The sequence below is a fragment of the Allohoeflea poritis genome, assembly GCF_027889715.1.
GTDB lineage: Bacteria > Pseudomonadota > Alphaproteobacteria > Rhizobiales > Rhizobiaceae > Hoeflea_A > Hoeflea_A poritis.
In genome coordinates, this window is the sequence record NZ_JAPJZH010000010.1 from 170280 (window position 1) to 215386 (window position 45107).

A 45107-nucleotide genomic window follows, 5' to 3' on the forward strand; every position below is an offset into this window, starting at 1 on the left:
GCGGACGCCTCGTTGTCGCGGATGGCGCGCAGGCTGCGTCCCCACGGGCTGTTGTAGAGCCGGGTCGCCACTAGATAGACGATGAGCACGATCAGCCACACATAGGCCAGGAACACGAGGTCGGCCGGGCGGCCCGCAGTGTATTCACCGAAGGGGCGGGGAATGCCCGAAATGCCGAGACTGCCGTTGGTCAGCCAGCTTTCGTTGACGATGACGAGGCGCAGGATCTCTGCAATGCCGATGGAGGCCATCGCCAGATAGTCGCTTTTCAGGCGCACGCATATGCGTGCGACGGCCCAACCCGTCACCCCGGCAATGATCGCGGCGCCGATCAGCCCGGCAAAAATGGGCAACTCGAACCCGCCCAGATGCTTGGCCGTTTCGGGCGTGGTCAGGATCGCCGACGTATAGGCGCCGATGGCAAAAAAGCCGACGATGCCGGCGTTGAACAGGCCGCCCATGCCCCACTGGATGTTGAGCGCCAGGCACAAGAGCGCATAGATGCCGCCGGCGATCAGCACGCTGACAAGATAGAAGAAAAGGCCGGACAGCTCGGTCACAGCAGCCTCCCCTTGAACAGGCCCTGCGGCCGCACGATCAGCAGGACGATCATGATGACGAAGGCGACGGCGGTTTTGTAGGAAGGCGAAATCAGTGCCTGGTCGCCGATCCAGGGATAGGAGGACAGCTCCTCGGCAAGGCCGATGATGAAGCCGCCCGCCATCGCGCCCATCGGCTTGCCGATGCCGCCCAGAATGGCCGCCGCGAACATCGGCAGCAACAGGTTCCAGCCGAGATTGGGATGGGCGCTCGTATCCATGCCGGCGAAGAGGCCCGCCACTGCCGCAAGCGCCGCGCCGATGATCCAGGTCCAGCGCACGACCTTTTCCGTGTCGAGGCCGGCCACCTGCGCAAGCTCGGGATCGTCGGAAACCGCGCGCATCGACCGGCCGGTCTTTGTTCGCGACAGGAAAAAATGCAGGCAAAGCGCGATGACCGCGGTTGCGACAATCGCCTGGACATGCAGCGCCGACACGCGGATCGCATCGAAAAAGATCAGCGGCGGGCGCACGCCGCCGGAGCCGTACACCTGGTTCTGCGATCCCCATACCAGTTGCACCAGCGAGCGGAAGATCAGCGCAACGCCGAAGGACGATATGACGGTGTAGATGGTCGGAAGCTGGCGCAGCGGCTGGTAGAAGATCTTGTCGACCAGAAGCGCCGCGACAATCGCCAGGACGATGCCGAAGGGCAGCAGCAGTACCGAGTTGAAAGGCAGGACCGCGGCGGCGGCGAGAACGCCATAGGCGCCGAGCGTCATCAGGTCGCCATGGGCAAAATGGGCAAAGCGCAGGATGCCGAAGATCATCGAGATGCCGACGGCTCCAAGGGCGTAGACCGAGCCGATGGCGAGAGCCGGGAACAGGTAGAAATTGATGAAATCGATCATGCGGCCGCGCCTCCGAGGAACGACCGGCGGACGTTCTCGTCCGCCAGCAGCGCCTTGCCGGTTCCCGAGGCGAAGTTGCGCCCGTTCACCAGCACATGGCCGTGATCGGCGATCTGCAGCGCCTGGCGCGCATTCTGCTCGACCAGCAAAATGGTCACGCCGGTCTTGCGGATATCGAGAAGCAGGTCGAAGATCCGTTCCAGATAGGCGGGCGACAGGCCAGCGGTCGGCTCATCCAGCAGCATCAGCTTCGGCTCGCACATGAGGGCGCGTCCGAGCGCCACCATCTGGCGCTGACCGCCGGAAAGCTCACCGGCCGGCTGTTTCAGCTTGGCGCGCAGGTCCGGAAAGAGTTCGAGCACGTTTTCGCGTGTCGCCGCCGGATCGGCCGGCGGTGCGGCATAGGTGCCGACATCGAGATTCTCGTCGACGCTCAGATGCGGAAAGATGTTCCGGCTCTGCGGAACGGCCGATATGCCGATCGTCACCAGGGTCGATGTCTTGCGGCCGACGAGGCTCGTGCCGTGGAAATCAATCGCTCCGCCGGTGACGCTGGTCAGCGCGAAGATTGTCTTCAGCACCGTCGATTTGCCAGCCCCGTTGGGGCCGAGGATGACCGCGATCTCGTTTTCTTCCACGTCGAAGGAAACATCCTCGATAATGGGCGGTCCGCCATAGCCCGCCGAAAGGCCGCGCACGGAAAGCAGGGCGCTCATAGATGCGCCTCGTATTTGCCGCCGCCGAAATAGGCTTCGATGACCCGCTCGTCGTTGCGCACCGCGTCGACAGTGCCCTCGGTCAGCAGTTCGCCCTGCGCCATGACCAGGACGTGGCTGCACAGCCGCGAAACATAGTCCAGATCGTGTTCGATCAGGCAGAAGGTCAGACCCTTCTCCTCGTTCAGCGCGCTGATCTTGTCGGCAAGCTTGGATAAGAGCGTGCGGTTGATGCCCGCGCCGATCTCGTCGAGCAGGATGATCTTCGGATCGCGCATCAGCGCGCGCCCGAGTTCGACCAGTTTCTTCTGGCCGCCGGAAAGGTTCCCGGCCTTTTCGTCGCGCACGTGATCGAGTTCAAGGAACCGGATCGTCTCGCGCGCATGGTCGTAGATGGCGCGTTCCTCCGCGCCGAAACTCCTGCGCCGGAAGACCACGTTGAAGACGTTCTCGCCCTCGGGCGCCGATGCCGCCGCCATCAGGTTCTCCAGCACCGTCAGCCGGTAGAATTCATGCGGGATCTGGAAGGTCCGCGCCAGCCCGCGCTGCGCGCGCTGATAGGGTTTCAGGCCGGTGATGTCCTCGCCGTCGAACAGGACCCGCCCGGCAGTCGGCCGGACGGCGCCCGCAATGACGTTGAAGGCCGTGGTCTTGCCGGCCCCGTTGGGGCCGATAAGACCGGTGATCGCGCCTGCGCCGACGTCGAAGCTGACATGGTCGATGGCACGCAGGCCGCCGAAGTCGACGCAGATTCCCTCAAGACGGATCATCTCAAAGCAGACGCGGCTGCTTACTCGAAGATCGCGATCTGCTTGTATCCGTCACCGTCGACGACGAATTTGCCGATCAGCCCGCTGACATCGCCATTGGCGTCGAAATTGTAGCTTCCGCCGGCGCCGTCATAATCGATGTCCTTGCCTTCCTTGAGCAGTGCCTTGGCCTTGGCCCATTCGCCGGGGCCGACTTTTTCGCCGGGCGAGGAAGCGACGTCGCGCAGCGCCGCGGCCATGGCGCCACGATCGGCCGAACCTGCCTTCTCGATGGCGAGCAGGGTCAGGAAGGTCGCGTCATAGGTCTGGTCGACGAAGGCTTTGTCCGCGCCCTCGCCATATTCGGCGTTGAAGGCGTCATGCAGCGTCTTCTGGGCCGGATTGTCGGCGGGCGAGGTGGGCGATGAGAAGAAGGACGTCTTCAGCGCCTCGGCGCCCACATCCTTGATCAGCAATTCGTCGCGCAGGCCGTCCGTGCCGACGAAATTCGAGAACAGGCCGCCCTCGATCGACTGCTTGACGATCTTGCCGCCGGAATCGCCCGCATAGGCGATGACCACAAGATGGTCCGCGCCGCCCTTGGCAAGGGTCGCGAGTTCCGAACGGTAGGAGTTCTTCTTCTCCTCGTGCTTGACCTCGGCGACGATCTCGCCGCCTGCCGCGCGATAGGCGTCCATGAAGGTCTGGCCGATGCCGACGCCGTAGTCATTGTTCACATAGGTGACGGCGACCTTCTCGATGCCCTGGTCGAGAACCATCTGGGCAAGCACCTGGCCCTGGAAATTGTCGGACGGAACGATGCGGTAGACGAGATCGTTATCCTTCATGTCGGTCATGGCCGGCGAGGTGGCCGTCGGCGAGATCTGGACGATGCCGGACGGGATGAACACCGCCTCGGCGGCGGCGATGGTCGTGCCGGACATCAGCGCGCCCATGACGATGGGCACGTTCTCGACATTGGCGAGTTTCTGCGCGGCGTCGACCGCGCCCTGAGCCGAGCCCGTCGTGTCGCCATAAATGGCAACCGCCTTGCCGTCCAGCAGGCCGCCCTGGTCGTTGACCTGCTTGACCGCCAGATTGGCGGCGTTCTGAAGCGGCGGGATGAAGCTTGCGATCGGACCGGTGATGTCCATAAGCACGCCGACCTTGGTGTCGTCGGCCTGCGCCAGCGCGGTGCTGCCCAAGAGCGCCGCTGCCGCAATCAATGTCATGCACTTTTTCATGGAAATTTCTCCCCTGGTTGATTTGCGTTTTTGTTTGGTCTTGCCCTGCTTGTGTTTTGCCGCACCCGGATGCCTTCAAAGGATTGTCGTGTCGAATGTGCCCGGCAGGCTGACTTCCAGCAACTCGAGATCCGGCGTCGGATCGGCGAAACGTGTCGCCATATCCGGCGGAATGACGAATGCATCGCCGGCCGTCAGCCTGTATGGATCCTTGCCTTCGCCCTCCAGCGTCATTTCCCCCGACATCACGAAATTGAAGACTATATCGCAATTATGTTTCGTCCAAGGTGACGTTTGGCCGGCAATAGGTCTTGAGACCATCACCGAGGCGACGCCCTTGGTGTTTTCATTGATCGTCGTGTCGCGCGCCTCGAAGCCCGGCACGCGGAAAGGCTTGAAGACGCCGTCCCTGGCGAGGTTGTGAACGAAACGCTGGCCGTCCCATTCACGCTCCGGCCGCTCGACCGGCGTCGGCAACTCCATGTCGTGATCGATCTCGGTGATGTGCTCGGCCGGCACGCCGATCTCGATCACCTCGATGCCCTCGGCGGCATGCATGACCCGGTGGCGGATGCGTGGCGGCTGGATGAAGCAGTCGCCGGCATGCAGGCGGCGCATGCCGCCCTGGTCCTCATAGAGCACGTCGACCCAGCCGCGGATGCAGAAGATCAGTTGAAAGCCGACCTTGTGGAAATGCACCATGTCGGGCACCGGCCCGTCGGGAACGCGGATATGCGAGGCGATGATCGCGCCGCCGAGCCGGGTCGGCACAAGGTCGCGATAGGCCATGCCGGCGCGCCCGACGATCCACGGCGCCTGGTCGGCCAGCCGGCGCACGACGAAAGCGTGCTCGGTCGGCGGCAGGACGAGGGGCGGGTTCAGTTCGTCGATCTCGATGCGCGTGCCGTTCGGTGCGGTGAGTTCGCGCTTGCCGTCCGCGAAGCCATCAGGGTCGTCGGTGAGGATGCGCAGCGTTCCGGGCGCTTCGGGCGCGCCCTTTTCGATGCGCACACGCAGGCCATGACCGGACAGGACGGCGATTTCCGGATTGTCGGCCGGGTAGATCATGTCGAGCCGCATGCCGAGGACCTTGGTGTAGAACGGCAGGTCCTCACTCAGATTGCCCGTCGGCAACCGTATTTCGGCGCGTGTCTCGCTCATCGTGCCTCCCGTTGGCCCCGTTTCCTGTTCATGCGGATTTCGCCGGCTGCTGCGGCTGCGACCGCTCGGCGCTGACCGCTTTCAGATAGGCCGTCTCGCCCTTGTGGATGAAGCTCAGGATCGTGTCGGCCGCCGCCACCGCGTCGCGCCGTGCGAAGGCGGTGTAAAGATTGGTGTTGCCGTCGACGATCAGCGGATGGTTGACGCGGTCGTCGAAGGTCATCATCCGCACCACCTGGATCGGCGTCATGTAGCGCTGGATGACCTTGCGCAGCGAATGGTTGGGAATGACCGCGATCCAGCCATTGCGGAAACGCTCGCTCGCCTTGAACATCAGCTCCGAATTGCCCGACTGCATGGCCTTGCGCGCGGCAATGACGGTCTCTTCGAGTTCGGCCAACTGGCCGCTGTCGATCGTCTGCGCCACCAGCGAGACGGCGCGCGGCTCGACCAGCCGCCGCAGGTCGAAGATCTCCAGGATTTCGGTGTGGGTCACGCGCGGCAGGACAAAACCGCGCGTCGTCGCCTCCAGATAGCCGCCATGGGAAAGCCGCATGAGCGCATCGCGCGCCGGCATGCGCGAGACGCCGAACTCGGCGGCGACGGAGGTGTCGACCAGCCGGTCCTCCGGCCCGATCTCGCCGCGCTGCAGGCGGCCCATCAGCACATCGTGAATGATTTGCGCCTGGCTTTGCTGACCCCTGGCGCGGCCGGGTTCGAGCAGCGCGCTCATGGCCGGTCCACGCGAGGATGAGGGAAGAGGGCGCGCTGAATATCGTATACGAAAAAGCAGCATTTCCCGACGACCGGCCTGCCGAGAGCGTTTCTTTTTCGCATATGCGAAATCCTTTAAGCTTGAAGCACTTTAAAATCTGTATACGATACGCCCGCAAACGCGTCAACTGAGATCGCGGCCGCGCGCAGCGGAAAACAGGGGCCGCCGGCACGTTCGAGGCGTCGGTTCCGAAAGCCTGAAAGAGTGCCCATGTCCAACCCCTCCATGTCCGCAAACGACGGATATTTCCTCTACCATTCGATCGGCCAGTATCCTGACAAGGAAGCCGAGCTGGCGGCGGCCATGGCGGATTTCGCCAGGGTCTGGGGCGCGGCGAACGACCGGCAATGGGACTATCTGCTCGGCCAGCGCGCCCTGTTCCTGGAGCTGTGGGGCGACATCATCGGCGCCGCCAGGGGAACCGTGACGACCTGCGAGAATGTCACGCAGGGCCTGCACATGCTGATGACGGCCCTGCCGAAGGATCTTCTGCGCGGCAAGCGCGTTCTCGTCGCCGAGGATTGTTTCCCCTCCAACCATTTCCTGCTCACCGGCCTGCAGGAGCGGCTGGGCTTCACGCTGGACACGGTGGAAAAGCGCCAGGGCGCGTCCTGGGTCGCCGACGAAGACATGATCGACCGCTGGGACCGCGACGTCGCGCTGGCGCTGGTGACATGGGTCAGCTCCACCTCGTCGCGCCGCGCGGATGTGGAGGCACTGACGGCCCATGCCCGCGCCATGGGCAGCCTTGTCGGCGTCGACATCACCCAGGCGGCGGGCCTGTTGCCCTATTCGGTGGACGCGCCGGTGGTCGATTTCGCCGTCTCGACGAGCCTGAAATGGATGTGCGGCACGCCGGGCGCAGGCATCCTTTACGTGCATCCGGGCCTTGTCAGTGAATGCCGGCCGGAGCTGCGCGGCTGGTTCAGCCAGGAAAACCCGTTCAACTGGGCCCTCGACCGGTTCGAGCTTGCGCCCGACATCAGGCGTTTCGACAACGGCACCCCGGCCATCGTCTCCGCCGCCGCCACCGTGCCGGCGCTGCGCTGGCATGCGCAGATCGACAGGGACGCCGTGCTCGCCGCCAACCGCGAACTGACGCAGCGCCTCATCGACGCGGCCGACGATCTCGGCCTACACCTCGTAACCCCGCGCCCCGAGAACGAGCGCGGCGGCAGCGTCATGCTGAAACTGGCCTCGGACGCGGTCGCGGCCCAAACCCTCGAAACCCTGCGCCAGCAAGACATCCACGCCGACACCAGAGGCCCCATCCTGCGCCTCTCGCCGGGGGTGATGACGAGCGCCGAGGCGATGGAGCGGGTGATTGGGGTTTTGGGGAGTGGCGGTCGATTTGAGTCGTATCACTGACGGTGCCTCGCTGAGCGGATACACTCAACTCAGCATTCTGACCAATAGTAACGTCCGATGTATAACGCTTGGCGTCTCTTGCATTTCGTTTTTTTGGTTTTGATATGTCCGCGCTTTAAAATACTAGTGAATACAACCGTTGATAGTCGATAGCTGACCTTGAACCAATGGATAGAATTGGCAATATGGTTTTCCGACGGTGCCAGACTCCGATGTCTGACGTAGTGTCAATTCAGTGCGCGGTTTTCCATGCCGATACTTGATCCCATAGTTCTTAGCGAAGTCAAAAAATTCAACGAAACCGAAGTTCGTTTTCATGTGGTTGATCCGATAATTCGTGCTTTAGGGTACCCTGTCCGCGAGGGCACATTTCTGAGACTCGAAGAGAAGCTTGAGTACCCTTACTATCACATTGGCCATAAATCGAAGAAAGACTTGCCGCTTGGCTTCCCAGACTACCGAGCGGGAGTCAAAGGTCGCCGAGGTTGTTTTGTAATCGAAGCTAAAGCCGGCGGCCACACGTTATCGAAAACTGACGTGGAGCAAGTACATTCATATGCTGCTCACGCCTTGGTCGGTGCGAACTATTTTGTTTTGTGCAATGGTGAATTGTTTCAAATATTTCAAACTCTTTCAGGGTCGAATAGTGCCCCTATTTTGGAGTTGTATGTAAGTGATATTGAGGAGAATTTTTTCAAAATTGAAAATATTTTAAGCCCAGAGAAGTTGGTTGAAAATTGCCATGTGGATCACGATACGAAACTAAAGCTCGCCGATGGACTCGGCTCTGAGGCAAATGTTGTTTCGGGAAAACACGACGCCGCAGCCATGCATTACAGGATAATGGTTGGCGGCAACGATATTACCGAAATCGCTAAATCAATGGTTCCCCAAATATCTGAATTTGATGACCTAATTGAGCAATTAAAGGGTTATCAATACGCAATCGAACGGGGCAGTATCCTAAGAAATTACGAGGGAAGAATTATTGCTGAACTTCAGTTTAGCCCAATTACCAAGAATAATGCAGTAAACATGAAGATGTTGGGAGTTGAGCGAATGGAGTTCATGAGTTCAGATGAATTTCTCTCAACCCGTCCAGAAACTCCGTCTATCTTTGAATCAGAGGCTGGTTTTCAGCTATCGAAGGGGACGCCAATTTTCCCACTTTTCGGTGAGGCGACGCCTATAACTGATGACTTAAGTGTGGATGTATTCGTTTCAGCTCGAATGTATCTAGCCGATAAAACAATAAGAGGATTTTACGCGGCATACGCAATTTATTCTATGGATGTTTCACCCGTCGGTTTGGTCAATTTTGAGCTTGAGGTCATGGGTGAATTCGAAGGTCTTCTTATCTGATCTCTGTACTAGTATGTAATCTTGTCGATGAATTTCTGAATTCTGAGAATGCCACTAGCTGCTCAGATAATATTTGGCGACCTTTTATAAGTGCTGGCTTGGGAAGTGACCCAGATTGCACATAAAGCCTCTACACTTGACTCTCGCTACTCATCTAATTGAGCACAAATTCCGCCTGCACCATGTGCCAAATATCGCATCAGTTGTGCGGCAAAACAATTTTGCTGTAGTCATCATTTCCCTGACCTCGTTTGGCGTTTTGGTGGCCGACGGATCACCGTGCGCTATAGAATTTCTGGTTTCGATTATTCCATTCAAATTTGTCAGCGTTGTTTGTGCATCTCGTCCAAGTGTTCGAAAAAAATCTTTACGAAATCCTGTATACCCGAACCTCCCGAAATAGGCCTTTACTTTGTCAAAGGTCGGATTGGAAAAGCCTTTGTTGAAGACCATGGACGAAATGGGTGCTGGAAATGGTTTTGTTCGGCCCCAATAAGAACCCTCTTTGTCTATGAAGTTCTGCATATGTTCGGCTATTTGCTCCGCTTGGGATGTATTCCGAATTGGTTCGATAGACTCCTTCGAAACATGATAAAAAAACTGCGGTGCCAAATTGCTTCTACACACGGCTTTCGTGTGAAGCGCATCAAGGGTGTGCTCTCTAAGTTCCTTCACATATGCTTCCACATGGCTTGAAAGAAGTACGACTGCTCCACGGCACAAAGCGCTAATTTCGGCGCCGTGTCGAAATGAATCTTTAGAACGCTGGCGTTCCGCCGCTCTTTTTCGCAGTAAATCTACCTCGTCTAACCGTTCGGCAAAGTCTCGATACGTAGCGGTATATCTCGGCATTATAGTCCGATCTCGGCCATCTTTTGGTTCCAGATATCGAACCGCTTTTCAGTTCTGCTCTTGTGGTCTACTGCCCGACTAATGAGATCCTGAAAATACTCATCGGCAACAATAGTGTTGTAAACCTCCAAAAACTCGGTGCGGCGAGCCAACGCAGTTTTTTCATCTGCGGTTGTTGCTGTCCTCATAACTAGGTCGAATAACGCGCGATTAATCGCCTTCGATTCAGGGCGTCTAAAGCAACGGTTTGGTTCAAACCAATGCAGCGAATTTGACAACGCGATATTCCATTTTTCTCCGAGTGATTGAATTATGTTGTCAGGCAGTTTCCGCCCCATGCGAGCGGTTTCATTAAGCCATGTCTTTAGTGGTGTTTTATAGTTCTTAATATCTTGAATTTGAAAAGAAAAATACCGGAGTATCATTTCCTCATCGGCGAGCCTTTTGTCAGGCGACTTACGCCCGCGTATCTGCAGCCATCGCTCGCCGAACGACAATTCTGCCAATAGGTTATTTAGAGACCCACGAGATACACAGTTTCGGAGTTCTTGTGCGTTAAGCGGTATAGTATTGGTATTTAAGCGTTCAAATACATCGAATTTGATTTCAGGATGCGATTCGTTGGTTATTACAACGCAACGCAACGTGTGAGTTTTAATTTTCCTTTGCTCTTTGCCTGGGAGTTCAAAGAAATGGAGGCCATTATATTCCGTAAGTGCTTCAAGAGCGCTAAGTTTGAACTGATTTTCTAGAAAGCGATACAGCGAATAGATGCGCTGCTGGCCATCAATGACATCTAGCTCACAGTCTTCGTTTTCAGACAAGTAACACGGTGGGATCGGAACATTAAGTAAAACAGATTCAACAAGTTTTGAAGCCAGCCTGTCTGACCAAACATATTGCCTCTGGAACTTTGGCCGATCGCTCAATGGCCTTAAAAAGAGGATATTTGACTTTACTTGTCCGACTATTGAATCAATTCCTAAGTCATACGGCTGAGTGATAACTTTCCGATCTCGAATCGGTGTAGCGTCTGGGTCTCGTTCGTCGCTTGTGTCCAACTCATAGAATGGCTTGTCGGTGTTCATGTATGGCCTCGAAATTTTAGCCTACAGCGTCAAAACAATTTTGGCTTGTTTTCACATATTTATACACAATATAAGTGTGCGTACGTCAGTCAATCTCACTTGGGATTTATTGTCGTTGGCTTCGGATAGGAAGCACATTATTAGCTCCCAGCTTTTCGCGCTCGTTTCACAAGTGTTTGATCTGGTTACTAGGCGTAAAAGGGGTGCGGCGACGATCTCGCTCCACTTCGACTTGAAGCCCCTGCCTCGTTAGGTTATGCAGAGATGGTATGCCACCAGCCATTTCATTCCGCCCCACACATCCCAATAATCTTAGAAATCACCTACCCACCATCCAATATCTCTGCTCCGTCTTGTACGGCACACCCCACAATTCAAACTCAAGAGAACAAACCCGTGCCGATCAACAACAGATATGTCGGCATTCGCCAAAGCGCCTCTCGTTCGAAAACCGGTTAAGGCACAACACCCAAAAAACCTCAGCCACCATCCTGCTTCAGGCGGTCGAGCAGGCGTGTGACGGCGTTTTCCCGTTTTGACGTTGCGGCAAGGTAGTTCGCATGGGCGGTGCATGCCTGCTTCAGGGACTCCCGCCGCCGGGCGGCCAGCCGCTCTTCGGTGCAGCGCCTGTGCGCCATTTGCCAGAACGGCCACCAGGGCGCGGTCACGTCGCGCCATGACCAGGCCATGACGGCCTGCCGGTTTTCCTGGCCGATTTGCGCGGCCGTTTCGGGGTGCTTGTTGAGTTTTTCGATGGCGTCGGCGAAGCTGGCCGGATCGTGGTCGCGGACAATGAATGCCGATTGACGCGGGCCGAAAACCTCGGGGACGATGCCGACATCGGTCGAGACGACGGGAAGTCCCATGGCCATCGCCTCCAGCACCGGATTGGGCGTGCCCTCGGCCGCCGAGGTGCATGCCAGAAGGTCGATGGAGCGATAGAATTGCGGCATCTCGGCAAAGGGGATCCGCTTGACCTGCGGGTCGGCCAGCGCCAGCTCCACCTGCCAGCCACGATCCTTCAGAACCGCGATGGCCGGCTGCAGCAGCCGGTGGAAGCCCTTGGGGTCGCCGCCGACGGATTCGCCCCAGCGGCTGTTGCCGACCCAGCCGATGCGGATCGCCTGGCCGGGCTCGCGCCGCGCGCCGGCGCCACCCGGGGTAAAGTGGTCGACATCGACGCCATCGGTGATCAGCGCGTCCGGGTCCGGAATGCCGGGCAGCGAAACATAGATATCGTGCAGCCGTTTCGAGCACACGCTGTAACCGTCGATCTGATGGTAGACGCTCGACCGTTCGGCAAGCGCGTCCTCGCTCAGATGCAGGTGGTCGTAGACCGACGTCGTCAGCGCGCAACCGCCGATCATGTCGACGATATCGGGTGGCGTAACGCCCAGCTTGCCGGCCGCGTCGATCAGCGTTTCCGGCCGCAGCAAGGCAAACAGGTCCTCGCGCCAGAAAAGATGCAGCACATCGATGTTCTCGACGACGATCCGCTCATAGATTTGAGCAAGGTCCCGCGTGCCCGGCCGACCCATATAGTGTATCGCGATCGAAAGATGCGCCGGTGCGTAGCGCCTGATGTTCCGGGCGATGTTGTCGAAGGCCCAGTCCGGCTGGTCCGGGCACAGCAGCACGCGCAGCGGCCGGCCGGCGGGATCGGGATTTTGCGGAACGTTTACCATTTCAGCCGGCTTCGATCACGGATGGCCGCGAAGCGTGTTCGCGCCCGGCAATCCGGTTTGTCGTCCATGGTTTCGCGTGCAAGGCAAACGGCCCGTCACCCCTGTTCCAATCCCCCATTTTTTGCGATTATCGGCCCCGTGTTCAAACTCGGGAAAAAAGGCGCGGCTCAGCGCGCCCCGGCGGAACAGGGCGGGTTTGCCGAGCAGCTTGTCCTCATCGTCTGGGATTCGCGCGACGCCTATTCCGAAAAGACCTACCGCAATGCGTGCGCCGCCCTCGAATACGCGCATGTGCGCTGTGCCGGGTTCGACCTGGGAGGCAGCCGCCACGCCCCGTCGCTTTCGGACTATTCGTGCGTGTTTCTTTGCGCCGAAAGGCTCCAGCAATGCAGTTGGCCCCTGTTGCAGGAGCTGCGGCGGCTGGTGTCGTCGGGCGGCGGGCTGGCGGTGCTCTTTCGCGGCTGGAACAGGCACTTGTCCGATATTCTCGGCGTGGATTGCGACGATGAATGGCCGGTCTTCCGGCAAGGCGCGCCGGGCGGCCTGAAATTCGTCAGCGATCTTCTTCCCGCGTTGAACGGGCTTGAGTTGTCCGACGACGACGTGTCCGGGCACACGCCCTATGATTTCGCGCCGGGCGAGGACGCGACGGTCCTTGTCCGGGATTCGGCGGATCGCCCGCTGGCCTGGCTGAGCGCCTTCCAGAAGGGCAGGGCCGTTTTCTGGAACACATCCGTCCTGGCCCACAAGGACATGCGCGGGCTCATCGTCCAGTCGCTCGCGCTGGTTCAGTCGGTATCCGTCACCGCTTCGGTCAATGTCGGCTTGATCCAGGTCGATGACTTTCCGCCGCCCCTGATGTCGGAGCTTCCTGCCGCTTTCGCCGAGGCCAATCCGGGGCTGACGCCAATCGCCTTTTACCGGGATGTCTGGCTTGCGGACATGATCGAACTGGCGCATCGCCACGCGCTTCGCTACAGCTGCTTTGCCATAGACGACTATGACGCCGGCATTGATACGGGGCGGAACGGCGGCCATTCCGATGAAGCCGAAGGCAGGCTCGGCAAAAGGCTGGCTCGCTATTCCGAAAGCCTCGCCGGCGCCGAAGGCGCAATCGCCGAGATCGGTCTGCACGGCCATAACCACACACCGCCGCTGCTGTCCAACTGGAAAACGCGCGATGCGATGCTGGCCGGCTTCAAGGCATGTCGCGCGCAATGGCAGGCCCATGCGGGGCTTGAGCCGCCGGTCAGCTATGTGCCCCCGAACAATGAATATGACCGGGACGGGTTGGAGGCGCTTTGCGCTGCCTTTCCGGAAATCGAAGCCGTGTGCGGCCTTTATACGGCCGGCCGTTTTGAAGCCGGCGGGGATCGCGAGTTCGGGCCGGAGCCCTGGAATCATCGTCTCTTCTGCATCCCGCGCATGAGCAGCGGCTTTGACATGCCGGCCTTCACGCGGTTTCAGGCGATCTCCCAGCTTTTGACGATGGGTGCGTGGACGCATTTTTTCCATCCGGACGACGTGTTCGATGTCGAAGACGATTCCGAGGCGCGCGAAGGGCTGCGCAATGTTGACAACCGCCCGTGGCGCGCCAATCCGGAATGCGGCGAACAGGGGCTCTTCGATCGGTTTTCCGACTGGCTGCATGCGCTCAGGGCGCAGTTTCCGTGGCTCCGGTTCTGCTCCACCCGCGAAGCCTTGGAGCGGTTCAGGGCCTTCCAGGACGCAAGGATGACAGTTCACTTCGGCCCGTCGGGTGTTGCTGCATCGTGCACGGGTCCCTTGCTGGTGCATCTGCGAGTGAACGATCTGCGGCAGGTCAATCCCGTCAGCGTCGAGAACGCGGAAATCGTGCACATATCGAAAGGCGCGGATTTCACGACCTACACGCTGCAGACAAGCGATGCCGGCCCGGTCAAAATCGAACTGATGTGACAGTCCGACGGCGCTGGCCGTCTGCGCCCCGAACTGCCGCGGCGGTTCCGGGCTCAATCGCCATAGGCGGCCACCTCGTCGGAGAGGCCATCGATCATGCGGGTCGGCAGCAGATGCGAACGGAATGTATCGCGGCGGTGCTTGTCCTTGAGTGTCGTCGATGGTCCGAAATAGAGCCGCACGCCGGCGAATGCGCGCGCATATCCGCTGTCGCCGAACGAGCCGTCGGCAAACACCGAAAGCCCGGGCAGGGCCTCGATGCCGGGGCGGTACTCGACGCCCACCCGGCCGAGCAGGTCATGCTGCGGATTGGTCTCCGCGCCGATCGCCAGCATCAGGTCGTCATGGGAGTACCATTCGACATCGAGTCGGCCGAGCACGCCATCGTCGTTCGGCCCGTTGCCGGACTGGTAGCCGACCATGCCCGACACGGTAACGTCCTCGAAATAGCCCTCGGCCTGCCCGGCGATGACCCAGATATCCTGCGTCGAGGTGAACAATGTGTCGGCATTGGAATGCACGTAGCCGCCTGCCACTCCGACCAGGCCGACCTCCGGATCCCTCCAGAAAAAATGTCCCGCTCCGCCGACCACAAGTTCGCCGTCAATGCTGCCGAACACTCCGTCAAAGCGGGCGCCGAACTGGTCGCCCAGCGGTACCACGGCGGCGCCCTCGAGAGCGACGGCGCCGTCGCCGTCCCGCACGCCGCCGAGAATGGCAAGCTCACCGTTCGGAGCGGAGACGGCGGGGTCCTGCGCCCGGGCGGCGGCAACAGAACCCACACCGAAGGTGGCGGCGAGAAACGCCGCATAAAGTCGTTTCCGGGTGCGGTTCAGTTGACCGCGCAGTGTCCGTATCGACTGGTCGTCGACCGGCGTTGTCGCCACCAATGGCCGCCGGTCCCCGACCCGGATGCGCACGACCGGCGCGCTGTCGCCGCCGGTTTCGGCGGCCAGTGCCGCGCTCATCGTGTTCTCAACGCGTTCAATGACGGCGCATCGATCGTATCCGCCGGCCGACAGCCGATCGTCATTGACGACGACAAACAAGGTCGCGGTCCGGCTGTGCCAGAGGAACTGATTTGCAATATCACCGCAGCATTCCCGCGCCGCCAGGGACAGCGACACCAGCGTCCTTGCCCGCGAAAACACGCCGGTCGGATCGTAGACGACGGCGCCTTTGGTGAACGGTGCCAGGAATGACTGGAGCGATTGCGCGCGGGCAAGCGTTCTTGAGCTGTGCCGTTTCACGCAAAACCGGTATCCCTCGATCCGCTCGCGCAAGGTCTTGGCGAGGATGCGCGCCTGCGATCGGGACATTGCGGAGCAGGACGCGTGAACCGTTACACGCGGGCGGCTTGTGCCATTCGGGAATTCAACGCCGGCGAAGAACGGGCGGCCAGGCGTTGCGTTGATTGCGTCCGCTATTTGAGCGGCGAGGTCCCCACCTTTATGCATTCACGTCACCCACCTTGTTCAAACCACGTGCCGATACATTGTCGGGCTGGCACGATTGCCCCGTTTTTACATCACCCCTCGTGCGGCGCGCTATTGTCGAAACCTGCAACGGCCGCCGGATTCCGTTGGATTACCGAAGCCTATCGGGCCGGGTTCCGGCGCTATTCGATCAGGCCCTCTCTGATCGCTGTCGCGACCACATGCGGACGCGTTCGGCACTCCAGCTTCTCTTTCGCCTTGCTGACATGGTGGAGAACCGTGCGTTCCGTGATGCCGATGCGCTTGGCGATCGCCGAATCCGTCAGGCCCTCCGCCGCGAGTCGCAGCACTTCGATTTCCCGGTCCGTCAGATGTCCCACCTGTGCCCCCAATACCGGGTGTCCCAGTCCCGATGGCTGCGGGTATTACATCAAGGAATGCAACTGCTTTCAATGCCGCAAGCAAATTTTCTATTTGAAAATAAGTGTGGATTGGCGTTATCTGGTCGCAAAGAGCAGTCTTTGGAATAATTGTTTAAAAACAGGGTGTTTTCGGCGTGATCTTACAAATCGCCTTGTGCGTCGGCGAGCATGAAAATGCGGAGCGCGGGAAATGCCGTTTTCGATTCGAAAAGCCATTTGCCATTTCGGCAAGCCGGTGCTGAAAATAAGCCGGACTCGGAAATGGGGGCACCACGGAGAGGAGTGACGCATGGCAAGGGAAATTGGCGACATCCGGCGCGATGAGATTGTCGAGGCCGCTTATGCCGCGGTTGAAGAACACGGCGTGCAGATGCCGAGCTTCGATCACATCGCCCGCGCCGGCAACATGTCGCGGCAGCTGGTGCGCCATTACTTCTCCGATCCCGAGGAACTTGCCGATCGCCTGTGTGACGCGCTGGCCGCAGCCTACAAGGACTGCCTGATGAAGGGGATCATCATGGCCGACGACAGCAGAAGGCTGACGGTGTTCCTCGATTTCTACTTCAATTTCCTCTCAGAAAAGGGGCTGCCCAAACCCGCCGACGATGTCGTCTACGACGCCATGTTTGCCCTGGCCTCGACAAGCGAGAAAATACGCAACAATCTCAAGGCGCAATACACGCTATTGCAGATGACGCTCGCTCATGAGATCCAGATCAGCCACCCGGAACTCAGGCAGTCCGATTGCGCGGAGCTCGGTTATCTGATCGTCATTGTCATGTACGGACACTGGAAGATGGTCGCTTCTCTCGGTTTTGACGAGGCGTATAACCAGGTCTCCCGGCTGGCGCTGGACCGGCTTATCGCGTCATACGTAAAGGACCGCGAGGCATCGGAATAAGGGCGCGGTACAGCAACCATCGTGTGTCAGGCGGCTGGACCCGGGACAGGCAGCGGATGGTATAACGCTGCCGCTACCCGGTTTTCATATAGCTGGCCCGGCAAAGCTTGGCCGATGTCAGGATGTGGAAGATGGACCAGCAGCAGATACCGATGAATTTTGCTCCATCCTCCAGGACAAAATGAAGGTTGCTGGTGCTTGGGTGCGCGACATCGACGACAAGGCTCAAAAACAGAAAGCCCAGGCCGAAGGCAAAGAGCACAACATCCGATGACAGGATAACGCGCCAGCACCGCAACAAATAGGCGACGGCGAATCCGGCGATCGCAAGAAGCACTGCATTCTGGGGAATCCCGATTTTCGGCGCTATGTTCTCATGGAAAAGAAAGGCGTCATCGAGCGCCAGCCATGCCGTCAGCAGCCCTGCGAAGAGCGCAAACTCGAAGGCCTTTCGGTCGGTTTGCGTCGTAAAGAGAATATAGGCGGCGAACAGGCAGGTTGCCGCCGTTATGAACCAGAGGAACACGCCCAGATTGGAAATGATGCCCAGATAGGTCTGACAGCAATTGTCTGTCACCGTCGCCGCGACAAGCGGATCAAGAAAGAGCAGCTTTGCTGGCACGAGCGGCTGAACATAGGCCGCGAGCGCTATCGCCGCCGGAACCAATACGACGACGAAGTGCAGCCAGTTCACTGATAAAGCACGCATAATGAGCTCATTTTTATTGTCTGGAACAGTCAAGGTTACCCGTGCCTTCGAAAGATTGTCTTACGATTCCGGGATCCGTTGCCGCTTTTTTTCAGCATGGTTATCCCGGTGCTAATGCATCGAGACGCCAATCAACGAATTTTAACCCCGTGCCGCCAGTTCGCGGCGATGCCGTTCTCGGGCTTTCGGTTGCCGCGATTGGTCGCGCAAGGATCAATGAGGGTTTGCAAATGCCGGTTCGCCATGCAGTATCGCGATGATTCCACCCGGTAGTCGCGTGAGCGACAATTGAAAACGAGAGAGCAAGCCCGTGCCGATCAAGAACAGATATGCCGAAATGCTGGACGAGATCACCGGCTGGCGGCGTGATTTTCATGCCCACCCGGAGTTGCTGTTCGAGGTGCACCGCACCGCAGGCAAGGTCGCCGAAATGCTGCGCGGCTTCGGCTGTGACGAGGTCGTCGAGGGGATCGGGCGGACCGGCGTCGTCGGCGTCATCAAGGGCAGGACGAATGACAACGGCAGGGTGATCGGCCTGCGCGCCGACATGGATGCGTTGCCCATCAACGAGGCGACGGACCTCGAATACGCCTCCAATACGCCCGGAATGATGCATGCCTGCGGCCATGACGGGCATACGGCGATGCTGCTGGGGGCGGCGAAATATCTTTCCGAGACGCGCAATTTCGACGGCACGGCCATCGTGGTCTTCCAGCCGGCGGAGGAGGGCGGCGCGGGCGGCCTCGAAATGTGCCGCGACGGGCTGATGGACCGCTTCGGCATCCAGGAGATTTACGGCCTGCACAATGCGCCGGGCCTGCCGGTGGGCCATTTCGCGATCCGGCCGGGTGCGCTGCTGGCCTCGTCCGATGAGTTCGAGATCGTGGTCACGGGCAAGGGCGGCCATGCGGCCGAGCCGCACAAATCCGTCGACACCACGCTGGTCGCCGCGCAGATCCTGATTTCCCTGCAGACGATCGTGTCGCGCAATATCGACCCGCTGCACCGCGTGGTCGTCACCGTCGGCGCGTTCCAGACCGACAGCGAGGCAAGCAACGTCATCGCCAACCAGGTCAGAATGGCGGGAACGGTCCGCACGCTGGACGCGGAAAACCGCGCATTCGCCGAACAGCGCATCCGCGAAGTTGCCGAGGGAACGGCCTCGGCCATGGGCGCGAGCGTCGAGATCAAATGGGAGCGCGGCTACCCGGTCACCATGAACACACCGGAGAACACCGTCTTTGCGGCGGATGTCGCACGCTCGATCACCGGCAATGTGATCGACAATGTCGATCCGATCATGCCGGCCGAGGATTTCAGCTACATGCTGGAAGAACGGCCCGGGGCCTATATATTCGTCGGCAACGGCGACAGCGCCGTGTGTCATCACCCCGAATACAATTTCAACGACGAGGCCATCCCCTTCGGGTCGAGCTGGTTGTCCGGGATGATCGAGGCCCGCATGCCGGTCGCGGAGTGACCGGGACTGCTATCCCTCGAACCGCTCCCACCCACCGGCCATGAGGTGCTCCTGCGGCAGGAAGCGGGTCTTGTAGTCCATCTTGCGCGAGCCGTTGACCCAGTAGCCGAGATAGACATGGGGCAGGCCGCGGTCCTGGGCGCGGCGGATATGATCGAGGATCATGTAGCTACCAAGCGAGCGGTCGGAATAGTCCGGGTCGAAGAAAGAGTAGACCATCGAGAGCCCGTCGCCCATCAGGTCGCTGAGCGCCACGGCAATCAGCCGGCCACGCCCGTCATCGTCCTTGCCGATGCTGTCGCCGGCGAGCCGGTACTCGATAATGCGCGTCGGCACATGGGTGTCCTCGACCATCATCGCATAGTCGAGCACGGTCATGTCCGACATGCCGCCTTCCTGGTGGCGCGCGTCGAGATAGCCGCGGAAGAGGGAATATTGCTCGCTGGACGGCTCGGCCGGAAACTCCGTTGCGACAACATCCTTGTTGCGCACCAGGATACGCTTCATCGAGCGGTTCGGCTTGTATTCGCCGGCCAGGATGCGTACCGAAATGCAGGCCCGGCAGCTCTCACAGGCCGGCCGGTAGGCGATGTTCTGCGAGCGGCGGAAGCCGCCCTGTGTCAAAAGGTCGTTCAAGTCCGCCGCCTTGTCGCCCACCAGATGGGTGAACACTTTCCGCTCGAACTGCCCTTCAAGATAAGGGCACGGGGAGGGGGCCGTCAGGAAGAACTGCGGAGACTGGACGGGCTGGTTCATCATCGATCGGTGCGTGATTCCTTTTGCACAGGCTGGCGGGAATTATAGTCCATAATACCACGGCGCAATAAAGGAAAATGTCAACCAGATGATCACAACAAGGGGAAGGCCGGCTTTCAGATAGTCGCGGAAGCTGTAGTGGCCGGGGCCCATGACAAGCAGGTTCGTCTGGTAGCCGATGGGCGTGGCGAAACTGGCATTGGCGGCAAAGATCACAGCCGCGATAAAGGCCTCCTGTGGCGCGCCGAGACGCGTTGCGATGCCGAGCGCGATGGGAATGAACAGCACCGCCGTCGCGTTGTTGCTGAGAATATTGGTGACGACCGCCATCACCACGAAGAGCACCGACAGCACCACCGGCACGGGCGCGCCCCGCAGCGCCATGACGGTGGCTTCGGCGATCAGCGCGGCGCCGCCCGTCGCCTGCAGCGCCGTCGCCAGCGCGATCGACGATCCGACGAGCAGGAAGACCTGCCGGTCGAAGGCGCGCGCCGCCTGGTAGATGGTCAGGCACCCGAAGGCGAGCATCAGCGCGGCGCCCGTTATGGCGCTGACGACAATGGGCAGGATGTTGAAGGCCGAGAACACGATGATGGCAAGGAAGATCGAGATGGCGATCATCGCCTTGCGGCTCTGCGGCACCGGTTCGGCGGAATGTTCGAGGAGCAGAAGATCGTGGTCGCCGCGCAACTGCATGATCTGCTCGTAATTGCCGCCGAGCAGCAGCGTGTCGCCCGGCTCCAGCCGGATCTCCGACAGCGGCATGCGCGCCATGCGGCTCTTGCGCTGTACGCCGAAGACGGAAACGCCGTGGCGGGCGCGGATGCCGGATAGCTGGATGGTGCGCCCGGCAAAGCGCGAGCCCGGCGCGACCACGGCTTCGACGAGATGATAGTCGGGGCCGGGGCGTTGCCGGTCGTCGCCGGCTTCCTCGCGCTCGCCGCCGCTTTCGGCCGTCTCGTCAGGCTCGGCTACGGCGCTGCCCAGCGCCAGCGCCCGCGAGAAAGCGCGCCGCGTACCGGTGACCACCAGCGTATCGCCAGCCGAGATGGTGATGTCTTCAAAGGGCGGCAGGATCGGCACGTCCCGACGGTGCATCAGCCGTGGCGTCAGGTCGATAATGCCCGGAAACATGCCGGCTTTCGACTTGATGCCGATATAGGGATGGCCGGCGCCAACCGGAATTTCACCGATGAACTGCGCGCCCTGTGCCGTATTATCCCGCGTCATGACGGAGGGCCGCTCGCGCATCATCGATGGCATCACAAAGAGCACGTATAGCCCGCCGACGAGGGCGAGGATCGAGCCCATGCCGGTCAGATCAAAGAAATTGACCGTGACGCCGTAATCCTGCGCGACGCCAGCCGCGATCAAGTTGGTCGAGGAGCCGAGCAGCGTCGTCATGCCGCCGAGGATGCACATGAAGGAGAGCGGCATGAACGCCCGAAAACCCGGATAGTTGCGCTGCGCCGCGATCACCGTGAGGATCGGAATGAAGATGACGACGACCGGCGTGTTGTTCAGAAAGGCGCTCAAAATGCCCGCCGCGATGACGACGAGGAAGATGGCGCGCCGTCCGCTGGTCCCGCCGAGGCGACCGATATTGCGCGCCGGCTCGTCCACCGCATCGGTCGCGAAGAGGCCTTGGCCAACGATCAGCAGCGCGATCACGGTGGCGAGCGCCGGGTCGGAAAAGCCGGCAAGCAGCCGTCCCGGAGTCAGCTCCGCGCCGCTTCCGCTCGCATAGGGAAAAAGGCCGAAAAAGATGAGCAGGACGGAAAGGCTTCCAAGCGAAACCGCTTCCATCGAAAATCGTTCAGAGGCATAGGCGATGATCGTCGCACCAATGATGACGAAGGTCGCCCACAGATGGAAATCCTGCATGCCCTGCCTTTGGTTTTCTGCGCCGGGCTGGGATTCTATCCGTCGGGCTGCCGCGATCAAAGCGGCATATTGCCTTTATGCGTGTAATTTTGGCGGGGCTTTGCCGAAGATGCGCCTGTGCCGGAAAAGCGTTCTAACGGGGCAATGCGGCCTCAGATATCGTCTCGGATCACATACACACCCAGAAGCAGGTCGTGCAGAAGCTGCTTGCGCGGCGTGAACAGGCAGATCAGCAGGATCGGGATGAAGACGACGTTGCCGATCCAGAACAGCACCGCGTGCACCATGGCAAGCATCGGATCGACCAGCTGCCCATCGGTGCGCACCATATGGACGCCCATGATCTGCATGCCGGGCGTTGCCTGCCGGATGCCGCCCATCGTGAAGCCGACATAGGGCAGGGCGACGACGGCGAAAAGCACGGAATAAAGCATCCAGCCAAGGCCGAAGCTGAAAACACCGATGAAAAAGATCAGGATGGCGACGGGAATGCAGAGCACCAGCACCAGCGCGTAGTCGATGAAGAAAGCCAGAATGCGCCGCGAGCGCACGCCCGAATAGAGCTTCCAGGAATCGTGGCTGTCTTCCATTTCCTTCACCTTAAAGATCCGATTGAAGCCCCGTTGGCCCGCATTGGATTCAGCTTTGAGTTGACGCGATACTAGAATGACTAAAGCAGATTCAGGCCGGTTTATCACGCCTGTTTGCAATATGGTCTGTGGACCGATCGCGCTTCTTTTCGTGTACCATCACCGGTTATATCGGTATCGTCGATGCCACATGCAACAAGGGGACCGCGCGATGAACATGCGGATAAATCTGGCTCGGTCATCGAGCCTCTATGATATCGACCCGGAGGTTATTCCGGCATCGCTTCGATCCGATATTCTGGACTGTATCCGCGCGCAAAAGAATGCCGCAAAAGAAGAGATGGAGCGTTTTGAGCCTGCCGCCGATGCCGCCGAGCACGTATCGCGTGCGGCACTTGAGAGCATCCTCAAAACCGGCCGCGACGTACACGGCATCGCCAGCGAAAGCGAAATCTCGAATGTCATCCACTTCAGTGCCAGTCACATTGAGGGCTCGGTACATGACAAGACGGTCAAACGTCTGCGCAGTCATGTGGATGACCAGATGGGCGGTCTTTTGAAGACACTGTTCAAATCGGGCCACAAAATGAAAGCCCGGACCAGCGGACATTTCTGGTATCCACCAGGATCTTTCATGTCCTGGCACACGAACAGCAAGGCGCCCGGATGGCGTGTCTATATAAATTATGCAGAGACGGAAGGTGATTCCTTTTTTCGCTACTTCCAGCAGGACACGGGTGAAGTTGTCACGCTTGAAGACCGGCATTGGAACCTGCGCGTGTTCCCGGTCAGCCAGAAAACGCCGTTTTGGCATTGCGTCCATTCCCAGACACACCGTTTCAGCCTCGGATACTTGTTGGTGGATTACTCCCTGATACCGCGATTGAAGCGCAACGTTCGGCGAATGTTCACTTGACCTCACCCTGCTCCAAAAAGCGGCGCCCGCGGCAGTTGGGGGCCGCGGGCGTTGGGGGAGGTCTTGCGTATTGGGTGTTTGGTAAAACTTGAGGTGGGGATTGCTTCGCGCCCGTTCAAGGGCTTGCTGTGAATTTGCCGTTCATGGTCGGCGCAGCAGCTTCGCCGCTTCCAGCGCGAAATAGGTCAGGATCCCGTCGCAGCCGGCGCGTTTGAAGGCAAGCAGGCTTTCCATCATGGTGCGTTCGCCGTCGAGCCAGCCATTATGCGCCGCCGCCTTGATCATCGAATATTCGCCCGACACCTGGTAGGCGAGGGTCGGCATGCCGAAGGTCTCTTTCAACCGCCAGACAATGTCGAGATAGGGAAGGCCGGGCTTGACCATCAGCATGTCGGCGCCTTCCTCGACATCGAGCGCCGCGTCGCGCACCGCCTCGTCCGTGTTGGCCGGATCGATATAGTAGCTGCGCTTGTCGCCTTTCAGCAGGTCCTGCGTGCCGATCGCCTCACGATAGGGCCCGTAAAAGGCCGAGGCGTATTTGGTGGCGTAGGAGATGATGCCGACATCGCTGAAGCCGGCCTCGTTGAGCGCGTCGCGGATGGCGCCGATCCGTCCGTCCATCATGTCGGATGGTGCGATCATGTCGGCGCCTGCCTCGGCCTGTAGCACGGCCGCCTGCGCCAGTTGCGCCACGGTCTCGTCGTTGACGATCACGCCATCGCGCAAGATGCCGTCATGGCCGTGGCTGGTGAACGGATCGAGCGCCACGTCCGTGATGACCCCGATCTGAGGCACCGCCTTCTTGATTGCCCGCGTTGCCTCATTGATCAGATTATCAGCAGACAGCACGTTGGAGCCGGTCTCGTCACGCAGCGCGATATCGATGTTCGGGAAGGTGGCGATTGCCGGAATGCCGAGCTCGGCTGCCTCTTCCGCCTGTTTGGCGGCAAGGTCCGGCGTGACGCGCTGAACGCCCGGCATCGCCGCGATGTCCTCTCTGCGGTTTTCTCCCGGAATGAGGAAAATCGGCCAGATCAGGTCGTCGACGGTGAGCGTGTTCTCGCGCACCAGGCGCTGGCTCCAGTCGAATCGCCGGTTGCGGCGCATGCGGCGATTGCCGGTAATTTCGTCAACGGTCCTGCCTGTCAGCACGGATTTGTCGATGCGACGGTTCATTTTTCCAACGCCTGTCACTGCCTCGATAATGCGCAGAACACTTATCACGCTGGCGCGCGGCTTTCAAAGCCGCCGATCACCCGGCGGCGCGTCATGTGCGAAACTGTCCACGCCATTGACCAATGGCAAGGCTCTGCTTAGAGCATAGGAAATCGCAACCGGGGGAATAGATGAGTTTTGGCGGCGAAGGCGATATTGAATTCGAGGTGCGGGGAAGTGCCGGCGTCATAACCATGACGCGTCCCAAGGCCCTCAACGCCATCAACGACCGCATGGTGCTTGCCATCGATGCGGCGCTTGACGCCTGGCAGTCGGATGCGCGCGTCCGCCACATCGTGCTGAAGGGCGAGGGACGTGCCTTCAGCGCCGGTGGCGACCTGCTGGCCCTCTACGAGATGGCGAAATCCGGTCACCCCCACTACGACTTCTTTCGCGACGAGTACGCGCTCAATGCCCGCCTGGGCAATTTCGAAAAACCGATCGTCGCGCTGATCAATGGCATTATCATGGGCGGTGGGGTTGGCGTCGCAGTTCACGGCCGCTACCGGGTGATGAGCGAGAACGCGGTCTTTGCCATGCCGGAAGTCGGCATAGGCTTTTTCCCCGATGTCGGCGGCAGCCATTTCCTGCCGCGCCTGCCAAACAATTTCGGCATGTATCTGGCCTTGACCGGCTCGCGCATCCGGGTCGGCGACGCGCTTGCCTGCGGCATCGCCACCCATGGCGTGGCGGCGGACAATCTGGGTGACCTTGAAGAGGCGTTATGCGCTTCCGAAGATGCGGCCGCGGTGCTCGACCGCTTCGACGAGCGGGGTGCACTGCCGCCAGCAAAACTTGATCATGAAGCGATCGGCCGGCTGTTTTCAGCGAACTCGATCGCCGGCATCATCGCCGATCTCGAGGCGGCAAAGGACGGCAGCGAGCTTGCAAACGCTGCGCTCGAGGCCATGCGGACAAAATCTCCGACAAGCATGTCGGTGGCCTTTCGCCAGCTTCAGGAGGGAAAGAAGCTCAACCTCGCCGATTGCATGCGCATGGAATTCCGAATTCTTGTGCGCATGCTGCGCGGCCATGAATTCGTCGAAGGCATCCGTGCCGTCATCGTGGACAAGAGCAACGATCCGACATGGCATCCGGCGTCGCTGGACGAGGTCACTGCCGAGGCCGTCGACGCCTATTTTCAGCCGCTCGGTGATGATGAGCTGACCGCGTTTGCGGGCAAGACATGAGCGACATGCGCGAACACGGCGCTCCGCATCAGACGACACTGGAGCTGGCCTTCGATGTTTTCCATCGGATTATCGCGATCGTTTGCCTGATCGCAGGTCTGCGCTATTGGGCGCTGCTGATCGGCATCGCCGACGCCGGTGCCTGGCGTTTCGATTTGCTGCCGGTGCACTGGAAGATCGCCGCCGCGAGCCTGGCGGTGCTGTGGCCCGTGGCCGGCATCGGATTGTGGATGGTTGTCTCCTGGGGTCCGGTGGTCTGGCTGGTGGCCGCCGCCACGGAGATTATCATGCACGGGTTCTTCTCAGATCTGTATGGAAGCAACTGGCTTCTCATTGCCGCTCATGTCGCGGTGGTGCTGCTTTATTCCGGCTTTCGCGTGGCGATATACTTTGCCCGGCGCGTGGACGAGCAGACCGAGTAACCAAAGATTCACTTTGAATCCGCGTTTATTCGGGTAACCTATTATTAATATTGCATTTTAAGTCCAATTTTAGACGTATTCGATAGTGTGTGCCTCAAGGTGGCGCAAAAAAGCCACCACAACTGACAGTGATGAGGCATAGTGATGGAAAATAGTTTGCGCGCGGAGTCCGCTCCGCCGGAACAGGACAAGGATGCACTGCGTTCTTTGTATATGGAGTGTCTGCAACTGGTGGAACGGTTGCATCGCCGGCTGCTGGACGTCATCAAGGATGAGTTCGACCGCAATGGCAGAAGCGATATCAACGCCATTCAGGCACTTCTGTTGTTCAATATCGGCAATGCGGAGCTGACGGCTGGCGAACTGCGTTCGCGCGGCTACTATCTCGGCTCCAACGTGTCCTACAACCTCAAGAAGCTGGTCGATCTCGGCTTCATCAACCATCAGCGCTCGCGCGTTGACCGCCGTTCGGTCCGCATCAGCCTGACGGAAAAGGGCAATGAGGTTGCCGACATCGTCGCACGCCTTTACGAGCGGCATATCGGCTCGATCGAGCAGGTCGGCGGCATCGACGTTGCCGAGTTCCAGCACATGAACAAGGCGCTGCAGCGTCTCGACCGCTTCTGGAACGACCAGATTCTCTATCGCCTGTAAGTTCCGCGAGGAACTTGCCGCGCATAGTCAGCGTACCGTCGGCATATTCCGTGCCGGCGGTCGCTTTGTTTTGGTGTCCGATAATCTTACGCAACCATCCACATCGCAGATTGACGCCTTGTGCCCATTGTGTTCGGCTAAGCGCTTCACGGGGAGGCGGGCATAGCCATGAATGCAGATTTTCCGGTTTTCGATCTCGGTGCGTTTGAGGACGCGGACCCGGCCATAAAAGCCGAACAGGGCCGGCAGGTGGACCGGATATGCCGCGAGACCGGTTTCCTGGCGGTTACCAATCATGGCGTGCCGGCACAGGTGATCGAGAGTGTCTGGCAGGCGGCGCAGGAATTTTTCGATCTGCCGGCGGATGTCAAACAGCGTGCCAAGGCACCCTATGACGGCTATCCCTATGGGTATCTCGGGCCTGAACTTGAGGCGCTTGCCAAGTCGCGCGGCGTCGATACGCCGCCCGATCTCAAGGAAAGCTTCAACGGCGGTCCGGCATCCGCGCCGCCGGGGATGGACGATCCCGAAGCGCTTGAATTCTGTTATGCCAAGACCATCTGGCCGGACGCGCCTGCCGGTTTTGTCGAAGCCTGGAGGACCTATTACGGTTCCATGGAAGCACTGGCGGCGCGGGTCATGCGTGTCTTTGCCGTTGCGCTGGAACTGCCGGAAAACCATTTCGAAGCCTTCATCGATGCGCCCATCAGCGCGCTGCGGGCGCTGAACTATCCGCGGCAGACATCCGCGCCCCGGCCCGGACAGCTCCGCGCCGGCGCGCATACCGATTATGGCAGCCTGACCATCCTTCTGCCGCAGGAAGGTTCGCGCGGACTGGAGATCATGGCGCCGGACGGAAACTGGCTGAGCGTGCCGCCGGTTCCCGGCGCCTTCGTGATCAATATCGGCGATCTCATGGCCCGCTGGACCAATGACCGCTGGGTCTCGACCCTGCACCGCGTGGTCAACCCGCCGCCGGAAGAGGGCGGCATGGAGCGGCGTCAGAGCCTGGCTTTCTTCCACCAGCCAAACTGGCATGCCCGTATCGAGTGCCTGCCGTCATGCCTGCCGGCGGGCAAGACGCCGAAATACGAACCGGTGTTGTCCGGGCCTTATCTGATGGCCAAATTCCGGGCGACGACCGTTCCGGCGGCCTCATAGTCGTTATTCGGCAGCCAGCCGCAATTTCTCCTCGAAAACGGACTTGGCGGCCTGCCATTCCTCGCCGTCGTCGAAACGCTTGAGCACGGGGGCGAACTGGCTGGAGAAATCCTCCGAGGCTTCGAGCGGCACCAGCGAGGGCAGATTGTCGATGGCCGTCAGTTCAACGGTCCGGCCGAGACCATTATGGCCGATTTCGATGAACGGGCGGTCCAAGCTCGTCGGCGCATCATAGACCGGCAGCGGATTATAGTCGCTCAGCGGATCGCATGAGACATCCGAGATTGTCGCAATCGCCGTTCCGGGTTTGTCAAGATTCGATCTGTTGAGCAGCAGCAGGCCTGGCCCCGTCATCAGCACGCAATTGACCAGCAGCTCGTGCGAGAGCAGGCATGCGCGGTCGAGATCGGCCGTTTCTTCCATGTCCCATTCCGTGACCACGCAGCCGATTGATTTCAAGGCGTCCGTGGCGCCGGTTCCGGAGCGGCCTTTTGCGCCGACGACAAGGCAGCGGGGCAGGGCATCTGTCACCGCCGCCAGCTTCTCGATTTCTGCGACCACGGCGTCGCGTCCCGCAAAACTCTGCAGCGGCAGCGCCGGCTCGGCGCGGCCCTGTTCGCGGACGAGATGCCGCCAAAGGGCGAGTGCCGCTCCCATCCAGCCGGCCCAATAGCCGAAGGCAGCAGCGCGCCGGCCCTGGCTGTCGACGAGGAATTCGATGTCGTAAAGCGTGCCGCCGCCCCGGCGAAAGCGTTCAATCTCGTCGCGCCAGCCGAACTGGTCCTTGAAGATATGCGCGAAGTGGATCATCGGATTGGCCAGCGCAGGCGGCTTTGGCGGCAACTCCTTCAGGCCGAGGATGATGGTTTCGGGCGTTGCGGAGACCCAGCTTCCGGCTGCGACGATTTCGCAGCCCGCATGCCGGTAGTCCGAATCGGCAAATATGCGCTTGGTGCTTTGTTCCACCGATATGGACCACCCGGAGCGGACCAGTCCCTCGGCGTCGGAAGGCGTGATCGGCGTTCTTCGCTCGCTCGCGCGCGCTTCATCGCGCAAATGCAGGTGCATATTCAGCTCCGCTGTCCTATATCAGGCCTCAAGGGCCGCTTTGGCAGCCCGCGAAGCAGGCTGTATGGCGCATGGCGAACAGAATGTTAACCTTGAATTGGCCATATTGATGTGAAAATCGACGCTTGGAGATGCATAACAATTCAGCCGATCCAAAGGGGTTTTTGGGGACTCGCAAAAACGTGACAACCGCTTAAGGATCTGGCTGTTATAGTTGTGTTTCAACGGGATGACGACCTTCGACGCATAGTTGCGATTTGAATGAATTGGCTTGACGGTAGTAGCTGATGTCAAAGAAGAAATACTCTGAACCGGTTTCGCGCAGGGCATTCCTCGGAAGCGCCGTTGCGGCGGGTGCTACTGTCGCCACGGGGGCGGCATCGGCACAGACGCTGACCCAGACGACGATCGAAAGCATCATCAACGCGCCGCGCCGCGGCACGTGGGACGATCAGTTCGATGCCCAGGCCTCGCGCAACGCCGAGAAGGTCAATTCGCGTGTGCCGGTTCTCAGCGCCGACACCGTGAATTATGTCGAGACCGAAATCGCCGCCTACCAGGAAATCGTCTATAGCGGCGGCTGGCCTGTCGTGCCGTCGTCAAAGAAGCTGAGACTCGGCGTCGACGACCCGTCCGTTGCAACGCTTCGCAAGAGACTGATCATTTCGGGGGATCTTGCGAGATCGGCAGGAACGTCGACCGCGTTCGATACCTATGTCGATGGCGCGGTCAAACGGTTCCAGGCTCGCCACGGGCTTCCCGTCGACGGTGTTCTGGGCCGCTATTCTTATGCCGCGTTGAATGTTTCAGCCGCCGTGCGCCTCGGCCAACTGGAAACCAATCTCATCCGACTGCGGTCCATGTCCGGCTATCTCGGCGACCGTTATGTGATGGTCAATATTCCCGCAGCCCAGATCGAGGCGGTTGAGGGCGACAAGGTGGCGCTGCGCCACACGGCCATCGTCGGCAAGATCAGCCGGCAGACGCCGATCCTCAATTCCAAGATCCACGAGGTCATCCTCAATCCCTATTGGACGGCGCCGCGCTCGATCATCGAAAAAGACATCATGCCGCTGATGCGCAAGGACCCGACATACCTGACGCGCAACGCCATCCGCCTGTTCGACGGCAAGGGCAACGAGGTCGACCCGCAAACCATCGACTGGAACGCCGCCGAGGCGCCGAAGCTGATGTTCCGGCAGGATCCCGGCAAGATCAACGCGATGTCGTCGACCAAGATCAATTTCCACAACCCGCATGCGGTCTATATGCACGATACGCCTCAGCAGAGCCTGTTCGGCAAGCTCCTGCGTTTCGAGAGCTCGGGTTGCGTGCGCGTCCAGAATGTCCGGGATCTTTCGACCTGGCTGTTGCGTGATACGGCCGGCTGGGACAGGCAGACCATGGAACAGGTGATCGCCAGCGGCGTCAGCACGCCGATCGCGCTTGCCGAGCCCGTTCCGGTCTATTTCACCTATATCACGGCATGGTCGACCGCCGATGGCGTGGCTCAGTTCCGCGATGACATCTATCGCAGGGACGGTGTCGAGGAACTGGCGCTGCAATAGCCCGCATTCCGCGCCGGACCGCGGCCGGTCCGATGCCTTTTGCCGCAAACAGTGTGGATCGAGTTCGCTGCCGGGGGATATCCGGCACCGAACCTTGTTTAATTTCCCTCGCAGCATTATGACACGCCCGTGGCCGCGCTGACGGATTGACCAAGGCCCGGTCCGGTATTGCCCGGAACAAAGCGCCAGCTTCGAGGAAGCTGCCCTTACAGCAGGATAGACGACCAATGTCCGACCCCCTAGCCACCGCGGACCGCCCGGCGGACGCGTTTTTCAACAATTCACTGAGCGACTCCGATTCGGCTGTCTTCGGCGCCATCCAGCAGGAGCTTGGCCGCCAGAGGCAGGAGATCGAGCTGATCGCCTCCGAGAACATCGTCTCGCGCGCCGTGCTCGAGGCGCAGGGTTCGATCATGACCAACAAATATGCGGAGGGCTATCCGGGGCGCCGCTACTATGGCGGCTGTCAGTATGTCGACATCGCCGAGCAACTGGCCATCGATCGCGTGACCAAGCTGTTCGACTGCGCATTCGCCAATGTCCAGCCGAACTCGGGCAGCCAGGCCAACCAGTCGGTCATGCTGGCCCTTGCCAAGCCGGGCGATACGATTTTGGGCATGAGCCTCGATGCTGGCGGCCACCTGACCCACGGCGCACGCCCCAACATGTCGGGTAAGTGGTTCCACGCCGTCCAGTATGGTGTCGTCGCGGAGACCGGTCTCATCGACTACGACCAGGTCGAGGCGCTGGCGCGCGAACACAAGCCCGCCATCATCATCGCCGGTGGTTCGGCCTATTCGCGCAATATCGACTTTGCAAGGTTCCGTGAAATCGCCGACCAGGTCGATGCTTATCTGTGGGTCGACATGGCGCATTTCGCCGGCCTCGTCGCCGGCGGCGTCAATCCGAGCCCGTTCCCGCATGCCCATGTGGTGACCTCGACAACCCACAAGACGCTGCGCGGCCCGCGCGGCGGGCTGGTTCTCACCAACGATGCGGATATCGCCAAGAAGATCAATTCGGCCGTCTTCCCCGGCCTCCAGGGTGGGCCGCTGATGCATGTCATTGCCGCCAAAGCCGTCGCCTTCGGCGAAGCACTGACGCCGGAATTTGCCGCATACACGGGTCAAGTCGTTGAAAATGCGAAAGTTCTCGCTTCCACGCTTGTCGAGGGCGGACTTGAGATCGTCTCGGGGGGCACAGACACCCACCTGATCCTGGTCGACCTGCGGCCCAAGCAACTCACCGGCAACGTGACCGAAGCCGCCTTGGGGCGGGCCTTCATCACCTGCAACAAGAACGGTGTGCCGAACGATCCGGAAAAGCCGACGATCACATCCGGCGTTCGCCTCGGCACACCCGCCGCCACGACCCGTGGCTTCGGACCGGCCGAGTTCCGCGAAGTGGGCAAGCTGATCATCGAGGTGCTGGACGGCCTTCGTTCCGCTGGCTCACCGGAGGACAATGCCGAGGTCGAGCAGGCCGTGAAGAAGAAGGTCATCGCGCTGACCGATCGCTTCCCGATCTATCCGGGACTGTAGCCCGCATACATAACCCATGCAGAGCCCGGTGAAGCACAGCTTCGCCGGGTTTTGTTTTTTCCCGGGCTTTTTGTCTGTGCCGTTTCCATGCGCCAGACGGTTCTGCTATGAAGATTCGCATTGCCGCACCTGTGCGGGACGGCATTTGAGCCATGGTCGAATAGCCAGTGTTTGTGGGGTTTTATGCGCTGTCCCTATTGCAATTCCGAAGACACTCAGGTGAAGGATTCGCGTCCCGCCGAGGACGGCACGGCGATCCGCAGGCGCAGGGTGTGTCCTGATTGCGGCGGTCGCTTCACGACCTTTGAGCGGGTGCAGTTGCGCGATCTCCAGGTGATCAAGAAAACCGGCCGCAAGGTGCCCTTCGATCGCGACAAGCTCATGCGCTCCTTCGAAATCGCATTGCGCAAGCGGCCGGTGGAACGCGAGCGGGTCGAGCGCGCGGTGTCCGGCATCGTGCGCCGGCTGGAAAGCTCGGGCGAAACCGATGTCCATTCGGACAAGATTGGCCTGATGGTGATCGAGGCGCTGAAGGCGATCGATGACGTGGCGTTCGTGCGCTACGCCTCGGTCTATCGCGATTTCAGGGACCCGAAAGATTTCGAGAACGTTATCAACGAGTTGAGCGCCCAGATAAATGGCGGCGGCGGGCAGGAGGACTGACCGTCATGGCCGTCAGCGCTTTCGACCGGCGAATGATGGCGGCGGCGATCCGCTACAGCTGGCGCAATCTTGGGCGCACGGGCACGAACCCTTCCGTCGCGACCGTCCTGGTCCGCGATAATGGCGATGTTCCCGTCATCATCGGAAGGGGAATAACCGCCATTGGCGGACGCCCCCATGCCGAAACCGAGGCCATTGCCGAAGCGGGCGATCTGGCGCGCGGCGCGACCGCCTATGTAACGCTGGAGCCCTGCGCCCATCACGGCAGCACGCCGCCCTGTGCGGAAGCGCTGGTACGGGCCGGGGTCAGGCGCGTCGTATCGGCAACCACGGATCCTGACGGACGGGTCTCTGGCCGCGGCTACAGGATCCTCGAGGATGGCGGCATTGAGGTCGAGGCGGACGTGCTGGCGCCCGAGGCGCAATATGCGATGTCCGGTTACCTCACACAGCGCGAGATCGGCCGCCCGCATGTGACGCTCAAACTCGCCGTCTCGGCCGATGGCAGGATCGGCAGGCGCGGGGCAGGGCAGGTGGCCATCACCGGGCCTGAGAGCAATGCCGCAAGCCACCTACTGCGCGCGACAAGCGATGTCATCATTGTCGGCATCGGCACCGCGCTGGAAGACGACCCGGCGCTGACCTGCCGTCTGCCCGGCATGGAGGATTGCTCTCCGGCACGGCTGGTGCTTGATCGCGAACTGCGGCTGCCGCTCGATTGCAAGCTGGTGCGGACGGCGCGTCAGAGCCCTGTCATCGTCGCCACGACGGTTTTGCCGAACGATGAGCGTTACCGGCACCTTTCCGAAGCCGGCTGCATCCTGATGGCCTGTGAGGACAGCGGTGACGGGATTGCCTTGCCGGAACTGCTCGATGACCTTGCAGCGCAAGGTCACGCCACAGTCATGGTCGAGGGCGGCGCGGCGGTTGCGCGCTCGTTCCTCGATGCCCATCTTGTCGACAGGATTCGGCTTTATGTGGGGCCGGAACCAATCGGTGAAGACGGTGTCGATGCGCCACTGACACCCGAAAGGATGCCGGACGGCTTCGCGCTGAAACGCACCGATGTCTTTGGAGCGGATCGTCGCCTGGAATATGAAAGGTCACGCTGATGTTCACCGGCATTGTCACGGATGTGGGCACGATCGAGTCGGTCACGCCGATGAACGAGGGCGTACGCCTGCGGGTCCGCACGGCTTACGATCCCGCCGGCATCGATATCGGCGCATCGATCGCCTGTTCGGGCACATGTCTTACGGTCACCGGCCTGCCGCGCGACGGCGACAACGGAAAATGGTTCGAGGTCGAGGCCTGGGAGGAAGCGTTGCGGCTGACGACAATCGGCGGCTGGAAAGAGGACACGCGGATCAATCTGGAGCGCTCCCTCAAGATCGGCGACGAGCTTGGCGGTCATCTTGTCTCGGGCCATGTCGATGGGCTGGCTGAAATCGTCTCCGTGACCGATGAGGGCGATGCGAGGCGGTTCCGCGTGCGCGCGCCGGATGAGCTGGCGCGGTTCATTGCGCCCAAGGGTTCCGTTGCGCTCGACGGCACATCGCTGACGGTCAATGCGGTCGAGGGAAGCGAGTTCGACGTGCTTTTGATCCGGCATTCGCTGGAGGTCACCACCTGGTCGGATCGTGTCGCCGGTGACAGCATCAATCTCGAAATCGACCAGATGGCCCGCTATGCCGAGCGCCTTATCGGTTTTCGGTCCGAAGACCGGTAGCGACCGCAACACTCGACCGGAATTCGCCGCAAGGCGCGAAAACCGCTTGCCAAGAGAGCGGCGGCGTGGTTTTACGCCCGCACATTTCGCAAATCAAAGGAACGCCACCATGAGCGGTTCACCGCATCTCCTGATCGTCGAGGCGCGCTTCTACGATGACCTGGCCGATACCTTGCTGGAAGGCGCGACCGACGCGCTGAAGGAAGCCGGCGCGAGCTGGGATGTGATCACGGTTCCGGGCGCTCTGGAAATTCCGGCGGTCATCTCCATGGCGCTTGACGGCATGGATGATGGCGCAACCGAATATGACGGCTTTGTCGCCCTCGGCGCCGTCATTCGCGGCGAGACCTATCACTTCGACATCGTCGCCAATGAATCGAGCCGTGCCATCATGGAACTTTCGATCAGCGAGTCGCTGGCCATCGGCAACGGCATCCTGACGGTCGAGAACCAGGAACAGGCCTGGACCCGCGCGCGCCGGCACGACGGGCCCGGCGAGAAGGACAAGGGCGGCTTCGCGGCGCGCGCCGCACTGACCATGATCGAGGTCAAGAAGAAGCTGGGCGCCGCCAAGTGAGCAAGGACGCCTCGAAACCGAAACAGGCCAACCAGCGCGGAGCCGCAAGGCTCGCGGCGGTGCAGGCGCTCTATCAGATGGATGTGGGCGGCACCGGCGTTCTGGAGGTCGTATCGGAATATGAAATGCACCGGCTCGGAAAGGAGCTGGACGGCGATCTCTACCGAAAGGCCGATCCCGCCTGGTTCCGTTCCATTGTCTCCGGCGTTGTCGAGCAGCAACGCACGCTCGACCCGCTGATCCGCACCTCGTTGACCGAGGACTGGCCGCTGTCGCGTCTCGATTCGACCCTGCGCGCCATATTGCGGGCCGGGGCCTACGAAATCTCCAATCGCAAGGATGTGCCGGTTGCCGTGATCGTCACCGAATATGTCGACATCGGCCAGGCGTTTTTCGAAGACGACGAGCCGAAACTGATCAATGCCGTCCTGGACCGCATCGCCAAGCGTCTGCGCGGCGAAGAAAAGCAGCAATAACAAGGCGCGGCAGCTATGGCCGGAGTGCCAGCATGTCGCTTGTAAGCATGGCCGATATGCCGCCGTCGATCACGATGTCTTGTCCCTTGATCCAGCGGCTTTCCGGTGACGCCAGGAAGACGATGACATCGGCGATCTCGTCCGCCTCGCCGGCTCGTCCGGCGCGGGCGATTGCCTTCTGGGCCCGTTCGCCGAAGGCATTCAGGAAATCGTCGAGGATCCCCGTGGACACCGCCGCCGGACTGACTGAATTCATCCGCAGCTTCCGCGCGATCATGTCTTCGGTGCCGGCAATGGTCAGCGCTATCACGGCTTCCTTGGAAAGATTGTAGGCCCGGACGGCGTCGATATCCTGTGCGGCGACAAAGGCCGGCACTTTATCCATCGAACCAAGCGCCATCAGCGCTTTGACCTGCTCGATATTGTCCCGCCACATGGCGCCGGCGCGCGACGCCGTATTCACGATGGCCGCGTTGGGTGACAGCCTGGCGAGCATGCCATCCATGAACGTCCGCAATCCGATATAATTTACCTTCAGGATCAGCGCTTCCAGGCCGTCCCTGGGCGGCAGGCCGGCATTGTTGATCAGCGCATCGAATGGACCTTCGGCAGCCTCCGTCGCGGCGGCAATCGAGGCAGGATTGCCAAGATCGGTCTCGATCCAGCGGTCGACATTGTCCTGAGGTTCATTGAGGTCGAAGGCCGTCACATGCGCGCCCCGCGCCTTCAGTTTCGCCGCAACCGAAGCGCCGATCCCGGTCGCTCCGCCCGTCAATGCTACCCGCATCCCGATCCTCCCCTAGTTTTCTACGTTGTAATACACAGACCCGAAAGAACAAAGCGGGTTGCCGCTAGCCGACTTCCACCACGACGATTTCCGGCGGCATGCCAAATCGTATTGGCAGACCGCTGCAGCCGAGGCCGCCTGAAACAATCAGGTGCCGGCTTTTCTCGGTGAACTGACCATAGGCGTAGCGCTGACCGTATCTGGACGGCACGAATGGCGCGCCGATAAACGGCAGGCGCACCTGCCCGCCATGGGTATGCCCGCTCAGCATGACGTCGATCCTGGCCGGGATGTCGGGAAAAAGATCCGGCTCATGGGCGAGCAGGACAACCGGTTCCGTATCGCCGGTTATCTCTGCCAGGGCCGCATCAAGATCGTCTTCACCGCGATAGTTTTTCCGGTCGAGCTTCTGAGCCCTTTGCGAGCCCACACCGGCGAGCCAGAACCGGGCGCCGGCCTCCGTCCGCAACTGCACGGCCGCATTGTGCAGGACGGCAATGCCGGCGTCTTCCAGATGGCGCTGCACATCTGCGCCGCCGCGCCAGCAGTCGTGATTGCCCAGCACCGCATAGGTTCCGAGCGGCGCAGACAGGCCGGCCAGCGCCTGGCTCCAGTCTGCCATGGGCAGTTCCATCCAGCGGCCGAGCGGCTCCATTCCGCTGACGTAATCGCCCAGCAGCACGATGAGATCGGGTTTCAGCGCATTGGCCTGTTCGACGATTGCATGCATGCGCGCTGGCGTCATCCAGAACCGGCAGGCATGCAGGTCGGCAAGCGCCGCAACGCGCAGTCCCGTCAGATTGACGTGCCGAAAAAAGTCCAGGCGGTCTGAACGGACGCGGTACCGGACGATCCTGGGTTTCATCAGCGGTGCGTATCCGATCGCGTATCCGCCCAACGCGCCCGCCGCGACACCACCGCCGATCAGGGATTCCATCAGCATGGCGGAGTTTCATATCCCGTTGCATTGAAAGCCGGGCCGAATGAAACGCGACGGCAGTTCATGATTCTCTTACGCAACAAACACCTCTAACCGGCTTCAATGATTAGGATTTCCGGCGGAACGCCGAATCGGACGGGCAGTATGGAGCACCCCAGCCCGGCCGATACGATCAACTGCCGGTTGTCTTCGACGATGTGCCCATGCGCATATCGCTGGCCGTAACGGGACGGCACCAGAGGCGCGCCGATGAAGGGCAGGTGAACCTGTCCGCCATGGGTGTGACCGCTCAGCGTCAGGTCGACGCGGGCCGGCACCTGAGGAAAGATGTCCGGTTCATGCGCGAGAAGGATGACCGGGCTGTTGCCCTCTGCGACCTGCGCCATCGTTCCTTCAAGGTCGTCGACGCCGCGAAACCGGCCATTGCCTTGAGGAATGGCGAGCTGATCGCCAAGCCCGGCAAGCCAGAAACTGCCGCCTCCCGGGCGCTCGATGAGCGCTGCCCTGTTTTCGAGTACCGGAATGCCGACGGAAACGAGCCGCTCGGTGACCGCCGGCGCATCCACCCACCAGTCGTGATTGCCCAAAATCGCATGTGTCCCAAGCGGCGCATCAAGACCGGCAAGGGCGGACGCCCAGGCTTGCATCGGCACGAGATCGGTGCGGAACCGTTTCAGCCCGGCGACAAAATCTCCGAGCAGGACGATAATGTCGGGCTTGAGCGCATTCGTGCGTTGGACGATGTGCTCGATCCGCGATAGCGGCATCCATGGCTCGCACGCATGCAGGTCGGCCAGGACAGCGATCCGCAAGGAACGGCCCGATTTGTCTGCAAGCGCCCGCAGGCGCGGCGTGCTGACGCGATGGCGCGTTTCGACCAGCCTGAAACGGGGCTCGAAGCCGAATGCATAGCCGCCAAGCGAGCCGGCGAGCACCACACCGCCCGCCATTGCCTTCAGGAACGACCGTCGTGAAATCATGCGCGACCTCCTCATCGTTCCTTAGGCGGCAATGGTGTCCCGACAAAGGCACCCGTCGGCCCTCGTTCTCCGGCGGGCGTGTGAATCCACAACCGGATGCGCGAAAATCGGACAGACAGTGCGAAATGTCCGCTTGCGCGACTTTCGTGCATGCTCCTAGAACAAGACCAATTGGTTCAATTCGCTCAAGGGGATCGAGACATGCAAAGTCACGCAAGGGCCGTAGTGATCGGGGGTGGTGTCGTTGGCTGCTCGGTCCTGTTTCATCTGGCGCGCGCCGGCTGGAAGGACCTGCTGCTGATCGAGCGGTCCGAATTGACATCCGGTTCCTCCTGGCACGCGGCCGGCGGCTTTCACACGCTCAACGGCGATCCCAATGTCGCGAAACTTCAGGCCTACACGGTCTCGCTCTACGAGGAACTCGAGCAGCTGTCCGGCCAGCAATGCGGGCTGCATCTGACCGGCGGCGTCATGATGGCCGATAGCGAGGAGCGCATGAATTTTCTGCGCTATACGCACGCCATCGGCCGGGCGCTCGGCATGGAAACCGAGATCATTACGCCCTCGGAGGCCAAATCGATGTTCCCGCTGATGGACGAGACGAATTTCGTCGGCGCGCTGTGGGACCCGGTGGAGGGCCATCTCGATCCGTCCGGCACCACCCACGCCTATGCCAAGGCGGCGCAGAAACTGGGCGCAAGGATCGAATTGCGCAATCCGGTCATCGAGATCACGCAGGATCCGGACGGCACATGGAATGTCGTCACCGAAAACGGCACCGTGAAAGCCGAGCATGTTGTCAATGCGGGCGGGTTGTGGGCGCGCGAAGTCGGCCGCATGGTCGGCGTGGAACTGCCTGTTCTGGCCATGGAGCACATGTACCTGCTTACCGAAACCATGCCGGACGTCCTGGAATTCAACGAGACTTCCGGCCGGGAACTGGTCGGCGTTATCGATTTCAAGGGTGAGATCTATACCCGCCAGGAACGCGACGGCTTGCTGCTTGGCACCTACGAGAAGGCCTGCGTGCCCTGGTCGCCTGTCAAGACGCCCTGGGATTTCGGCCACGAGCTGTTGCAGCCGGACCTCGACCGCATCGCCCCTTCGCTGGAAATAGGTTTCCGCCATTTTCCCGCATTCGCCGAAGCCGGCATCAAGCAGGTGGTCAATGGTCCCTTTACATTCGCGCCGGACGGCAACCCGCTGGTCGGACCTGTGCAGGGGCTGACGAATTTCTGGTCGGCCTGCGCGGTCATGGCCGGCTTCTCGCAGGGCGGTGGTGTCGGTCTCGCGCTTGCCAACTGGATGGTCGATGGCGATCCGGGGCACGATATCTTCGGCATGGATGTCGCCCGCTACGGCGATTTCACGTCTCTGCGCTACACCAACGCAAAGGTTCGGGAAAACTATTCGCGGCGCTTTTCAATCCGCTTTCCCAACGAGGAACTGCCGGCCGCCCGTCCGCAGCAGACAACCCCGCTCTACGACATCATGGTGCGCGACAACAACGCCGTCATGGGGGACAGCTGGGGCCTGGAGACCCCGCTCTGGTTCGCGCCACAGGGAACCGAGGCACGGGACGAGTTGTCATTCCACCGCTCCAACGATTTCGAGCATGTCGGCAATGAAGTGCGCGCCGTGCGCGATAGCGTCGGCGTGACCGAGATTGCCAACTTCGCCAAATACGAGATCACGGGCGAGGGGGCCGAAGCGTGGCTCTCCCGGCTGATGACCAACACCATGCCGCGGACCGGCAGGCTGGTTCTCACGCCGATGCTGAACGAAAACGGCAAGCTCATCGGCGACTTCACCATCGCCAAGGCGGCCGACAACCGCTTTATGGTCTGGGGATCGAGCGGTGCGCAGATCTATCACATGCGCTGGTTCGAACAACATCTTCCAACCGATGGGTCGGTGCGCATACACCGCTTCGGCCAGACGCTGGTCGGCCTGTCGATTGCCGGGCCGAAGTCCCGCGCGGTCCTGGAAGCGCTCGCCGATATTGACGTCTCCAATGAGACTTTCCGCTTCATGGACTATCGTGAGATGGACGTGGCGGGTTGCCCCTGCCGCGTTAACCGCATTTCCTATACCGGCGATCTTGGCTACGAGATCTGGATGGAGCCGGCCTATGAGCGCACCGTCTATCACGCCATCAAGACGGCTGGCGCGGACCACGGCATCGTCGATTTCGGCATGCGGGCGTTGTTGTCCATGCGTCTTGAAAAGAACTTTCCGACATGGTTTGCCGAACTGCGTCCGATCTACGGCCCCTATGAGGGCTCGATGGAGCGCTTCATCAAACTGTCGAAAAACGATTTCATCGGTCGCGATGCGGCGGCAAGCGAACACGAGCAGGGGCCGAAATCACGCCGCGTTTCCCTGATCATCGAAGCGGACGACACCGACGTCATGGGCGACGAGCCCATCTGGGCGCGGGTCGGTGACCATGACTACGGCCTTGTATCGCCGCCGCACGGCTATGGGGCGCCGCGTTTCGATGCGGACGGCGCCGAGACAGCCAAACCCGAACCGCAGCGCGATGGCGAGTGGCGCGTTGTCGGCTGGGTGACATCCGGCGGCTACGGCCATCACGTCCGGATGTCGCTGGCGCAGGGTTACGTGCCGTCGGAACTAGCCGACACGGGTGAAGAGGGGCTTTTCCAGGTCGAGATCCTTGGCCGTCGTTTCCCCGCCCGTATCGCCGTCGCGCCGCCCTTCGATCCGTCCGGTGCGCGCATGCGCGGCTAGAAATTGTGATAATGTGCGTCAATCGGTCGATTGAATTTCACGATTGTCTAACATATCAAGGTCAGGCCCGATCAACAGATTCTGCCCGAGGGCGGAACATGACCCCGGCATATGAGAACGTTCCGGACCGCCGCACAGGCGGCCGTTTCCGTCTGGCTCATGTGCCGGCAGACAGGAAACTCGATGAGCGTCAGCCAGGCAACAGGCACAACAGGTTCCGATGATGCGCTTGTACTTGCGCGGCGCAATGCCTTCATTCTTGCTGCCGCCAGCGCATTTCTGAGTGCCTGCGCGCCGATTGCGATTTCGCTCGGCGGCATTGTCGGCGACTATCTGCTTGACGAGGACAAATCACTGGCGACCGCACCGGTGACGGGGTTCAATATCGGCGTCGCGGTGGGCGCCTTGCCGGCGGCCTGGCTGATGCGGCTGGTCGGCCGCCGTTATGGCTTCATGGGTGGCGCCGTGATCAGCGGAATTGGCGGGCTGGTGGCGGCTGCGGCCCTGTTCCAGTCGCATTTCTGGCTGTTCGCCGTGGGGCTTGCCATCATAGGTGTCGGAGGGGCGTTCGTTCAGCAGTTTCGCTTTGCCGCCACGGACAACGCCCCGGAGAGTTTCAAGGCGCAGGCGATCTCCTGGGTCCTGGTCGGTGGCATATTCGCGGCCATCATCGGTCCTCAAACCGTCATTTTTGCCCGCGACCTGTTCGCGCCGGTGCAATTTGCCGGGGCCTATGCCGCGGTGATCGGGCTGGCGCTGATCGGATTGGTCATCCTCTCCTTCCTGCGCATCCACGAAAACACGATCCTGCTCGAACATGAGAGCGAGGCGCCGGCGCGCCCACTGCTCGAGATTATCAGCCAGCCGCGCTTTCTGACGGCACTCGCCTGCGGCGTTGTCTCCTTCGCGCTGATGTCGTTCATGATGACGGGTGCGCCGCTCGCCATGATCGGCTGTGGCTTTTCGACCGATACCGCGACGCTCGGCATTCAGTGGCATGTGCTTGCCATGTTCGGGCCGAGCTTCTTCACGGGCAAGTTGATCGCCCGGTTCGGACGCGAGACAATCGTCGCCACCGGTCTGGTCATTCTGATCGGCTGCGCGATCATTGCCAGCATGGGGATCGAATTGTGGAACTTCTGGCTGGCGCTGATCCTGCTCGGCGTCGGCTGGAATTTCGGGTTCATCGGCGCGACCGCCATGGTCACCACCACCTACAGGCCTTCGGAGAAGAACAAGGTTCAGGGCGTTCATGACGTCATTTTGTTCAGCACGGTCGCCTTCAGCTCACTGATGGCCGGTCAGGTGCTCAACACGTTCGGCTGGGATGGAATCAACATGATCATGTGGCCGATCGCGCTTGCCTGCTTGCTTTTGCTCGGCCTTCAAGTGCGCGCCGACCGCAAAAACCGCGCGGCTGTACACTGATTGGCGCCCAAATATCCCACTTTCGGCTGAAACCCGGTGGGATTCGGCAACAAATCCTTGACGGATGGGGGTGCGATGGACAACAAACGCGCCGATGCGGCGGCCGGGTTGTTCCGGCCTCATGCCGCGTGTCTTAACAGCCGGGCTTTTGGGGTACCTGTCCGGCGAACTGGAGGGAATGGCATTGTCAATTCTATTTGCTGTCATCGCCTGTGGTCTGCTCTCGATCGTCTTTGCAATCTGGGCGACACAGTCGGTGCTTGCAGCCGATCAGGGAAATGAGCGGATGCAGGAGATCGCCGGTGCGATCCGCGAGGGGGCGCAGGCTTATCTGAACCGCCAATACACGACCATCGCGATCGTCGGCGCAGTTGTTTTCATCATCACCTGGCTTCTCCTTAACTCGCTCGCCGCGATCGGATTTCTGATCGGCGCGGTCCTTTCAGGCGCCGCCGGCTATATCGGCATGCACGTTTCCGTCCGGGCCAATGTACGCACCGCGCAGGCGGCTTCAGACAGCCTGGCGTCGGGCCTTGATATCGCATTCAAATCCGGTGCGATCACCGGCATGCTCGTCGCCGGCCTCGCACTGCTCGGCGTGTCGATCTACTATTACGTTCTGACCGGACCGATGGGCTACGGGGTCGCTGACCGTGCTGTCATCGACGCGCTTGTCGCACTTGGCTTCGGTGCCTCGCTGATCTCCATCTTCGCCCGTCTCGGCGGTGGTATCTTCACCAAGGGTGCCGATGTGGGCGGCGATCTCGTCGGCAAGGTCGAAGCCGGAATTCCGGAAGACGATCCGCGCAACCCGGCCACCATCGCCGACAATGTGGGCGACAATGTCGGTGACTGTGCCGGCATGGCCGCCGACCTGTTCGAGACCTATGCCGTGACCGTTGTCGCGACCATGGTTCTGGCCGCGATCTTCTTTGCCGGATCGGCGGTGCTTGAATCGGTGATGATCTATCCGCTTGCCATCTGTGCGACCTGTATCGTCACATCCATCGTCGGCGTCTTCTTCGTCAAGCTCGGATCGAACGGCTCCATCATGGGCGCGCTCTACAAGGGACTGGTCGCGACCGGCATCCTGTCGGTCGTGGGCCTTGCCATCGCGACGCAGTTCACCATCGGTTGGGGACCGGTTGCAGATACCGGCTTTTCGGGGCTCAGCCTTTTCCTTTGCGGCATCGTCGGCCTGATCGTGACCGGTCTGATTGTGTGGATCACCGAGTACTACACCGGCACGGACAAGCGTCCGGTCAACTCGATCGCACAGGCATCGGTCACCGGCCACGGAACCAATGTCATCCAGGGTCTAGCCGTTTCGCTTGAGGCAACGGCGCTTCCGGCCATCGTCATCATTGCCGGCATCATCGCCACGTTCCAGCTTGGCGGCCTGTTCGGCATGGGCATCGCGGTCACGGCCATGCTTGGCATCGCCGGCATGATCGTCGCGCTCGATGCCTTCGGTCCGGTAACCGACAACGCCGGCGGCATTGCCGAGATGGCGGGTCTGCCTGCCGAGGTCCGCAAGTCGACGGACGCGCTCGACGCGGTCGGCAACACGACCAAGGCGGTCACCAAGGGCTATGCGATCGGCTCAGCCGGCCTCGGCGCCCTGGTGCTGTTCGCGGCCTATTCGAACGACCTGACCTTCTTCGTGGATAACCCGACGAACTTCCCGTACTTCTCGGATGTCGGCGAAATCTCGTTCAGCCTGTCCAACCCTTACGTGGTTGCCGGCCTGATCTTCGGCGGTCTGATCCCGTATCTGTTCGGCGGCATCGCCATGACGGCCGTCGGCCGGGCAGGGGGCACGGTGGTGCAGGAAGTGCGCCGTCAGTTCCGCGAGAAGCCGGGCATTCTGGAAGGAACGGACCGTCCCGACTACGCACGGGCGGTTGACCTGCTAACGCGTGCGGCGATCAAGGAGATGATTGTTCCATCGCTCCTGCCGGTGCTTGCGCCGCTGGTTGTCTATTTCGGTATCCTCTTTATCTCCGGCTCCAAGGCGTCGGCCTTCGCGGCGCTCGGTGCTTCGCTTCTCGGCGTTATCGTCAACGGCCTCTTCGTTGCCGTTTCGATGACCTCGGGCGGTGGTGCCTGGGACAACGCCAAGAAGTCCTTCGAGGACGGGTTCGTCGACGCCGACGGCATCCGCCATGAAAAGGGCAGCGAGGCGCACAAGGCCTCGGTCACCGGCGATACGGTGGGCGATCCCTACAAGGACACTGCCGGACCGGCCGTGAACCCGGCAATCAAGATCACCAACATCGTGGCGCTTCTGCTGCTTGCGGTGCTGGCGCACTCCTGATCGGCTGGATCATCCGAACAACGAAAAACCCCGCGCTCCGCGCGGGGTTTTTTTCATCAGCGGATGCGGCGAACCGAACGCCTAGGCTGAATCGACATTCATCGCATCCATAGGATTGCGGCGGCGATATGTATGAAGCTGAGGAAATGGCTTGCGCG

At 60.7% G+C, this 45107-nt stretch carries 41 protein-coding genes (1 of these 41 only partly in view); 20 read left to right on the top strand and 21 right to left on the bottom strand.

Annotated elements, in window-relative coordinates; all coding sequences use genetic code 11:
• The 7 genes from OOZ53_RS16810 to OOZ53_RS16840 all read right to left on the bottom strand — a co-directional run.
• Positions 1 to 560: the 5' portion of a branched-chain amino acid ABC transporter permease gene (locus tag OOZ53_RS16810; protein ID WP_271090824.1), read on the bottom strand. Its footprint begins 418 nt before the window's first position; 560 of the gene's 978 nt are visible here — the first part of the coding sequence; the start codon lies at positions 558 to 560; the stop codon falls past the left edge of the window.
• A complete protein-coding gene (locus OOZ53_RS16815; RefSeq protein WP_271090825.1) occupies positions 557 to 1450 on the bottom strand; it encodes a branched-chain amino acid ABC transporter permease in 894 nt (297 codons plus the stop codon). Before OOZ53_RS16815 ends, OOZ53_RS16810 begins: the two co-directional genes overlap by 4 nt.
• Positions 1447 to 2166, bottom strand: a complete 720-nt coding sequence (locus OOZ53_RS16820) for an ABC transporter ATP-binding protein (protein ID WP_271090826.1) — start codon at positions 2164 to 2166, stop codon at positions 1447 to 1449. Before OOZ53_RS16820 ends, OOZ53_RS16815 begins: the two co-directional genes overlap by 4 nt.
• Positions 2163 to 2936, bottom strand: coding sequence for an ABC transporter ATP-binding protein (locus OOZ53_RS16825; RefSeq protein ID WP_271090827.1), 774 nt, complete (start codon positions 2934 to 2936; stop codon positions 2163 to 2165). Before OOZ53_RS16825 ends, OOZ53_RS16820 begins: the two co-directional genes overlap by 4 nt.
• Positions 2937 to 2956: 20 nt before the next feature.
• Positions 2957 to 4159, bottom strand: coding sequence for an ABC transporter substrate-binding protein (locus tag OOZ53_RS16830; RefSeq protein WP_271090828.1), 1203 nt, complete (start codon positions 4157 to 4159; stop codon positions 2957 to 2959).
• Positions 4160 to 4234: 75 nt separating this feature from the next.
• A complete protein-coding gene (locus OOZ53_RS16835) occupies positions 4235 to 5320 on the bottom strand; it encodes a cupin domain-containing protein (protein ID WP_271090829.1) in 1086 nt (361 codons plus the stop codon).
• Positions 5321 to 5348: 28 nt separating this feature from the next.
• Positions 5349 to 6053 carry a GntR family transcriptional regulator gene (locus OOZ53_RS16840; RefSeq protein ID WP_271090830.1) on the bottom strand — a complete coding sequence of 235 codons (705 nt, stop codon included), beginning with the start codon at positions 6051 to 6053 and terminating at the stop codon, positions 5349 to 5351.
• Positions 6054 to 6305: 252 nt separating this feature from the next.
• On the opposite strand from OOZ53_RS16840, the gene OOZ53_RS16845 reads away from it, so the two are divergent.
• The gene (locus tag OOZ53_RS16845) at positions 6306 to 7463 is read left to right on the top strand and encodes an aminotransferase class V-fold PLP-dependent enzyme (RefSeq protein ID WP_271090831.1); all 1158 of its coding nucleotides are present in this window, start codon (positions 6306 to 6308) and stop codon (positions 7461 to 7463) included.
• Positions 7464 to 7712: 249 nt separating this feature from the next.
• A complete protein-coding gene (locus OOZ53_RS16850) occupies positions 7713 to 8825 on the top strand; it encodes a type I restriction enzyme HsdR N-terminal domain-containing protein (RefSeq protein ID WP_271090832.1) in 1113 nt (370 codons plus the stop codon).
• Between the two features lie 150 nt (positions 8826 to 8975).
• Here OOZ53_RS16850 and OOZ53_RS16855 read toward each other — a convergent pair whose 3' ends face one another.
• From OOZ53_RS16855 to OOZ53_RS16865, 3 genes are all read right to left on the bottom strand, one after another.
• Positions 8976 to 9677 carry an MAE_28990/MAE_18760 family HEPN-like nuclease gene (locus OOZ53_RS16855; protein WP_271090833.1) on the bottom strand — a complete coding sequence of 234 codons (702 nt, stop codon included), beginning with the start codon at positions 9675 to 9677 and terminating at the stop codon, positions 8976 to 8978.
• On the bottom strand, positions 9677 to 10765 hold the full coding sequence (locus tag OOZ53_RS16860; protein WP_271090834.1) for a DUF262 domain-containing protein: 1089 nt from the start codon (positions 10763 to 10765) through the stop codon (positions 9677 to 9679). Before OOZ53_RS16860 ends, OOZ53_RS16855 begins: the two co-directional genes overlap by 1 nt.
• A gap of 479 nt (positions 10766 to 11244) precedes the next feature.
• Positions 11245 to 12450 (bottom strand): glycosyltransferase family 4 protein, encoded by a 1206-nt coding sequence (locus OOZ53_RS16865; RefSeq protein WP_271090835.1) that lies wholly within the window; start codon positions 12448 to 12450, stop codon positions 11245 to 11247.
• Between the two features lie 138 nt (positions 12451 to 12588).
• Here OOZ53_RS16865 and OOZ53_RS16870 point away from each other — a divergent pair, with 138 nt between their 5' ends.
• Positions 12589 to 14388, top strand: a complete 1800-nt coding sequence (locus tag OOZ53_RS16870; RefSeq protein WP_271090836.1) for a DUF2194 domain-containing protein — start codon at positions 12589 to 12591, stop codon at positions 14386 to 14388.
• A gap of 53 nt (positions 14389 to 14441) precedes the next feature.
• Here the strand turns inward: OOZ53_RS16870 and OOZ53_RS16875 are convergent, their stop codons facing one another.
• Both OOZ53_RS16875 and OOZ53_RS16880 read right to left on the bottom strand, forming a co-directional pair.
• Positions 14442 to 15707, bottom strand: a complete 1266-nt coding sequence (locus tag OOZ53_RS16875) for a hypothetical protein (protein ID WP_271090837.1) — start codon at positions 15705 to 15707, stop codon at positions 14442 to 14444.
• A gap of 299 nt (positions 15708 to 16006) precedes the next feature.
• Positions 16007 to 16204, bottom strand: coding sequence for a response regulator transcription factor (locus tag OOZ53_RS16880; RefSeq protein WP_271090838.1), 198 nt, complete (start codon positions 16202 to 16204; stop codon positions 16007 to 16009).
• Between the two features lie 331 nt (positions 16205 to 16535).
• On the opposite strand from OOZ53_RS16880, the gene OOZ53_RS16885 reads away from it, so the two are divergent.
• Positions 16536 to 17147, top strand: coding sequence for a TetR/AcrR family transcriptional regulator (locus OOZ53_RS16885; RefSeq protein WP_271090839.1), 612 nt, complete (start codon positions 16536 to 16538; stop codon positions 17145 to 17147).
• 73 nt (positions 17148 to 17220) lie between these two features.
• On the opposite strand, the gene OOZ53_RS16890 is transcribed toward OOZ53_RS16885, so the two are convergent.
• A complete protein-coding gene (locus OOZ53_RS16890) occupies positions 17221 to 17856 on the bottom strand; it encodes a hypothetical protein (protein WP_271090840.1) in 636 nt (211 codons plus the stop codon).
• A gap of 310 nt (positions 17857 to 18166) precedes the next feature.
• On the opposite strand from OOZ53_RS16890, the gene OOZ53_RS16895 reads away from it, so the two are divergent.
• On the top strand, positions 18167 to 19336 hold the full coding sequence (locus tag OOZ53_RS16895) for a M20 aminoacylase family protein (RefSeq protein ID WP_271090841.1): 1170 nt from the start codon (positions 18167 to 18169) through the stop codon (positions 19334 to 19336).
• Between the two features lie 9 nt (positions 19337 to 19345).
• Here the strand turns inward: OOZ53_RS16895 and OOZ53_RS16900 are convergent, their stop codons facing one another.
• The 3 genes from OOZ53_RS16900 to OOZ53_RS16910 all read right to left on the bottom strand — a co-directional run bounded on the left by OOZ53_RS16900 (position 19346) and on the right by OOZ53_RS16910 (position 22566).
• The gene (locus tag OOZ53_RS16900) at positions 19346 to 20095 is read right to left on the bottom strand and encodes an arginyltransferase (RefSeq protein WP_271090842.1); all 750 of its coding nucleotides are present in this window, start codon (positions 20093 to 20095) and stop codon (positions 19346 to 19348) included.
• A gap of 39 nt (positions 20096 to 20134) precedes the next feature.
• Positions 20135 to 21976: an SLC13 family permease gene (locus tag OOZ53_RS16905; RefSeq protein ID WP_271090843.1), complete on the bottom strand. Its 1842-nt coding sequence runs from the start codon at positions 21974 to 21976 to the stop codon at positions 20135 to 20137.
• Between the two features lie 152 nt (positions 21977 to 22128).
• Positions 22129 to 22566, bottom strand: a complete 438-nt coding sequence (locus tag OOZ53_RS16910; protein ID WP_271090875.1) for an RDD family protein — start codon at positions 22564 to 22566, stop codon at positions 22129 to 22131.
• A gap of 211 nt (positions 22567 to 22777) precedes the next feature.
• Here OOZ53_RS16910 and OOZ53_RS16915 point away from each other — a divergent pair, with 211 nt between their 5' ends.
• The gene (locus OOZ53_RS16915; RefSeq protein WP_271090844.1) at positions 22778 to 23482 is read left to right on the top strand and encodes a hypothetical protein; all 705 of its coding nucleotides are present in this window, start codon (positions 22778 to 22780) and stop codon (positions 23480 to 23482) included.
• A gap of 141 nt (positions 23483 to 23623) precedes the next feature.
• Here OOZ53_RS16915 and hemB read toward each other — a convergent pair whose 3' ends face one another.
• A complete protein-coding gene (hemB, locus tag OOZ53_RS16920; RefSeq protein ID WP_425499168.1) occupies positions 23624 to 24658 on the bottom strand; it encodes a porphobilinogen synthase in 1035 nt (344 codons plus the stop codon).
• A 170-nt stretch (positions 24659 to 24828) separates the two neighbouring features.
• Between hemB and OOZ53_RS16925 the strand changes: the two genes are divergently transcribed.
• From OOZ53_RS16925 to OOZ53_RS16940, 4 genes are all read left to right on the top strand, one after another.
• On the top strand, positions 24829 to 25887 hold the full coding sequence (locus OOZ53_RS16925; protein WP_271090845.1) for an enoyl-CoA hydratase/isomerase family protein: 1059 nt from the start codon (positions 24829 to 24831) through the stop codon (positions 25885 to 25887).
• The gene (locus tag OOZ53_RS16930; RefSeq protein WP_271090846.1) at positions 25884 to 26309 is read left to right on the top strand and encodes a DUF6163 family protein; all 426 of its coding nucleotides are present in this window, start codon (positions 25884 to 25886) and stop codon (positions 26307 to 26309) included. The genes OOZ53_RS16925 and OOZ53_RS16930 overlap by 4 nt, the downstream gene beginning before the upstream one ends.
• A gap of 144 nt (positions 26310 to 26453) precedes the next feature.
• Positions 26454 to 26963 (top strand): transcriptional regulator LdtR, encoded by a 510-nt coding sequence (gene ldtR / locus OOZ53_RS16935; protein ID WP_271090847.1) that lies wholly within the window; start codon positions 26454 to 26456, stop codon positions 26961 to 26963.
• A gap of 168 nt (positions 26964 to 27131) precedes the next feature.
• Complete coding sequence (locus tag OOZ53_RS16940) at positions 27132 to 28124, top strand: isopenicillin N synthase family dioxygenase (RefSeq protein ID WP_271090848.1); 993 nt, start codon at positions 27132 to 27134, stop codon at positions 28122 to 28124.
• Positions 28125 to 28127: 3 nt separating this feature from the next.
• On the opposite strand, the gene OOZ53_RS16945 is transcribed toward OOZ53_RS16940, so the two are convergent.
• Positions 28128 to 29192, bottom strand: a complete 1065-nt coding sequence (locus OOZ53_RS16945; protein ID WP_271090849.1) for a saccharopine dehydrogenase — start codon at positions 29190 to 29192, stop codon at positions 28128 to 28130.
• 287 nt (positions 29193 to 29479) lie between these two features.
• Here OOZ53_RS16945 and OOZ53_RS16950 point away from each other — a divergent pair, with 287 nt between their 5' ends.
• The 7 genes from OOZ53_RS16950 to nusB all read left to right on the top strand — a co-directional run bounded on the left by OOZ53_RS16950 (position 29480) and on the right by nusB (position 35746).
• Positions 29480 to 30760 (top strand): L,D-transpeptidase family protein, encoded by a 1281-nt coding sequence (locus OOZ53_RS16950; RefSeq protein WP_271090850.1) that lies wholly within the window; start codon positions 29480 to 29482, stop codon positions 30758 to 30760.
• Positions 30761 to 30987: 227 nt separating this feature from the next.
• On the top strand, positions 30988 to 32301 hold the full coding sequence (glyA, locus tag OOZ53_RS16955) for a serine hydroxymethyltransferase (protein WP_271090851.1): 1314 nt from the start codon (positions 30988 to 30990) through the stop codon (positions 32299 to 32301).
• Positions 32302 to 32484: 183 nt separating this feature from the next.
• Positions 32485 to 32964, top strand: a complete 480-nt coding sequence (gene nrdR / locus OOZ53_RS16960; RefSeq protein WP_271090852.1) for a transcriptional regulator NrdR — start codon at positions 32485 to 32487, stop codon at positions 32962 to 32964.
• 5 nt (positions 32965 to 32969) lie between these two features.
• A complete protein-coding gene (gene ribD, locus OOZ53_RS16965; protein WP_271090853.1) occupies positions 32970 to 34076 on the top strand; it encodes a bifunctional diaminohydroxyphosphoribosylaminopyrimidine deaminase/5-amino-6-(5-phosphoribosylamino)uracil reductase RibD in 1107 nt (368 codons plus the stop codon).
• On the top strand, positions 34076 to 34693 hold the full coding sequence (locus OOZ53_RS16970; RefSeq protein ID WP_271090854.1) for a riboflavin synthase: 618 nt from the start codon (positions 34076 to 34078) through the stop codon (positions 34691 to 34693). The genes ribD and OOZ53_RS16970 overlap by 1 nt, the downstream gene beginning before the upstream one ends.
• 109 nt (positions 34694 to 34802) lie before the next feature.
• The gene (ribH, locus tag OOZ53_RS16975; RefSeq protein WP_271090855.1) at positions 34803 to 35270 is read left to right on the top strand and encodes a 6,7-dimethyl-8-ribityllumazine synthase; all 468 of its coding nucleotides are present in this window, start codon (positions 34803 to 34805) and stop codon (positions 35268 to 35270) included.
• Positions 35267 to 35746, top strand: a complete 480-nt coding sequence (gene nusB, locus OOZ53_RS16980) for a transcription antitermination factor NusB (RefSeq protein ID WP_271090856.1) — start codon at positions 35267 to 35269, stop codon at positions 35744 to 35746. The genes ribH and nusB overlap by 4 nt, the downstream gene beginning before the upstream one ends.
• 13 nt (positions 35747 to 35759) lie before the next feature.
• Here the strand turns inward: nusB and OOZ53_RS16985 are convergent, their stop codons facing one another.
• The 3 genes from OOZ53_RS16985 to OOZ53_RS16995 form a co-directional block, all read right to left on the bottom strand.
• Positions 35760 to 36533, bottom strand: a complete 774-nt coding sequence (locus OOZ53_RS16985; protein WP_271090857.1) for an SDR family oxidoreductase — start codon at positions 36531 to 36533, stop codon at positions 35760 to 35762.
• A gap of 64 nt (positions 36534 to 36597) precedes the next feature.
• On the bottom strand, positions 36598 to 37476 hold the full coding sequence (locus tag OOZ53_RS16990) for a metallophosphoesterase (RefSeq protein ID WP_271090858.1): 879 nt from the start codon (positions 37474 to 37476) through the stop codon (positions 36598 to 36600).
• 86 nt (positions 37477 to 37562) lie between these two features.
• Positions 37563 to 38453, bottom strand: coding sequence for a metallophosphoesterase (locus OOZ53_RS16995; RefSeq protein WP_271090859.1), 891 nt, complete (start codon positions 38451 to 38453; stop codon positions 37563 to 37565).
• A 201-nt stretch (positions 38454 to 38654) separates the two neighbouring features.
• Between OOZ53_RS16995 and OOZ53_RS17000 the strand changes: the two genes are divergently transcribed.
• From OOZ53_RS17000 to OOZ53_RS17010, 3 genes are all read left to right on the top strand, one after another.
• Positions 38655 to 41204, top strand: a complete 2550-nt coding sequence (locus OOZ53_RS17000; RefSeq protein WP_271090860.1) for a GcvT family protein — start codon at positions 38655 to 38657, stop codon at positions 41202 to 41204.
• Positions 41205 to 41387: 183 nt separating this feature from the next.
• Positions 41388 to 42632 carry an MFS transporter gene (locus OOZ53_RS17005; protein ID WP_271090861.1) on the top strand — a complete coding sequence of 415 codons (1245 nt, stop codon included), beginning with the start codon at positions 41388 to 41390 and terminating at the stop codon, positions 42630 to 42632.
• Positions 42633 to 42816: 184 nt separating this feature from the next.
• Positions 42817 to 44949, top strand: a complete 2133-nt coding sequence (locus tag OOZ53_RS17010; protein WP_271090862.1) for a sodium-translocating pyrophosphatase — start codon at positions 42817 to 42819, stop codon at positions 44947 to 44949.
• Positions 44950 to 45107: the final 158 nt, after the last annotated feature.

What these genes read in the sequence shown, in the direction of transcription:
- OOZ53_RS16815 (WP_271090825.1), bottom strand. Translation starts at nt 1,450, where the DNA reads ATGATCGATTTCATCAATTTCTACCTGTTCCCGGCTCTCGCCATCGGC.
- OOZ53_RS16820 (WP_271090826.1), bottom strand. Translation starts at nt 2,166, where the DNA reads ATGAGCGCCCTGCTTTCCGTGCGCGGCCTTTCGGCGGGCTATGGCGGA.
- OOZ53_RS16825 (WP_271090827.1), bottom strand. Translation starts at nt 2,936, where the DNA reads ATGATCCGTCTTGAGGGAATCTGCGTCGACTTCGGCGGCCTGCGTGCC.
- OOZ53_RS16830 (WP_271090828.1), bottom strand. Translation starts at nt 4,159, where the DNA reads ATGAAAAAGTGCATGACATTGATTGCGGCAGCGGCGCTCTTGGGCAGC.
- OOZ53_RS16835 (WP_271090829.1), bottom strand. Translation starts at nt 5,320, where the DNA reads ATGAGCGAGACACGCGCCGAAATACGGTTGCCGACGGGCAATCTGAGT.
- OOZ53_RS16840 (WP_271090830.1), bottom strand. Translation starts at nt 6,053, where the DNA reads ATGAGCGCGCTGCTCGAACCCGGCCGCGCCAGGGGTCAGCAAAGCCAG.
- OOZ53_RS16845 (WP_271090831.1), top strand. Translation starts at nt 6,306, where the DNA reads ATGTCCAACCCCTCCATGTCCGCAAACGACGGATATTTCCTCTACCAT.
- OOZ53_RS16850 (WP_271090832.1), top strand. Translation starts at nt 7,713, where the DNA reads ATGCCGATACTTGATCCCATAGTTCTTAGCGAAGTCAAAAAATTCAAC.
- OOZ53_RS16855 (WP_271090833.1), bottom strand. Translation starts at nt 9,677, where the DNA reads ATGCCGAGATATACCGCTACGTATCGAGACTTTGCCGAACGGTTAGAC.
- OOZ53_RS16860 (WP_271090834.1), bottom strand. Translation starts at nt 10,765, where the DNA reads ATGAACACCGACAAGCCATTCTATGAGTTGGACACAAGCGACGAACGA.
- OOZ53_RS16865 (WP_271090835.1), bottom strand. Translation starts at nt 12,450, where the DNA reads ATGGTAAACGTTCCGCAAAATCCCGATCCCGCCGGCCGGCCGCTGCGC.
- OOZ53_RS16875 (WP_271090837.1), bottom strand. Translation starts at nt 15,707, where the DNA reads ATGTCCCGATCGCAGGCGCGCATCCTCGCCAAGACCTTGCGCGAGCGG.
- OOZ53_RS16885 (WP_271090839.1), top strand. Translation starts at nt 16,536, where the DNA reads ATGGCAAGGGAAATTGGCGACATCCGGCGCGATGAGATTGTCGAGGCC.
- OOZ53_RS16890 (WP_271090840.1), bottom strand. Translation starts at nt 17,856, where the DNA reads ATGCGTGCTTTATCAGTGAACTGGCTGCACTTCGTCGTCGTATTGGTT.
- OOZ53_RS16900 (WP_271090842.1), bottom strand. Translation starts at nt 20,095, where the DNA reads ATGATGAACCAGCCCGTCCAGTCTCCGCAGTTCTTCCTGACGGCCCCC.
- OOZ53_RS16905 (WP_271090843.1), bottom strand. Translation starts at nt 21,976, where the DNA reads ATGCAGGATTTCCATCTGTGGGCGACCTTCGTCATCATTGGTGCGACG.
- OOZ53_RS16910 (WP_271090875.1), bottom strand. Translation starts at nt 22,566, where the DNA reads ATGGAAGACAGCCACGATTCCTGGAAGCTCTATTCGGGCGTGCGCTCG.
- OOZ53_RS16915 (WP_271090844.1), top strand. Translation starts at nt 22,778, where the DNA reads ATGAACATGCGGATAAATCTGGCTCGGTCATCGAGCCTCTATGATATC.
- hemB (WP_425499168.1), bottom strand. Translation starts at nt 24,658, where the DNA reads ATGAACCGTCGCATCGACAAATCCGTGCTGACAGGCAGGACCGTTGAC.
- OOZ53_RS16925 (WP_271090845.1), top strand. Translation starts at nt 24,829, where the DNA reads ATGAGTTTTGGCGGCGAAGGCGATATTGAATTCGAGGTGCGGGGAAGT.
- OOZ53_RS16930 (WP_271090846.1), top strand. Translation starts at nt 25,884, where the DNA reads ATGAGCGACATGCGCGAACACGGCGCTCCGCATCAGACGACACTGGAG.
- ldtR (WP_271090847.1), top strand. Translation starts at nt 26,454, where the DNA reads ATGGAAAATAGTTTGCGCGCGGAGTCCGCTCCGCCGGAACAGGACAAG.
- OOZ53_RS16940 (WP_271090848.1), top strand. Translation starts at nt 27,132, where the DNA reads ATGAATGCAGATTTTCCGGTTTTCGATCTCGGTGCGTTTGAGGACGCG.
- OOZ53_RS16945 (WP_271090849.1), bottom strand. Translation starts at nt 29,192, where the DNA reads ATGCACCTGCATTTGCGCGATGAAGCGCGCGCGAGCGAGCGAAGAACG.
- OOZ53_RS16950 (WP_271090850.1), top strand. Translation starts at nt 29,480, where the DNA reads ATGTCAAAGAAGAAATACTCTGAACCGGTTTCGCGCAGGGCATTCCTC.
- glyA (WP_271090851.1), top strand. Translation starts at nt 30,988, where the DNA reads ATGTCCGACCCCCTAGCCACCGCGGACCGCCCGGCGGACGCGTTTTTC.
- nrdR (WP_271090852.1), top strand. Translation starts at nt 32,485, where the DNA reads ATGCGCTGTCCCTATTGCAATTCCGAAGACACTCAGGTGAAGGATTCG.
- ribD (WP_271090853.1), top strand. Translation starts at nt 32,970, where the DNA reads ATGGCCGTCAGCGCTTTCGACCGGCGAATGATGGCGGCGGCGATCCGC.
- OOZ53_RS16970 (WP_271090854.1), top strand. Translation starts at nt 34,076, where the DNA reads ATGTTCACCGGCATTGTCACGGATGTGGGCACGATCGAGTCGGTCACG.
- ribH (WP_271090855.1), top strand. Translation starts at nt 34,803, where the DNA reads ATGAGCGGTTCACCGCATCTCCTGATCGTCGAGGCGCGCTTCTACGAT.
- OOZ53_RS16985 (WP_271090857.1), bottom strand. Translation starts at nt 36,533, where the DNA reads ATGCGGGTAGCATTGACGGGCGGAGCGACCGGGATCGGCGCTTCGGTT.
- OOZ53_RS16990 (WP_271090858.1), bottom strand. Translation starts at nt 37,476, where the DNA reads ATGCTGATGGAATCCCTGATCGGCGGTGGTGTCGCGGCGGGCGCGTTG.
- OOZ53_RS16995 (WP_271090859.1), bottom strand. Translation starts at nt 38,453, where the DNA reads ATGATTTCACGACGGTCGTTCCTGAAGGCAATGGCGGGCGGTGTGGTG.
- OOZ53_RS17000 (WP_271090860.1), top strand. Translation starts at nt 38,655, where the DNA reads ATGCAAAGTCACGCAAGGGCCGTAGTGATCGGGGGTGGTGTCGTTGGC.
- OOZ53_RS17005 (WP_271090861.1), top strand. Translation starts at nt 41,388, where the DNA reads ATGAGCGTCAGCCAGGCAACAGGCACAACAGGTTCCGATGATGCGCTT.